Source organism: Oerskovia rustica, from assembly GCF_014836555.1.
GTDB lineage: Bacteria > Actinomycetota > Actinomycetes > Actinomycetales > Cellulomonadaceae > Oerskovia > Oerskovia rustica.
Map to the genome: position 1 here is coordinate 89,360 of NZ_JACSQQ010000007.1, position 56,049 is coordinate 145,408.

At 71.6% G+C, this 56,049-nt stretch carries 54 protein-coding genes, 3 tRNA genes, 1 other RNA gene and 1 pseudogene (1 of these 59 running past the window's edge); 34 read left to right on the top strand and 25 right to left on the bottom strand.

Annotated elements, in window-relative coordinates; all coding sequences use genetic code 11:
- The 5 genes and pseudogenes from H9652_RS19655 to H9652_RS05810 all read left to right on the top strand — a co-directional run.
- Positions 1–396 (top strand): annotated as a pseudogene (locus H9652_RS19655) (DNA primase); the annotation flags it as partial.
- Between the two features lie 255 nt (positions 397–651).
- A complete protein-coding gene (locus H9652_RS05795) occupies positions 652–1,035 on the top strand; it encodes a hypothetical protein (RefSeq protein ID WP_191795406.1) in 384 nt (127 codons plus the stop codon).
- A 1,057-nt stretch (positions 1,036–2,092) separates the two neighbouring features.
- Positions 2,093–2,482, top strand: coding sequence for a hypothetical protein (locus tag H9652_RS05800; RefSeq protein WP_191795407.1), 390 nt, complete (start codon positions 2,093–2,095; stop codon positions 2,480–2,482).
- Positions 2,483–3,512: 1,030 nt separating this feature from the next.
- The gene (locus H9652_RS05805; protein WP_191795408.1) at positions 3,513–4,841 is read left to right on the top strand and encodes an ApeA N-terminal domain 1-containing protein; all 1,329 of its coding nucleotides are present in this window, start codon (positions 3,513–3,515) and stop codon (positions 4,839–4,841) included.
- A gap of 217 nt (positions 4,842–5,058) precedes the next feature.
- Positions 5,059–6,324 (top strand): tyrosine-type recombinase/integrase, encoded by a 1,266-nt coding sequence (locus H9652_RS05810; RefSeq protein WP_191795409.1) that lies wholly within the window; start codon positions 5,059–5,061, stop codon positions 6,322–6,324.
- Between the two features lie 20 nt (positions 6,325–6,344).
- On the opposite strand, the gene H9652_RS05815 is transcribed toward H9652_RS05810, so the two are convergent.
- The 4 genes from H9652_RS05815 to H9652_RS05830 all read right to left on the bottom strand — a co-directional run bounded on the left by H9652_RS05815 (position 6,345) and on the right by H9652_RS05830 (position 8,049).
- Positions 6,345–6,761, bottom strand: a complete 417-nt coding sequence (locus tag H9652_RS05815; RefSeq protein ID WP_191795410.1) for a FlgT C-terminal domain-containing protein — start codon at positions 6,759–6,761, stop codon at positions 6,345–6,347.
- Positions 6,758–7,174, bottom strand: a complete 417-nt coding sequence (locus tag H9652_RS05820) for a hypothetical protein (protein WP_191795411.1) — start codon at positions 7,172–7,174, stop codon at positions 6,758–6,760. The genes H9652_RS05815 and H9652_RS05820 overlap by 4 nt, the downstream gene beginning before the upstream one ends.
- A 241-nt stretch (positions 7,175–7,415) precedes the next feature.
- Positions 7,416–7,488 (bottom strand) — tRNA-Asn (locus tag H9652_RS05825).
- 54 nt (positions 7,489–7,542) lie between these two features.
- Positions 7,543–8,049 (bottom strand): hypothetical protein, encoded by a 507-nt coding sequence (locus H9652_RS05830; RefSeq protein ID WP_191795412.1) that lies wholly within the window; start codon positions 8,047–8,049, stop codon positions 7,543–7,545.
- A 63-nt stretch (positions 8,050–8,112) separates the two neighbouring features.
- Between H9652_RS05830 and H9652_RS05835 the strand changes: the two genes are divergently transcribed.
- Positions 8,113–8,186, top strand: a tRNA-Ile gene (locus H9652_RS05835).
- Between the two features lie 271 nt (positions 8,187–8,457).
- Here H9652_RS05835 and H9652_RS05840 read toward each other — a convergent pair.
- The 7 genes from H9652_RS05840 to H9652_RS05870 all read right to left on the bottom strand — a co-directional run bounded on the left by H9652_RS05840 (position 8,458) and on the right by H9652_RS05870 (position 11,647).
- Entirely contained in the window at positions 8,458–8,811 is a 354-nt protein-coding gene (locus H9652_RS05840; RefSeq protein WP_191795413.1) for a hypothetical protein, read from the bottom strand.
- Positions 8,811–9,599, bottom strand: a complete 789-nt coding sequence (locus H9652_RS05845) for a peptidoglycan recognition protein family protein (protein WP_191795414.1) — start codon at positions 9,597–9,599, stop codon at positions 8,811–8,813. Before H9652_RS05845 ends, H9652_RS05840 begins: the two co-directional genes overlap by 1 nt.
- 86 nt (positions 9,600–9,685) lie before the next feature.
- Positions 9,686–10,000 carry a hypothetical protein gene (locus H9652_RS05850; RefSeq protein WP_191795415.1) on the bottom strand — a complete coding sequence of 105 codons (315 nt, stop codon included), beginning with the start codon at positions 9,998–10,000 and terminating at the stop codon, positions 9,686–9,688.
- A 303-nt stretch (positions 10,001–10,303) separates the two neighbouring features.
- Positions 10,304–10,606 (bottom strand): hypothetical protein, encoded by a 303-nt coding sequence (locus H9652_RS05855; protein WP_191795416.1) that lies wholly within the window; start codon positions 10,604–10,606, stop codon positions 10,304–10,306.
- Positions 10,607–10,695: 89 nt separating this feature from the next.
- Positions 10,696–11,067, bottom strand: coding sequence for a WhiB family transcriptional regulator (locus tag H9652_RS05860; protein ID WP_191795417.1), 372 nt, complete (start codon positions 11,065–11,067; stop codon positions 10,696–10,698).
- Positions 11,064–11,348 carry a hypothetical protein gene (locus tag H9652_RS05865; protein ID WP_191795418.1) on the bottom strand — a complete coding sequence of 95 codons (285 nt, stop codon included), beginning with the start codon at positions 11,346–11,348 and terminating at the stop codon, positions 11,064–11,066. The genes H9652_RS05860 and H9652_RS05865 overlap by 4 nt, the downstream gene beginning before the upstream one ends.
- Before the next feature lie 62 nt (positions 11,349–11,410).
- A complete protein-coding gene (locus tag H9652_RS05870) occupies positions 11,411–11,647 on the bottom strand; it encodes a hypothetical protein (RefSeq protein ID WP_191795419.1) in 237 nt (78 codons plus the stop codon).
- A 96-nt stretch (positions 11,648–11,743) separates the two neighbouring features.
- On the opposite strand from H9652_RS05870, the gene H9652_RS05875 reads away from it, so the two are divergent.
- The 6 genes from H9652_RS05875 (at position 11,744) to H9652_RS05900 (ending at position 15,452) form a co-directional block, all read left to right on the top strand.
- The gene (locus H9652_RS05875; RefSeq protein ID WP_191795420.1) at positions 11,744–12,133 is read left to right on the top strand and encodes a helix-turn-helix domain-containing protein; all 390 of its coding nucleotides are present in this window, start codon (positions 11,744–11,746) and stop codon (positions 12,131–12,133) included.
- A 10-nt stretch (positions 12,134–12,143) separates the two neighbouring features.
- A complete protein-coding gene (locus tag H9652_RS05880; RefSeq protein WP_191795421.1) occupies positions 12,144–12,551 on the top strand; it encodes an ImmA/IrrE family metallo-endopeptidase in 408 nt (135 codons plus the stop codon).
- A 217-nt stretch (positions 12,552–12,768) separates the two neighbouring features.
- A complete protein-coding gene (locus H9652_RS05885) occupies positions 12,769–13,119 on the top strand; it encodes a DUF488 domain-containing protein (protein ID WP_191795422.1) in 351 nt (116 codons plus the stop codon).
- Positions 13,120–13,312: 193 nt separating this feature from the next.
- Complete coding sequence (locus H9652_RS05890; protein ID WP_318244002.1) at positions 13,313–14,128, top strand: DUF1206 domain-containing protein; 816 nt, start codon at positions 13,313–13,315, stop codon at positions 14,126–14,128.
- Positions 14,129–14,161: 33 nt separating this feature from the next.
- On the top strand, positions 14,162–14,647 hold the full coding sequence (gene def, locus H9652_RS05895) for a peptide deformylase (protein WP_030151681.1): 486 nt from the start codon (positions 14,162–14,164) through the stop codon (positions 14,645–14,647).
- Between the two features lie 304 nt (positions 14,648–14,951).
- Entirely contained in the window at positions 14,952–15,452 is a 501-nt protein-coding gene (locus H9652_RS05900) for a DUF3145 domain-containing protein (RefSeq protein ID WP_138824133.1), read from the top strand.
- Between the two features lie 62 nt (positions 15,453–15,514).
- On the opposite strand, the gene H9652_RS05905 is transcribed toward H9652_RS05900, so the two are convergent.
- The 7 genes from H9652_RS05905 to H9652_RS05935 form a co-directional block, all read right to left on the bottom strand.
- Positions 15,515–16,705: an HTTM domain-containing protein gene (locus H9652_RS05905; protein WP_191795423.1), complete on the bottom strand. Its 1,191-nt coding sequence runs from the start codon at positions 16,703–16,705 to the stop codon at positions 15,515–15,517.
- Entirely contained in the window at positions 16,702–17,460 is a 759-nt protein-coding gene (locus tag H9652_RS05910) for a DUF5819 family protein (protein WP_191795424.1), read from the bottom strand. The genes H9652_RS05905 and H9652_RS05910 overlap by 4 nt, the downstream gene beginning before the upstream one ends.
- A 204-nt stretch (positions 17,461–17,664) precedes the next feature.
- Entirely contained in the window at positions 17,665–18,909 is a 1,245-nt protein-coding gene (gene fabF, locus H9652_RS05915) for a beta-ketoacyl-ACP synthase II (RefSeq protein ID WP_030151685.1), read from the bottom strand.
- 111 nt (positions 18,910–19,020) lie between these two features.
- On the bottom strand, positions 19,021–19,269 hold the full coding sequence (locus tag H9652_RS05920) for an acyl carrier protein (protein WP_030151686.1): 249 nt from the start codon (positions 19,267–19,269) through the stop codon (positions 19,021–19,023).
- A gap of 138 nt (positions 19,270–19,407) precedes the next feature.
- Positions 19,408–20,415, bottom strand: a complete 1,008-nt coding sequence (locus H9652_RS05925; protein WP_191795425.1) for a beta-ketoacyl-ACP synthase III — start codon at positions 20,413–20,415, stop codon at positions 19,408–19,410.
- The gene (locus H9652_RS05930) at positions 20,412–21,446 is read right to left on the bottom strand and encodes an ACP S-malonyltransferase (protein WP_191795426.1); all 1,035 of its coding nucleotides are present in this window, start codon (positions 21,444–21,446) and stop codon (positions 20,412–20,414) included. Before H9652_RS05930 ends, H9652_RS05925 begins: the two co-directional genes overlap by 4 nt.
- A gap of 218 nt (positions 21,447–21,664) precedes the next feature.
- On the bottom strand, positions 21,665–22,777 hold the full coding sequence (locus tag H9652_RS05935) for a PucR family transcriptional regulator (protein WP_191795469.1): 1,113 nt from the start codon (positions 22,775–22,777) through the stop codon (positions 21,665–21,667).
- A 155-nt stretch (positions 22,778–22,932) separates the two neighbouring features.
- On the opposite strand from H9652_RS05935, the gene H9652_RS05940 reads away from it, so the two are divergent.
- Complete coding sequence (locus H9652_RS05940) at positions 22,933–23,619, top strand: hypothetical protein (protein ID WP_138824139.1); 687 nt, start codon at positions 22,933–22,935, stop codon at positions 23,617–23,619.
- A gap of 140 nt (positions 23,620–23,759) precedes the next feature.
- Here the strand turns inward: H9652_RS05940 and aceE are convergent, their stop codons facing one another.
- Complete coding sequence (aceE, locus tag H9652_RS05945) at positions 23,760–26,522, bottom strand: pyruvate dehydrogenase (acetyl-transferring), homodimeric type (RefSeq protein ID WP_191795427.1); 2,763 nt, start codon at positions 26,520–26,522, stop codon at positions 23,760–23,762.
- A 519-nt stretch (positions 26,523–27,041) separates the two neighbouring features.
- Here aceE and H9652_RS05950 point away from each other — a divergent pair.
- The 10 genes from H9652_RS05950 to H9652_RS05995 all read left to right on the top strand — a co-directional run bounded on the left by H9652_RS05950 (position 27,042) and on the right by H9652_RS05995 (position 42,780).
- Entirely contained in the window at positions 27,042–27,455 is a 414-nt protein-coding gene (locus H9652_RS05950) for a DUF3052 domain-containing protein (RefSeq protein ID WP_030151692.1), read from the top strand.
- The gene (locus H9652_RS05955) at positions 27,445–27,921 is read left to right on the top strand and encodes a peroxiredoxin (protein WP_318244003.1); all 477 of its coding nucleotides are present in this window, start codon (positions 27,445–27,447) and stop codon (positions 27,919–27,921) included. The genes H9652_RS05950 and H9652_RS05955 overlap by 11 nt, the downstream gene beginning before the upstream one ends.
- Positions 27,922–28,160: 239 nt before the next feature.
- Positions 28,161–28,234: transfer RNA gene (locus H9652_RS05960), tRNA-Val, on the top strand.
- A gap of 419 nt (positions 28,235–28,653) precedes the next feature.
- Positions 28,654–32,448, top strand: a complete 3,795-nt coding sequence (locus tag H9652_RS20230) for a DUF4132 domain-containing protein (protein ID WP_191795428.1) — start codon at positions 28,654–28,656, stop codon at positions 32,446–32,448.
- On the top strand, positions 32,442–33,599 hold the full coding sequence (locus H9652_RS05970) for an ATP-binding protein (RefSeq protein WP_191795429.1): 1,158 nt from the start codon (positions 32,442–32,444) through the stop codon (positions 33,597–33,599). The genes H9652_RS20230 and H9652_RS05970 overlap by 7 nt, the downstream gene beginning before the upstream one ends.
- A 53-nt stretch (positions 33,600–33,652) precedes the next feature.
- Positions 33,653–36,268 (top strand): DUF5682 family protein, encoded by a 2,616-nt coding sequence (locus H9652_RS05975; RefSeq protein WP_191795430.1) that lies wholly within the window; start codon positions 33,653–33,655, stop codon positions 36,266–36,268.
- A complete protein-coding gene (locus H9652_RS05980) occupies positions 36,265–37,431 on the top strand; it encodes a VWA domain-containing protein (RefSeq protein ID WP_191795431.1) in 1,167 nt (388 codons plus the stop codon). Before H9652_RS05975 ends, H9652_RS05980 begins: the two co-directional genes overlap by 4 nt.
- Positions 37,428–39,635 carry a hypothetical protein gene (locus tag H9652_RS05985; protein ID WP_191795432.1) on the top strand — a complete coding sequence of 736 codons (2,208 nt, stop codon included), beginning with the start codon at positions 37,428–37,430 and terminating at the stop codon, positions 39,633–39,635. Before H9652_RS05980 ends, H9652_RS05985 begins: the two co-directional genes overlap by 4 nt.
- Before the next feature lie 286 nt (positions 39,636–39,921).
- Positions 39,922–40,776, top strand: a complete 855-nt coding sequence (locus H9652_RS05990; RefSeq protein WP_191795433.1) for a carbonic anhydrase — start codon at positions 39,922–39,924, stop codon at positions 40,774–40,776.
- A gap of 390 nt (positions 40,777–41,166) precedes the next feature.
- Positions 41,167–42,780: a bifunctional 3'-5' exonuclease/DNA polymerase gene (locus H9652_RS05995; protein WP_404822002.1), complete on the top strand. Its 1,614-nt coding sequence runs from the start codon at positions 41,167–41,169 to the stop codon at positions 42,778–42,780.
- A gap of 435 nt (positions 42,781–43,215) precedes the next feature.
- Here H9652_RS05995 and H9652_RS06000 read toward each other — a convergent pair whose 3' ends face one another.
- The gene (locus H9652_RS06000; RefSeq protein WP_191795435.1) at positions 43,216–44,064 is read right to left on the bottom strand and encodes a helix-turn-helix domain-containing protein; all 849 of its coding nucleotides are present in this window, start codon (positions 44,062–44,064) and stop codon (positions 43,216–43,218) included.
- A gap of 70 nt (positions 44,065–44,134) precedes the next feature.
- Here H9652_RS06000 and H9652_RS06005 point away from each other — a divergent pair, with 70 nt between their 5' ends.
- The 5 genes from H9652_RS06005 to H9652_RS06025 all read left to right on the top strand — a co-directional run bounded on the left by H9652_RS06005 (position 44,135) and on the right by H9652_RS06025 (position 49,592).
- Positions 44,135–45,010, top strand: a complete 876-nt coding sequence (locus H9652_RS06005; protein ID WP_191795436.1) for a Nif3-like dinuclear metal center hexameric protein — start codon at positions 44,135–44,137, stop codon at positions 45,008–45,010.
- Positions 45,011–45,048: 38 nt separating this feature from the next.
- Positions 45,049–45,783: a zinc ribbon domain-containing protein gene (locus H9652_RS06010; protein WP_191795437.1), complete on the top strand. Its 735-nt coding sequence runs from the start codon at positions 45,049–45,051 to the stop codon at positions 45,781–45,783.
- 757 nt (positions 45,784–46,540) lie between these two features.
- Positions 46,541–47,107 (top strand): DUF6318 family protein, encoded by a 567-nt coding sequence (locus H9652_RS06015; RefSeq protein ID WP_225227827.1) that lies wholly within the window; start codon positions 46,541–46,543, stop codon positions 47,105–47,107.
- Positions 47,104–48,003 carry a hypothetical protein gene (locus tag H9652_RS06020; RefSeq protein ID WP_191795439.1) on the top strand — a complete coding sequence of 300 codons (900 nt, stop codon included), beginning with the start codon at positions 47,104–47,106 and terminating at the stop codon, positions 48,001–48,003. Before H9652_RS06015 ends, H9652_RS06020 begins: the two co-directional genes overlap by 4 nt.
- A gap of 359 nt (positions 48,004–48,362) precedes the next feature.
- Positions 48,363–49,592, top strand: coding sequence for a bifunctional RNase H/acid phosphatase (locus tag H9652_RS06025; protein ID WP_191795440.1), 1,230 nt, complete (start codon positions 48,363–48,365; stop codon positions 49,590–49,592).
- A gap of 107 nt (positions 49,593–49,699) precedes the next feature.
- Here the strand turns inward: H9652_RS06025 and H9652_RS06030 are convergent, their stop codons facing one another.
- A complete protein-coding gene (locus H9652_RS06030) occupies positions 49,700–50,473 on the bottom strand; it encodes a YaaA family protein (protein ID WP_191795441.1) in 774 nt (257 codons plus the stop codon).
- Positions 50,474–50,572: 99 nt separating this feature from the next.
- Here H9652_RS06030 and H9652_RS06035 point away from each other — a divergent pair, with 99 nt between their 5' ends.
- The 3 genes from H9652_RS06035 to H9652_RS06045 all read left to right on the top strand — a co-directional run bounded on the left by H9652_RS06035 (position 50,573) and on the right by H9652_RS06045 (position 51,875).
- Positions 50,573–50,959, top strand: a complete 387-nt coding sequence (locus H9652_RS06035) for a tautomerase family protein (protein ID WP_191795442.1) — start codon at positions 50,573–50,575, stop codon at positions 50,957–50,959.
- 14 nt (positions 50,960–50,973) lie between these two features.
- Positions 50,974–51,375, top strand: an RNA gene (gene rnpB / locus H9652_RS06040) — RNase P RNA component class A.
- Between the two features lie 38 nt (positions 51,376–51,413).
- Complete coding sequence (locus H9652_RS06045; protein WP_191795443.1) at positions 51,414–51,875, top strand: DUF1579 family protein; 462 nt, start codon at positions 51,414–51,416, stop codon at positions 51,873–51,875.
- Positions 51,876–51,888: 13 nt separating this feature from the next.
- On the opposite strand, the gene H9652_RS06050 is transcribed toward H9652_RS06045, so the two are convergent.
- Both H9652_RS06050 and H9652_RS06055 read right to left on the bottom strand, forming a co-directional pair.
- Positions 51,889–52,461, bottom strand: coding sequence for a DUF6328 family protein (locus H9652_RS06050; RefSeq protein ID WP_225227793.1), 573 nt, complete (start codon positions 52,459–52,461; stop codon positions 51,889–51,891).
- 13 nt (positions 52,462–52,474) lie between these two features.
- Positions 52,475–52,744, bottom strand: a complete 270-nt coding sequence (locus H9652_RS06055; RefSeq protein WP_191795444.1) for a DUF7218 family protein — start codon at positions 52,742–52,744, stop codon at positions 52,475–52,477.
- 271 nt (positions 52,745–53,015) lie between these two features.
- Here H9652_RS06055 and H9652_RS06060 point away from each other — a divergent pair, with 271 nt between their 5' ends.
- Positions 53,016–53,393, top strand: coding sequence for an STAS domain-containing protein (locus tag H9652_RS06060; RefSeq protein WP_191795445.1), 378 nt, complete (start codon positions 53,016–53,018; stop codon positions 53,391–53,393).
- A 69-nt stretch (positions 53,394–53,462) separates the two neighbouring features.
- Here the strand turns inward: H9652_RS06060 and ppgK are convergent, their stop codons facing one another.
- Both ppgK and map read right to left on the bottom strand, forming a co-directional pair.
- Positions 53,463–54,242 (bottom strand): polyphosphate--glucose phosphotransferase, encoded by a 780-nt coding sequence (gene ppgK / locus H9652_RS06065; protein WP_138824164.1) that lies wholly within the window; start codon positions 54,240–54,242, stop codon positions 53,463–53,465.
- Positions 54,239–55,120: a type I methionyl aminopeptidase gene (gene map / locus H9652_RS06070; protein ID WP_191795446.1), complete on the bottom strand. Its 882-nt coding sequence runs from the start codon at positions 55,118–55,120 to the stop codon at positions 54,239–54,241. Before map ends, ppgK begins: the two co-directional genes overlap by 4 nt.
- Before the next feature lie 99 nt (positions 55,121–55,219).
- On the opposite strand from map, the gene H9652_RS06075 reads away from it, so the two are divergent.
- Both H9652_RS06075 and H9652_RS06080 read left to right on the top strand, forming a co-directional pair.
- The gene (locus H9652_RS06075) at positions 55,220–55,441 is read left to right on the top strand and encodes an SPOR domain-containing protein (protein ID WP_191795447.1); all 222 of its coding nucleotides are present in this window, start codon (positions 55,220–55,222) and stop codon (positions 55,439–55,441) included.
- Positions 55,438–56,049, top strand: the 5' portion of a protein-coding gene (locus H9652_RS06080) for an N-acetylmuramoyl-L-alanine amidase (RefSeq protein WP_318244005.1). 309 nt of this gene lie beyond the right edge of the window; the window shows 612 of its 921 coding nt (coding positions 1–612); it begins with the start codon at positions 55,438–55,440; the stop codon falls past the right edge of the window. Before H9652_RS06075 ends, H9652_RS06080 begins: the two co-directional genes overlap by 4 nt.

The following is a 56,049-nucleotide window of genomic DNA, read 5'->3' on the forward strand; positions in this document are numbered from 1 at the left end:
GAGTTCGACGCGTTCTCCGAGACCGCGTTCGCGACGCCGGCCTGGCGGGCCGTGCACGACGCGGTCCGGGCTGCCGGGGGCATGGCGGGCGCCGCCGCGCACCCCGCCGGGCAGTGGGTCGAGCACGTGATCGAGCAGGCCCCCGAGACCGTGCGGGGCATCGTCAACCAGCTCGCGGTCGCGCCGCTGCCCGAGGACCGCGAGAACGTCATCCAGGGGTACGTCCAGGGCGTGATCAAGGCGTTCGTGGACCTGGGCCTCACGCGACGCGTCGCGGACGCCAAGAGCCGCCTGCAGCGCCTCGACCCGGCCGCCGACCCCGACGCCTACGGTGCGGCGTTCGCCGAGCTGCTGTCGGTCGAGAAGGAGCGCCGGGAGCTGCGCGAGCGGGTCTGAGGACCTGAGGGCACGCGAGGTCGCCGACGGTGACGCACGCGCCCGCCGAAGGTGACGCACCTGGTCGCCGACGGTGACGCCTGTCGTACGGTGCCCGCGCGGCGTCGGCGCACGTCAGCCTCGTCGTGCGACCGGGACGTGAGGTCGGGGCTGTGGACGACCGACGTGGGGCGCCGAACTCGGACCAGGATGGTGTCCGCCGGCCGGCACCACGCGGGAGATCCCGCACCGTCAGCTCATCCGAGGAGATCAACCATGTCCCGTGCCGTCGCCGTGCCTGTCATCGACCGAAGTGCCGCCCTGATCGTCGCGGGGCTCGCAGCGCTTGCCGCCGCCCAGGTCCTGTTCGGCGCGTCCCTCGCCGTCGGGCTGGGCGGAACCGACTACGCCACGTTCTACGCCACGAACCCGGCCGCCGCGGTCGCGGCCGCCGTGCTCGCCGCCGCCAGCGGGCTCGGGGCCCTGTTCGGGGCGGTGGCCTTCCTGCTGGGTGCCTACCGTGCCGTCGCCAACATGGACCGTTACCTCGCGTTCCGCGTCGCGATCATGCCCCGACGGGTCGAGCCGTCCACTCCTGGAGCGGCAGGCCCCGAGGCGCGCCCGACCGGTCTCGAGCACGCGTCCGGCGCCGTGCGATGAGCGTCACATCGCTGTAGGACGGCCGGTCTGGGCTCCCCGGTCCAGGCGAGATGCAAAAGGCCCCTGGTCTGCGTCTCCGCAGGCCAGGGGCCTCGTGTCCTGCTCCCGCGGTAGGACTTGAACCTACGACCGTCCGAGTAAATGTGCACCTTACTCGAGATGATCTACGGTGAGGCGTGAAGCCGCGAAGTGCCAGGTCAGAGTCCTAAGACGGGTGCTTTGCGGGTCGGGTGAGGATCCTTGGTTTCCCGTGATGAGTCGCTCCAAAGAGGTGGCAAAGACGTGGAAGCAGGTGGCAAGGGGAGGACGGGCATGGGCACCACGCCGCACCGCTGAGGACAGTCCCTGGGTCTACCGCGGGGTCACATTAAGCAACTCCGGGTCAAGGCAAGACGCCCGCATCCGGCACGATCCTCCAGTGCTGTCAGTAGCGCCTCTCGACGGTCTCAGCGTCATCGGTGACGAGCACTGATCACGGGCCACGCCCGTTGTCGATCTGCCGGACCTATGCGGTTCCTGCTCGGGCGCTTGGGACTGACGCGGGGCGACGGGACGTCGCGTGAACTCTCGCTCGTTCAGGGTCGGGGGCCGTGCCTCCCCGACGCGTGGCCGCCTACCGCTGCGGAGCGAGCCCCTCTCGAAGTGGGGGGGGTGAAACGCGTACCTCTCACTAGGTTGATCCTTGTCCCCAGGAGTCACCGTGGGGAACGCCACGCCAAGCGTGGTGCCCGATGAGTCATGCCCGGAGGCAAGTGTGCAGACGAACGATGCGAACACCGTGATCGAGATATCCAACCCGATCCTCACCCCGACGGGACTGGCGTCCCGCTGGGGGGGGGGGGGGGAAGCACCTGGCCGACATGCGGTGCGAGAAGGTCGGTCCGTTGTACGTCAAGCTCGGTGGCATCGTCCGGTACCGGCTCGGGGACGTGGAGACGTACGAGACTCGAAACGTCGTCAAGATCCCTGCCTGAGCGGGACGACGGGGCCGTGATGATCAAGATGGGAGAGCAGGGGGCTCGCCGTGGGGCACATACCGGTACAGAACGAGTGGGCAATGCACATGCTGGACCACTGGCGGGACATCGCGCGCACGCCGGACGCGCCCGGACCAGTGCGCGTGGCGGCCATGGCGTACGGGGCAGTCACCGGCAACGGCCACGTCCCGAGAACCGACAGCGACCTGGCGGAGGCGCTGGAGATCGTCAACACGAGGACGGGCGAGCTCTTCTCGCCGTCGATGGCTTCCGTGAAGCGCTGGCGTAAGGACGCGGTGCGGTACGGCCTGCTCGGCGCCGGCACGTGGGGCAGGTGCCTGGTGTTGCCTGCAGGGGTGAGTACCAACCTCAAGGTGAAGGGCTCGCCGCACGTGGCGTGCCTGATCTGCCGAAACCGCACGCGACAGCAAGGGGCGCGGGTGCAGGATCTGCACCGCCCAGCGGCATGATTCCGCCACTGAGGGGTCCAGGATCTGGACCTCGACGGTGCAGGACCTGCCATCCTGACCGTTGAGATTCCAAGGGAATCTGGTCATCGCCTCTCTGAACCTCTCTCATTGCCGAGACGATGGACTGATCGAGAGGACGTCCACGCCGTCGAGCGTGGACGCGGTATTGGACATGGATGACGTGGCGGCCTGACGGCCGCCCGATGGTCGATGCAGACATCGGCCCCTCCGTCGGTCGGGGCCGCAACTAGTCACACCGTGACGCCAAGCTCGCGGCTTGGCGACTGCAGGTCATCGTTCCCCATGGCCTGGGTCCTACTGCTGGTCACGGCAGATTCATGCGCGCCGTCGGCGCGCGGAACGGAGTCAACTCTGATGGACGACACAAAGTGCGAGGGCTCGACGCCGAGCGGTCGGCGATGCCGCTATCCGGCCCGCACGTGCCGCTACCACGGCGAGCCGTGCGACATGCCCACGAAGAAGGGAACCCTCTGCCGGCGGTCCCGGCACACATGCGAGTGGCACCAGCCGCGATGCGGCCACGACATACCCAAGGGCCCGTGCAAGTACTTCCCCGGGGCATGCCCCGACCATGGTGAGCATGCGCCCGTGCTCGAGCGCAGGTGCCCCGGATGCGGGGCCAAGATTCCGCTCCGCCGTCGGACCTGGGGGGCGTACTGTTCGCCGGTATGTGAGTACCGAGGGCTGACCCTGGCGGCCTGATTTGTAGCGGGCGCAACGAACGATGGGCACCCACCACGGAGGTGCCTGTCGTTCGCTTTGTCAACAGTCAGTTGACGTTTTACGAGACGTCCGCTCCGTACCGCTCGCATCGACTCTACCCATGCCTCTGTTGAACCCGATCGACTGTTCGTGGTCGAGCAGCCGCGGGACGTCTCCTCGAGAGATGGGGAATTCCACGGATACGCGACGTCGGGCTGGGAACGACCGTGGTATCACCTATACTACGGCCCAGCGAGCCTATCTGCGCCGCAGGTGGAGAGCATCGCGGCGAGCGGAGGCGGAGCCAGTGGCGAACAAGCTGGAGATGGGCATTCGTCGCGTAGGCGACCTCATCGACTTCAACCAAGACACGCCAGAAGTCAAGGTCACCCTCGACCGGTCTGAGAAAGGTATCAGCGTTACCGTTCCCTGGTCAGACCCAGACAGCCCGTACGCGCAGTGGTTTCTCCGGGATGGCGGTCGGATCGAGATTCCGCCGCGGCCAGATCCTCTACCAGCGCCGAAGCGCGTGCTTTTCCATGACTCACACGGTTCTGTCTTACTCGTCGGCTGCTTCCCTCGAGGATTCCACAGTAACGTGATGGGCCCAGGCAGCGGGACGCTGTGGGCCCGTGCGGCAATCATGGGTGTGGACGGCGACGTGAACTTTGAGCGCCCACACGGGATGCAGACGGAGATCTCCGGGCTGCGCGCCTGGCTCGGAATCACCTCCTGGCAGGAGGAGTTCGACCGGGCGGACGGTCACCGTAGAGCGCGCCTCCGCTCCCAGCACACACCCGACATCGGGCTGGGCGAGCACGGCGGCGTCTCACTGTGTTTCAGACCGGGCTGGCGGATCGCTCACGAGGACGGCGGAGACCGTCGAATTGTCCACGACCTTGTCCATTGCGTCACGCGAGGCGGTGACCCGCTCGCCTGGGACGAGCACCAGCAGCTCCATCGCGCGATCCGCGATCTCCTCGTGCTTTCACGCTGGCATGCGGAGTCGTGCGTCGTGAGTCGCGTCCTTCACAAGGATGACCCCCTGCGAACTATGGACGGCAAGGAGCATGGCGAGCAATGGCGGGACGTCATCGTTCCTGACGATAGCCCTGCGGTTCCCCCCTCCGGGTTCCGCGATCACCTGCTGAGGTTCGCGGAATTGAAGGAGGAGGGGATCGGGTGCTGGATCGCATTGCGGAACTCCTTCGCTCGAGCGCTTGATCCGGTGATCACCAGCCTCGATATTCGTAAGGCGTCGCCGAGCACGATGCTCGCGCACACCGGGCCGGGCCTGGAAGCCCTTGGATACTTGCTCTTGGTCCGTGACGGAAAGTCAGAACGGGTCGCAGGCAGTGCGACGTTGAGGGAGCGGTTCGACCGTATCCTTGCCGATCTAGGCGACTGCCTCCCGTTCGACGGCCCAACATGGGCCGCCGACACCGCGAAGGCGTACAACGGCTTGAAGCACGCCAACCGCGCCGAGCCGGACCCGGTCGATGTGCTCAACGGTTGGCGCTCGAGCGTCATGGTCGTCCGCGCCTGGGTCGCGATCGAGCTGGGGACGCCAGCTGTTGACGTGAAGGCAAGACTCGCGCGTGATCCGCAGCGCCACCCGTACGTGAAGGCGGAGTGACCGCCGCTACTTTCGGGCACCATGTGGCGCATCTTGAATGTCGTCGCACTGACAGTCTTCAGAACGCTTGTAGACGCCCCTGTACGGCCGCTAGACGGCCGTTGGAGCCCAACCGTGGGATGGCGGCTTCCGTAGGTCTACGTGGGCACCTGAGCACCCTGCCGCGGGCCACGAGAACCAGTTACCAATCCACCTGATTTCCAGTATCGTCCCTCTCATGGCACGACAGCGGATCGCCCCAGGGAGCCACGGGGACATCACCTACACGGCGCTTCGTAAGCGTCCCGGCGGGAAGCCTGAGCGACTCGCGCGCGTCGGGAACACGCATCGCGACCGGGAAGGTCGCCCGGCCAAACCCGACGCCTGGCTGGCGTCGACGAACGTCCGGGACAAGGATGGACGAAAGCGCCAGGTGGCACGGCAGGGGGCCCGCAAAGAGCAGGCTCTCGCAGCGCTACTGGCGGCGCTCGCTGACCGTCACGCACCCACGACGGCCGACATCCGTGCCACGACGCTCGTAGTTGACCTGGCAGATCTGTGGCGCGCCCACGTGGAGCGGGCCGGGCAGGTGTCGACGGAGACCCTGAAGTTGTACAGACTCACGCTCGATCGGCACATCAAGCCCGGAGTGCTCGCAGAACTACAGGTGCGAGAGGTCAACGCAGGAACCGTGCACGACTTTCTGTCCGGCCTGATCGACCCGGAGACCGGCAGGGGCCGAGGATCTGCGAAGACCGCCCGTACCGTGCTGCGTGGCATGTTCGAGCTGGCGGTACGAAACGACGCCGTGAAGGTCAATCCGGTACGGCAGGCCGATCGGGTCCAAGCGCCGACGAAGGCCGTGCGACGTATCGAGAAGGAGAAGAAGGGCCACCTGACGGCGTCAGAGATCGACGCCGTGCTCGCTACGGCAGCGTCGCCCGCTTGGCAGCATCGCGACCTCGCTGACCTGCTGCACTTTCTGAACGGGACCGGAGTCCGCATCGGGGAGGCCCTCGCTCTCACGTGGGAGCGAGTGGACCTGGACGCCAGCACCGTCGAGATCGGCGGGCACACCGTCGTCCGGGTAAAGGGGGAGGGGCTCCGGATAGAAGAGCACGGGTCGACGAAGTCGTTCGACCGCACGCTCACCCTCCCGGCGGCCGTCGCGTCACGGCTGCTCGAGCGGCGTGTGGGTCAAGGGAACAACCCTCTGGGAGTTGTGTTCCCGACGCCCGCGTATGGGACACGCGGCGGCACGACCCTGCGGGACGTGCCCAACACGACCAAGGAGATCCGGAAGGTGTTCGAAGCGGCAGGCGTGACGCTGCCCAAGGGCCAGGGCTCGCACCTTTTCCGTCACACCGTGGGCACGATCCTGCTGCAGAAGGGCGTCCCGATCCGTGACGTGTCTAACCAGCTGGGTCACGTGGCGACCAAGACTACGACCGACCTCTATGCATCGAGGAAGACTGTCGCGCGAGCGGCTGCGGAGCACCTCTAGGGTGCGCAACGCGTGCGGCATCAGAAGGGCAGAACGACTCCCTCGAACCCGTTCTCTAGGACTTCGAGTGCGGAGTCCCGCACCTTCACGGTGCGCTCGGCCGGGTCGATCTCGTCGACTGCCGTGTCAGCTGCGTCCAACCTCTCGGGTCGCTCGGAAGGAGCAGTGAGGTTGCCGAACACGCCGCTTGACTTGACCGTGCGGAAGGTCTGCGCGATAGCGAATTGTTCCTCGACGCTGGTGACCTTGACCACGGTTCGGGCTACAGGGAGTTCGTGTCGACGCTCGGGATCATCGGGATCAGAAAGGTCTATCGTCACGGGGCTGAGGATCGCGAACCGCATCCCGACGTGCACGCCGTCCTCGGCGCCTCGGTTGATGACTAGTCGCTCTCGATCGATGACCCGAACGACTCGTCCGGTGATCCTCTCCGTCATGGCTGCTCCGGATTCTTCTTGATTGCGGACGCGGTTCGGTCCTCTGGATCTCGGACGTGTGGCAGTGCCTCGGCCCAGTCTTCGGCGCTTTCGATCAGCCCTTCCTGCAGAGTGCTCAGGTCGCGGCTGAGCGCGCCCACGGCGTCTCGTACGTCAACGGCAGATCGACCCCTTACCGATGCGGACTCTGCAAGTTCGGTGGCGATCTCTGCTCGGATCGCGAGCGAGGCGAGGCGCTTGAACGCTCGGCGAGCGTATCTGCTGTCGACTCGGTCATCGCGCCCGAAGAGCCAGGCCCCCACGAGCTGGAACACACCCGCTAGGAGAGCGAAGAGACCCAGTTCGGCGCGGCTTGGGTCCCCGTCACCGCCACCCCATAGCGCGAGCACGACGGTTACGGCGACTGATGCCACCAGAAGGAGGCCTCCACCGACGGCATGTGGATGGCTGCCTGCCCACCTTCGCGCGTTGTCGAGTACCCCTGCCACACGTCGAAGAGTACTGCCTACGGGCCGGAATCTGCCGCATCAGGGCCCAGGGCCCCAGCGTTGGCCAGCCAGCGGTGCGGTGGCCATTGAGGTGGCAATCAATGGGGAAGCGCGATGTTGGTGCAAACAGAAAGCCCCGGAATCATGGAGATTCCGGGGCTATCGGCTCCCGCGGTAGGACTTGAACCTACGACCGTCCGATTAACAGTCGGATGCTCTGCCAGCTGAGCTACGCGGGACCGCTCACCCACCGATCTTCACCGGTTGGGCGACCGGAGAAAACTCTATCAGCATCAGAGGGGTAGTCCGGACATCGATCGGACCCGGTCCTCCGCGGCGTCGATCACAGCCCGCGTCCGGGCGTCGTCCAGGTCCACGCCTGCCTCGGCGACGACCTGGGAGAAGAGCGAGCCGTCGCTGTCACGGCGTACGGCGACCTTGGCCGTGCGCCCGCCACCGAGTGTCACGACCTCCGCGAGGACCACCGACGACTGCACCCGTTCACGGACCGTCTGGGCCAGGGCGGTGCGCTTGGCGTCGGCGAGGTGCAGGACCAGGGGAGCGGCGCCGTCGACCCACTCGACCGTGATCGACGCGGTGGCCGGGTCATAGCCCGCCTTGTCCACGTCGCACCACGGGCGAGACGTCGCGGCGTCCCCCGTCGTGGCCAGGACGGTGCGGGTCGCGACCGCCCACGAGCCGCCGACGAGCTGCGCGGAAGCGAGCACCGCGTCCTTCGGGGCGAGACGCAGGGACCTGCGGGCGTCGTCGGGCAGGGAGCTACGGGCGAACAGAGCCATGCCAGACACGGTACTGCCCGCGCGCCCGTCCGGCGCCCGCCTGCCGGTACGCTTGTCCGCCGAGGGGCAGTAGCTCAGTCGGTCAGAGCATCGGACTCATAATCCGCCGGTCGTGGGTTCAAGCCCCACCTGCCCTACTCGTCCTGGTGCTGGGCAACCCGACAGGGGCCCCGACCGGGGCCTCCCGTGCAGCCGGGCTGCGGCGACGAGACGCGAAAGAGCCCCGCCCTCCGAGGAGGGCGGGGCTCGGTCGCGGGCCGCGAGGCCGTCGAGGACGGCCGTCCCTGTGCTGGCGGCCCAGATCGGCGCGCCGGACGGCGCCCCGACGTGAGTGCCTTTCTGCATCGTGCACTCGCCGGTGGTCGGATGCTTGCGCATGCCGAACCCGGACGGACCGGTGCCGGCGGGTCAGGCCTGGTGCCGCGCCTCGGCGGTCACCGACGCGTACCCGGTGCTCGCGGCAGCCCGGTGTCGGCCGCCGTAGAGCGGGGTCTGCGCGGAGCCGAGGACGAGCCGCGTGAGCCAGTCCGGGACGTGGGGCTCGGCCCACCGCCACAGGGCGTACCAGGCGGCGATCGCGGCGGTGGTGACCAGCGCGAGCGTCGCCTCGGACGAGAGCCAGTCCCCGAGAGCGGTCCCGACGTCGCCGGGCAGGTGCGGGAGCAGCCCGCGCAGGACGACGGCCACGACCGCGCCCCACAGGACCGGCACGTAGGTCCGCAGGTAGCCGGGGACGCGTTCGGCGATCGGGGGCGTGCCCATCACGCCGTCGTGAGCGGGAAGGCCGCCACGACCGCGGCGTACTGCGCCGCCGAGACCTGCACGGTGGGCAGCGTCTGGGAGAGCGCGACGTACTGGTCCCAGCCGATGATCGGTGCCGAGCGGGCGCCGGAGACGATGATCGCCGCGTTGGTGGCCTTGTTGAGAATCACAACCATTTTGTCCTCCTGGACGGGAAGCTGGATCGGGACGGGGGGGATCGCGGCGAGGATGCCGGGAATCTGTGCGATGCGTGCGTCGCCGGGGCAGGTCTTGCCGACGCTGGTCGAGTAGTACTGGCCGCCGTCGACCCGGTAGCCGGGGCGGAACGGGGGAGAGGACTCCACACCCAGCCGGTGCCAGGACAGACCACGGGAGCTCTCGCCGACCCGGGAGTCGGTGGCCAGCCGGAGAGGGATCGTCCGATGGGTGTGGGTGATCCAGGTGGACAAGGCCTTGAGGGCGGCGACCTGGGCGGCAGTCCACGCAGGTGGCTGGCCGGTGGTCCAGACGCGTCCGTGCCCGTCCCACGACTCGATCGAGATGGTCGCGTCGTTGCCCTGATAGTCGGCGGCCGAGAAGAAGGCGGTGTCGATGTACTGCTCGACCGTGCCGTTCTCGGCGACGTAGAAGTGCGAGCAGGGGTTTCCGGGCTGGGAGAAGTAGGGATACAGGGACGACGCGTCGCTGACGGCCGTGTGGAAGTTGATGCGGTTGCGGACGGTCGCGCGAACGTTCTCCGTGTTCGCGTGCGGGATCAGGCGCTGGACAGCACCTGGGTAGACGGGCATGTTTCCTCCTTGCATGACGAAGGCCCCGACACGATCGCGTGCGGGGCCGACGGGTGGGACGGACAGGTGCAGGGGAGCCGGGCAGGTCAGGGCGCACCCGGTAGGGCGCGCACCAGCGTGACCAGGACCGCGAGGAGCGACCCGAGCCCGACGATCGAGGAGACGACGACCGAGGCGACGGTCCAGCCGGACGTTCCGGCCCTGGTCCCGGCCGCCGCGTTCCTCTCGAGGTCGCCGATGCTCACGGAGTGGGCGGCGGTGATCCGGTCGGTGGCGTCCAGGCGGCGCGCGTGCTCCTCGAGTCGCGCCGTCTGCGCGGCGAGCGCAGCGTCGATCTTGCCTTCGAGACGGGCGAGGGTCACCGGGGCGGAATCGGCCGACCGGTGCTCGGGAGCGTTCATGGTCGATCGGTGCCGATCGCCTCGCAGGGCGTACAGCTCCACCGCATGACGTACCTCCTCGGCGGGTCGGGTGCAGGACAGGTGGGGGCGAGCCCCGTCGCCGGTCCTGAGGATCCGGACGACGGGCGCCGTGGCGCCAGGTCGAGGTCTCGTCGCGGCAGGAGCACGCAGGCGTGCTCTTCGGACGGTCGAGACACGGGTGCTCGCGAGCATGCCCGACGACGTCGGCCCGGGGTCGGCGCCGGTCGGGTGGCGGGGCCGACCGGGCCGTCGAGGCCGCGGGCACCGACCGCCACGGAACGATCACGGCCCGGTTCCCTCGGCCTCGGCCTCGACAGGTGCGACGAGCCTCACGACGGCCTCGGCCGTGGTGATCCAGGCGGCGCGGCGCAGGGGGCCGAGGTCGTCCCAGTGCCCGAGGGGGTCCGTGGTGTGACGGGCGTACATCAGGGCCGCGACGCCCTCGACGAGCGTCGCGCCCTCGGGGACGGCGGCACCGTTGCCGTCACGGTCGAGCACGATGCCGAGGTGCCCGGCGATCACCGGGACGGCGTTGGACAGGAAGGAGAGGCGACGAGCGTCGAGGTAGGGGTCTGGTCCGGTCACGGCGGGGCTCCTGTTCGTCGAGCGGGGTGGGCGGGTGGCCGTGGCGACCCGTGCGGGCGGGGACGGGGCGCACCGGCCGGTGCGGTCGGTCATGCTGCCGACGGACCTGTCCGCTCCTCGCCGTGACCGGTGTCCGCTGGTCCGGCATCGCCGCCTGGCAGGCTGGGGCTCGCGCGCTCGCTCGGTGTCCTGCCGCCGTACATCCCGAACCGCAGGGCGCCGGGGCTGCGGGACTCCGCCGCGAGGGCTTCGTCGAGACAGGGGGTGGCGACACGGCAGGTGCCACAGATTCGGCGGGCCTCGTCGTAGGCGGTCGGGTGCTCCGAGGCCGGGTGCCACGGGTCGCCCCGCAGCGCGTGGTCCCAGCCTCGGCAGGTCGCGTCCAGGCGCCACTCGGCGGGCTCGCGGGTCGAGAGCCGTCCGGTGGTTCGGGCGAGCGACGTGGCGCGCAGGTCGGTCATCGGTCCTCCTCGGTGTCGTGGCCGCGTGGTGGGTCGAGCTGGTGGAGACCCGCGTCGTGCGCCTGGTCGCGCAGCGCGTTCCGGACGGCCGCCTCGCCCGTCGGGTCGCGGTAGCCGAGGACCGAGCGGAGAAGGTCGTCGGGGTCGACGTGCTGCATCTGCTCGGCGCGTCGCTGGATCCTGAGCGCGAGCCGTTGGGTCTTGCTGCGCCCCAGGTCGATGCCGTGGTCGCCGGCGAACGTCCGGATGCGCCGTTCCCAGCCCGTGAGGGAGATGGGCATGGCGAAGGCTCCTGGTCTCTTCGTCCGTGGCGTACCTCGGAGCGGGGGTGTTGGGGGTCTGTTCAGGCGGAGGTCGTGAGGTCCTGGACGGTGGAGAGTGCGAGCGTGGTGGTGCCGAGCGCGCTGGCGAGCGCCTTGATCTCGCGGACCGTGAAGTCGCCGTGCTGGTGGAGCTTGCGGTCGAGCGAGACGAGGGGGATGCCCGACGACGCGGAGAGCGAGAGCGTCGTCAGTCCGGTCTCCTGTCGAGCCGTCTCGATGTTGGCGGCCACTGCTGAGGTGTAGTGGTTGCTGTCCATAGTGGCAACCATACTGCCCATCTGGGCAGTGCGCAAGATGGGCGTGACCGTGTTCCTGGCACTGGCGCTGCCTGATCGAACAGGTACGCTGCCCGTATGGACATCAACGAGGCAACTGCCCGTGCCATCGCGGCGGAGCGGGCGATCAGTGGGCTGACCGTTCGCGAGCTCGCCGCCAGGGCGGGGATCCCGGAGCGCTCGCTCATGCGCGTCCTCCAGGCGGAGCGCGAGATCAAGGTCGTTCAGGTGGCGCAGCTCGCCGAAGCCTTCGACATCCACCCTCACGAGATCCTCGAGCGTGCCGAGGTGATCCTCGCGCGAGCCGAGAGGGACCGGCCGGCGCTCGAGGCGACCGTGCACGCGTTCCCCTCGCGGCCTGCGGCAGGTGGTACTACGGTCGCCGAACCGCGAGTCATCGCGGCGATGGAGGACTACGACGGAGAGGACCTGGTGGCCGAGATGGAGAGCCACGAGGAGCAACCGTAGGAGCGTGGACATGTACGACCTGATCGAGCACGCGGAGTCGCTGGGTCTCGAGGTGCTCTTCGACGACCTCGGGGCCAGGCATGCTCACATCCGAGAGGACGGCGTCGTGGTGATCAACGAGAGCCGTTCGCATCTGCTGCAGAGGGTTGCTCTCGCGCACGAGTGCGGTCATCACGTCCACCGCCACGTCCACATGGTCGGGGCTCGTGAGTCGAGGCAGGAGTGGCAGGCCGACGAGTACGCCGCGAACCTGCTCTTCGGCCCCAGGGAGTATGCCCAGGCGGAGCGCATGTACGGGCCTGACGTCACCCTGATCGCGCGTGAGCTGGGCGTCCCTGCCCGGATGATCCACGCCTGGCGGCGTGCCTGGCGTGCGAATGCGCACCGCGTCCCGCGTGGCTTCGTGGCGTTCGGCTGACAGGTCCCCGTCTGATCGTCGCAGCCGACGGCGTGCGGTCGGCCCCGCATCGATGGTGCGCCGACCGCACGGCAGCAGGGATGCCGCCGAGTCCGCAGCCCGGGTGCAGGTGACGGGCGACGGCACGAAGCACGTGCTCGACGTCCGTGGTCGTCGCGGCGGCTCCCGCCGAGGGCTCGCCGCGCGCCGACACCTCGCCGGGCGTTCCATGGGAGGCATGGTGCTGCAGATCCGCCGCGTCTACGCGGACCCCACGCCCGACGACGGCTGCCGCGTCCTGGTCGACCGGCTCTGGCCGCGGGGGTTGAGCAAGGAACGTGCTCAGGTGGACGTGTGGCTCAAGGAGGTAGCGCCGTCGACCGCGCTGCGCACCTGGTTCCACCACGACCACGCGCTGTTCGACGAGTTCGTCACGCGCTACCGCGCCGAGCTCGACCAGAACCCGGCGGTCGACGACCTGCGGGCGATCGCCGCCGAGCACCCGGTCGTGACCCTGCTGTACGGCGCCAAGGACGAGCAGGACAACCAGGCGGTGGTGCTGCGCGACTACCTGGTGACGGGGGCCTGACGGGGCGCCGGCACCACCGGCACCGGCGACCAGCCCCTGCTGCCTCGCCTGAGCGGCTCCAGGGCCCCACCAGCGGCCGACGGGTCACGAAACGTCCCATACCTCCCGGAGGCCCGGATCGTCACGTTCGGCGAGCGAGCGGCGCCAGGTCGTGACACGATGCCACGTCCGCTCGACAAGAAGGAGAAGCATCGTGCCCACCGGTACCAACCGCACCACGTCAGGGACCGCCCAGCGGCTCCAGCAGAGCAAGGGCCTGCGGGTCCTGGCCCGCGCCGGCTACGCCGTCAGCGGTCTGCTGCACATCATGATCGGGATCATCGCGGTGAGGATCGCGACCGGATCGGGCGGTGGAGAGGCCGACCAGACGGGCGCGCTCCAGGAGATCGCCGGGACGACCGGGGGAGCGGTCGTGCTCTGGTTCGCGGTCGTCGCCTTCGTCGCGCTCGGACTCTGGCAGGTCCTCGAGGCGATCGCCGGTACGAGCGGCGACGCCAAGGACCGGTCGGCGTTCCGCGCGAAGTCCGCCGGCAAGGCCGTCGTCTACCTGGCGCTGGGGGCGTTGACGTTCCAGGTCGTGAGCGGGGCGGGCGGCGGGGGGCAGCAGGACACGCTCACGGCGTCGCTCCTCTCGAACGGCGCAGGCAGGGTGCTCGTAGGCGCTGTCGGGGTCGGCATCGTCGTGACCGGTGTCTACCACGTGGTCAAGGGCTGGAAGAAGCGCTTCCTCCAGGACCTCGAGGGCAACGCCGGCGGCCAGGTCGGTCATGCCGTCGTCGTCCTCGGGCGGGTCGGGTACATCGCCAAGGGGATCGCGCTCGGCGTGCTCGGGGCGCTCGTGGTGGCCGCCGCGGTGACGGCCGACCCGGCGAAGGCGAGCGGCCTCGACGCGGCGCTGCGGACCATCGGCGACCAGCCTTTCGGTGCCTTCCTGCTGGCCGCCACGGGCGTCGGGTTTGCCGCCTACGGCGTGTACTCGTTCGCCCGTGCCCGGTACGCACGGATGTGAGACGGCCACGGGCGCCATGGAAGAATGGCGCCCATGGCGATGAGAGAGATCCGTGTGATCCCGGACCCCGTGCTCCGCACCCCGTGCGACGAGATCACCACCATCGACGACCGGGTGCGCTCGCTCGTCGCGGACCTGGTCGAGACCGTCGACCACGAGGGCCGGGCCGGCCTGGCCGCCAACCAGATCGGCGTCAACCTGCGCGCCTTCTCGTGGAACATCGAGGACGAGATCGGTTACGTCCTCAACCCGAAGATCGTCGAGCTGTCGGACGAGATCCAGGACGGTGACGAGGGCTGCCTGTCGGTCCCCGGGCTCTGGTATCCCACGCGACGCGCCTGGTACGCCCGGGTCGTCGGTATGGACCTCGACGGCAACGAGATCACGGTCGAGGGGACCGAGCTCATGGCTCGTTGCCTCCAGCACGAGACGGACCACCTGGACGGCATGCTCTATCTCGACCGCCTGGACCGGGCCGTCCGCAAGAAGGCCATGCGGGAGATGCGCGCCCAGCTCTGAGTCGCACGACGGCGTTCCCCTCTCCCGGCCCAGCCCAGCCCTGCGCTGGGCCCCGCGGAGAGGGGGACGCCGCGTCGTCCCGAGCGAGCACGACTGTCGCGTGGCGCGACCGCATAGGGGCAGAAAGGCGCGCCGGGGAGCCTTACCGCAGCGAGGCGAGAACTGCCATGGGGAGTCCTCCCCTCGCGATCCGGTCGACTCTCAGGCAAGATATGGCTCGTATACCGCTGGTTGATCAGGCATGATGATCCACCCCTGGTGAGGACGTTGGGGAAGACGAAACCTCGACCTAGGGAGGAAAGACATGACTGGTGCCATCACACGCGGTGTTCTTTTCGTGCACTCGGCGCCCCGGGCGCTGAGCCCGCACCTGGAGTGGGCTGCCGGGAACGTCCTGGGCGTGCGCGTCACGCTGGACTGGACCGAGCAGCCTGCTGCGCGCGACCTCTACCGGGCGGAGCTCGCCTGGCAGGGCGTGCAGGGAACCGGTGCCCGCCTCGCCTCGGCGTTGCGCGGGTGGTCCCACCTGCGCTACGAGGTCACCGAGGACGCGAGCCACGGGGCCGACGGCGCCCGCTGGTCCCACACCCCAGACCTCGGGATCTTCCACGCAGTGACCGACGTGCACGGCAACGTCATGATCCCTGAGGACCGGGTGCGAGCCGCCCTCGAGGTCGCGCACGACAACCGCGCCATGCGCGACGCACTGCACCTGGCCCTCGGCAAGGCGTGGGACGACGAGCTCGAGCCCTTCCGGCACGCGGGCGAGGACTCGAACGTGCGCTGGCTCCACCGCGTGGGCTGACCCTCTTCTCACCCCCCACGGGGGACCTGGCGACCTCACCGTCGCCCGATGCCTGCCGGCTACTAGGAACCGGCAGGCATCGTCGTTCGCGGGGGAGTCGTCGGCGGGCGGGACGACGACGAGCCCTCCTCGTCGTCCGTGCTGGCCGAGCCATGGCCCGTGACGGCGCCGACCGGCTGGAGGACGCTGTCACCGCCCGGTGGGACAGGGGCGGCCTGCGGCGTGCCGGGCCGCCGCCGCACGCGGTCCCACCCGCGCCGCAGCGCGGGTGCCAGACGGCGTTCGACGGCCTGGTAGGTCACGTCCCGGATGAAGATGGCGTCGATGGCGATCATGGTCATCGAGAAGTACATGAGGCCCATGAGCACGCCGATCCCCAGGTGCATGCCCGTGATGGCGACGAGGGCGAGGATGCGGGTCGAGCGACGAAGCAGCAGGAACGGGAAGAAGAGCTGCACGAACACCGCGCTGTAGCTGAGGATCGCGACGAGCACGCCCGAGCGCCCCATGACCTCGGTCAGGGCGGGCCAGGTCGAGAACTCGTCGAGCTGGAACACGTAGTAGATCGCGGTGCCGTGCTGCCACATCCCGCCCTGGATCTTGTACATGGCCGAGGCCACGTAGACCACGAAGATCTGGAACGCGATGAGCACCACGGCCCCGTTGTGCAGCAGGGTGGCGAGCCACGCCCAGGACGCGGAGGGCGAGGGCTTGCCGGCCGCCTCGGCCGCGCGGCGCCGTCGGGCATCGAGGGACCACCTGCCCGACGTGTCCACGAAGACCATGTACAGCAGCACCATGCGCATGAGCTGGATGCCGCCGTCGCCGATGTACGCGTTGGTACGGAACAGCGCGATGTACAGCACCAGCAGCACCGGGATGACGATGCGCGAGCGCCAGCCCAGCACCAGCAGCACCGAGAGGGCGATGAGCGCGAGGTACTGCAGGTCGAACGCCCAGGGCGGGGCCGAGCCGTTGAAGAACGTGTCGAGCCACGACGGGAACTCGTCCACCTCGACCCGACCCTGCGCGAAGGTGCGCCCCGCACCCCACGCCAGGCTGCGGTCGCCCCAGTTGGCCGCGAGCTGCACCGCGATGATCAGGCCGAAGCCGATGCGCAGCACCGCGACGCCGTAGGACGCCTTGCGGGAGTCGAGCATCCAGGACTCGCCGGCCGCCCAGGTGCTCCGCACCCAACCGGTCGCGCTCGCCCAGAGGCCGGTCGTGCCCGTGGCGCCGGTGTCGCTGCTCATGAGACCCACTCTCCGAAGACGCCGCTGAAGCCCGCGCGGGCCTCGGGGGTGACCGGCGACGGGTCGCGCCAGCCCAGCCGGGTGAACTGCTCCTCCGGGCGCTGGATGCCCGGCATGAGCCGCTGCTCGAACGGCACGACGCCCTGCGTGGACGTGCTCATCTGGATCGCGACGAGCTCGGAGCCCGGCCACAGGTCCATGGCGGCGAGCGTGCCGAACTCGTAGAGCGAGTCCTCGGACAGCAGGTACGAGTCCATGCCGCTCACGCTCATGCCCGTCCCCAGCAGTGCCCGCGTGAGGTCCTGGCGCCCGCTGGTGCCGTCGGCCGAGACGTGGTCCGAGTGGACGACGGCCTGCTGCTGGCCCTCGAGGGCGCTGTACGACGTCGTGTAGAAGCGGTTCATGCTGACCGGGATGCGCCAGGTGCGCGTCGGCAGGATCTGGTGCCGGACCTGCTCGTTGAAGACGTCCCCCAGGTTGGCCCACTCCGAGACGGTCTCGACGCCTGCCGCGTCCTGGGTGGTCGCGCGCACCCACACGCGCAGGTCGACCGACTGCGGGTCCGGCGCGAAGATCTGCCAGTTCTGCGCGAACAGCGGGTACATGTGCTTGGACGTGACCGGAGAGGCCTTGTCGTTGATCGCCGACGTGGGCGCGGCCCAGAGGAAGGTCGAGAACATGTGGAACGCGACCAGCGCGGCCACGACGACCAGGGCGGTGCGTTGCACGACCGTGCGGGAACCCGCGGAGCTCACCGTGTACCTCCACATCGAGGACGGCCCGGACGACCGCGTTCGGGGAATGATAACCGGTGCTAACGATTCCACGGAATCCCCGACCTACCTCGCGCACGCCACGAGGCGCACGTCGCGAGAACCACGACGCCCGGCGGCGGTGAGGACCAGGTCCATCCCGCCGCCGGGCGTCGTCAGGTCTCCGGGCTCACGCCCAGGCGAGGGTCAGGCGTTCGTCACCACGAGGGCCACGTTGTGCCCACCGAAGCCGAACGAGTTGTTGATCGCGGCGATGTCGCCCGCGGGAAGCTCGGCCGGGACGTCGCGCACCAGGGGGACCTGGAGCTCGGGGTCCGGCTGCGCGACGTTGATCGTCGGGGGAGCCAGGCGCTCGTGCACGGCCTTGACGGTGAAGATGGTCTCGAGCGCACCCGCACCCCCCAGCAGGTGGCCCGTCATGGACTTGGTCGCCGAGAGCAGGACGTGGTCCGCGTCGTCGCCCAGCACGGTCCGGATCGAGCGGGTCTCGGTGAGGTCGCCGACCTTGGTCGAGGTCGCGTGGGCGTTGACGTGCACGACGTCGCGCGCCTCGACCTGCGCCTCGGCGAGCGCGCGGGTCATCGCCGCGACCTGGCCGCGACCCTCGGGGTCCGGGGAGGTGATGTGGTAGGCGTCGGCCGACAGGCCCACGCCGCCGATCCGGGCGTAGACGCGTGCGCCGCGGGCCGCGGCGTGCTCGGCGCTCTCCAGCACGACGACGCCCGCACCCTCGCCGATGACGAAACCGTCACGGTCGACGTCGTAGGGGCGCGAGGCTCCCTGAGGGTCGTCGTTGCGCAGCGAGAGCGTGCGCGAGGCCGCGAACGCGGCGATCGGCATGGGGTGGATCGTGGCCTCGGTACCGCCGGCCACGACGACGTCGGCGCGACCCGCGCGGATCATGTCGATGCCGTAGCCGATGGCCTCGGCGCCTGACGCGCAGGCCGAGACGAGCGCGTGCGCACCGGCACGGGCGCCGAACTCGAGCGAGACGTACGCGGCGGGGGAGTTGGGCATGAGCATGGGGACGGTCATGGGCAGCATGCGCCGTGCGCCGCGCTCCTTGAGGGTGTCCCAGCCGTCGAGGGTGGTCCAGATGCCGCCGATGCCCGACGACACGACCGCGCCCAGGCGGTCGCCGTCGACCTCGGGGCTGCCCGCGTCGGCCCAGGCCTCGCGCGCCGCGATCATCGCGTACTGCGTCGAGGGGTCCATGCGCTTGATCTCGGGGCGCGGGAGGACGTCCTCGGGCTTGACCTTGATCTGGGCGGCGAACGTCACCGGGATCTCGTAGCGCTCGGCCCAGTCGTTCTCGAGCGGGCGAGCGCCGGACTGCCCGGCGAGGGCGGCGGCCCACGTGGAGGCCACGTCCCCACCGAGCGGCGTGGTGGCGCCGAGGCCGGTGACGACGACGTCGCGGAGGGAGGTCATGGCAGCTCCAGGTGTCTGAGGGGGAAGAGAAGGGGGGGCGGGCAGGCCCGCGGTTAGTCGCCCCCCGGGCCGCACCCGCCAGGTCCGCGGGACCTGGCGCAGATCAGAAGATCAGGCCTGCGCGCCCGTGATGAAGGACACGGCGTCGCCGACGGTCGCGAGGTTCTTGACCTCTTCGTCGGGGATGCGGACGCCGAACTTGTCCTCGGCGTGCGTGACGATCGTCATCATCGACAGCGAGTCGATGTCGAGGTCGTCCGTGAAGGACTTCTCGGCGAGGACGGCGTCCGTGGGGAGGCCGGTCTCTTCGCTGACGATCTCCGCGAGACCAGCGAGGACTTCCTGCTCGGTGTAAGCCATGGGGTTTCTCCTTGTGATGGGTGCCGGGGCCGTCCGGCACCGGGAACTTGCTGTGGAACGGTGGAAAGGTCGTGCGTCGCCCGCACCTGGTCGGACCGCGGGGAGCACGGTCCGGGGGACGGACAGGATGATTCTCCCCTACGGGAGGACGATCACCTGCGCCGCGTAGACGAGCCCGGCGCCGAACCCGATCTGCAGCGCCAGGTCTCCCGACCTCGCGAGCCCCTCGGCGAGCAGGCGCTCGGTCGCGAGCGGGATCGAGGCGGCCGAGGTGTTGCCGGTCTCCGCGATGTCGCGGGCGACCGCGACGGACTCGGGCAGGCCGAGCTGCTTGATCATCTGGTCGATGATGCGCATGTTGGCCTGGTGCGGGATGAACGCCTGGACGTCCTGAGCGGTCACGCCGGCGGCGGCGAGCGCCTTCTCGGCGATCGGTGCCATCTGGAACGCGGCCCACTTGAAGACGGTCTGCCCGTCCTGGCGCAGGGTCGGCCACCCCAGCTCGGGGTGCTCGCGCAGGTCCGACCACGCGTGGGTCTGGCGGATCGCGGGAGCCTTGCCGCCGTCCGAGCCCCAGATCGTCGGGCCGATGCCGGGGGTGTCCGACGGGCCGACGACCGCGGCGCCTGCGCCGTCGCCCAGCAGGAACGAGATGGAGCGGTCCGTCGGGTCGACGAAGTCGCTCATCTTCTCAGCGCCCACCACGAGGACGTGCTGTGCGGCGCCCGAGCGCACCAGGGCGTCGGCCTGCGCGATGCCGTAGGCGTAGCCGGCGCACGCCGCCGAGACGTCGAACGCGGCCGCAGGGGTCGCGCCGATCCGGTCCGCGAGCACCGCCGCCGCGGCGGGCGTCTGGTGGAAGTAGGTCGTGGTCGCGAACAGGACCGCGTCGATGTCGGCGCCCGTCAGGCCCGCGGCCGCGATCGCCTTGAGCGCCGCGGCCTCCGCCAGGTCGATCACGTCGACCCCGGCGCCCGCACGACGGCGCGTGACGATGCCGGTCCGCTGACGGATCCACTCGTCGGACGAGTCGATCGGCCCGGCGAGGTCGTCGTTCGTCACGACGTTCTCGCCGCGGACCCCGCCGATGCCGAGGACGCGCGAGTACTCGGCCCCTGCGGCCTGACGGATGGTCAGCGCGCTCACGCGGTGGTCTCCCCGGCGACCGCGCCGCCGGGAGCGTCGTCGGCACCAGCGGCCGCCGAGGTGCCCGCGGCGTCGCTGTGGCGCGCGACGAGGTCACGGGCCTTGTCGATGTCCGCGGTCGACTTGACCGCGACCGTCTCGACACCGGGAAGCGTGCGGCGTGCGAGGCCCGTGAGGACCCCGCCCGGCGCGAGCTCGAGGATCGCGGTCACGCCGAGCGCCGCGAGCGTCTCCTGGCACAGGTCCCAGCGGACCGGGGCCGCGATCTGGGCCGTGAGGCGCGAGAGCACGTCCTCCTTGACCCCGAACAGGCCACCGGACTCCGCACCCGAGATGCTCGCGTACGAGGCGCCGTCGGCGTTCGAGAGGAACGGCAGACGCGGGTCCGTGGCGTCCCACCCGGCGGCGACCGGGGCGAACGCGTCGAGCGCGGGCTGCATGAACGGCGTGTGGAACGCGCCCGCGACCTGGAGCGGGATCACGCGCGCCTTGGCGGGCGGGTTCGCGCCCAGGGCCGTGATCCCCTCGAGCGAGCCCGCGGCGACGACCTGGCCGCCTCCGTTGACGTTCGCGGGCCACAGGCCTGCGGCCTCGATCGCGGCGAGGACCTCCTCGGCGTCGCCACCCACGACGGCGGCCATGCCGGTCGGGGTCGCGGCGGCGGCCTCGGCCATGAAGCGCGCGCGGGCCGTCACGAGGCCCACCGCAGCGGCGTCCTCGAAGACGCCTGCGACCGCGGCGGCGGCGAACTCGCCGACCGAGTGGCCGGCGGTCACGTCGGCGACCTCGCACGTGTCGCGGCCGTCGAGGATCGCGCGCAGCGCGACCAGCGAGGCCGACACGATGAGCGGCTGGGCCACCGCGGTGTCACGGATGGTGTCGGCGTCCGACTCGGTGCCGTGGGCACGCAGGTCGAGGCCGGACGCGGCGGAGAACGCGTCGAGCTGCGCGGGGACCCCGGGCAGCTCGAGCCAGGGGGCGAGCATTCCGGGGGACTGGGAGCCCTGTCCAGGGCACAAGACGGCTAGCACCCGTCAACTGTGTCAACCAGGTCACCCGCCGTGACGTCACGACGCGCACCAACCTTGTCCAGGCCGTTTGTGCCGAACCTACAAGAGACGCACGACGGCGCCGCTCACTGCGGGGTGCCGCTCACCGCGAGGCGTCGCCACCGCGAGACGCGCTCGCCGCGGGCCGCCGGTCCCGGCGCCCGGCCTTCGCGGCGCCGTACACCGTCCCGAGGCGCCCCTCAGCGCCCCGACGGCCCTGCGGAGAGCTGCCCGAGGGCGAGCGCGACCTGGAGCACGAACGACTCGCGCGCGTCGAGCGGGTCCCAGCCGGTGATCTCGGCGACCTTGCGCAGGCGGTAGCGGACCGTGTTGGGGTGCACGTACAGGCTGCGTGAGGCGGCCTCGAGCGAGCGGCCCGTGCCGAGGTACGCGGACAGGGTCTCGAGGATCGCGCCCGTGCTCTCGAGCAGCGGACGGTACGCCTGGACGACGAGGGTGCGGCGCGCCGTGGTGTCGCCCGTCAGGACGCGCTCGGGCAGCAGGTCGTCCGCGAGGACCGGTCGCGGGGCCTGGGGCCAGGCGGGGGCCGCAGCCAGGCCGGCGAGCGCGGCCTGGGCCGAGCGGGCGGCGTCGTCGAGCGAGGGGACCGTGGGACCGATGACGACGGGTCCGGGACCGAACCGGGGGAGCAGCGAGGCGGCCGCGGCCTGCAGGTCGCCCGCCCCGCCCAGGACGAGGACGAGCCGGTCGCCGTGGATCCCGACGAGCGCGTCCCCGGCGGCGCGCCGGGTCGCGCGGCGCAGCTCGGCCGTGCGCAGGTCGTCGAGGGCCGACGTCGCGGTCCCCACCATGACCAGCGTGGATCCCTGCCCGCCCCAGCCGAGGGCCGAGACGCGCGAGCGCAGCGAGTCGTCGCCGTCACCGCGGATGAGCGCGTCCACGATCAGGGCCTCCAGGCGGGCATCCCACGCGCCGCGGACCTCGGCCGCGCGCGCGTAGACCTCGGCGGCGGAGAACGCGACCTCGCGCGAGTAGCGCAGCACCGCCTCGCGCAGGTCCCGCTCGCCGCCGGGGATCGCGAGGCGGTCGGAGTACGCCTCGACGACCTCGACGACGATCCGCACGAGCTGGAGGGTGTGCTGCAGGGAGATCGACCGCGTCAGCTCCGAGGGTGCCGCGGCGAAGATCTCGCTGACGCCGTGCGGCGGGGAGGCCGGGTTGGCGTACCAGGTCACGAACGCGGTGATGCCCGACTGGGCGACGAGCCCCACGTACGAGCGGTCATCGGCGGGCAGCGCCCGGTACCACGGAAGATCCTCGTCGAGACGCCGCAGGGCGGCGGCGGCGAGCATCCCGCTGCCGTCCCGAAGTCGCTGCAGGTTGTCGGTGTTCCCCGTGATCGGCACGCCCCGAGCATACGGCGTCGTTGTGGGGAGTCCACAAAACCTGGACCTGCGCTGTGTGATCTTCCGGGGGCGAGCCGCACCGGAGCCGCTAGTGTCGATCCATGGCCTTGATGCCCCGACTCCGACAGCTCATGCGACGCCCGTCCTCGGCGTCGACCGTGGGCGCGCGCCGTCCCACCAGCGCCGAGCGCCGCGGCGACACCGTGCACGAGGACGCCCTGCGCGCGATGCTCGTCGACGACCCCAACGACGAGCGGGCCTTCCAGGCGCTCGCGGAGATCGTCCGACGGCGCGCGGCCGAGTCGCACGTGTCGGCCGACCCGCTCGCGGCCCCGGCCGACGAGAGCGAGAAGCAGCGCGCCGCCGACCTCGCCGTCTGGGCGCTCGCGGAGGAGCTCGCGGGCCACCCCCGCGGGTGGTACCCGCTCGTCGAGCTGGGCAGGCTCTCGCTCGAGGACGACCAGGAGGCGGCGCTGCGCCGGTTCGCGACGGCCGCCGAGCGCGACCCGTCGGGCCTGGCGCTCGCCGAGAGCATGGAGATCCTGCGCGAGGCCGGGCTGCCGGTCGAGGCGCTGGGGCTCGGGGTGGGCCACTGGCGGGCCAAGGAGCACACGCCCGCCGCAGGCCGCCAGCTCGTCCTGGCCGCGATCGAGGCCGACCGCATCTTCGAGGCCAAGCACCACCTGGCGTCGCTCGCGATGCACCCGGACGCGGCGCTCGTCGCGCCGCTGCAGTCCGAGCTCACGCTCGCGATCGCGCAGGCCGAGCAGCACCGCTCGGGCACGTAGCCCGCGCACGCCCGACGGCGCCGCTCACCCGAGCGCCCGGCAGCCCCTGGGGCCGCCGCGTCGAGAGACCCACGAACGCCGACGGCGCCGCTCACCCCGGGAGGTGAGCGGCGCCGTCGGGCACTACGGGCGGGGGACGATCAGGAGTCGCCGCCCGCGTTGCCGGACGTGCCGGCCGTGACGTCCATCAGACGGTACTTCTCGATCGCCTGGGCCGAGGCCTCCGCGGGGACCTTGCCCTGCTTCGCGAGCTGCTGGAGCACGCGGACCACGACCGAGGGGCCATCGATCTTGAAGTGACGACGGGCCGCGGCACGCGTGTCGGAGAAGCCGAAGCCGTCCGCACCGAGCACCGCGTAGTCGCCCGGGATCCACTGGCGGACCTGGTCGGGGACGAGGTGGTCGTAGTCGCTCGTCGCGACGAACGGACCCTCGACGCCCTGGAGCTTGGCCGTCAGGTACGGCACGCGCGGCGTCGCGGCCGGGTTGAGGAACGCGTCCTGCTCGGCGGCCAGGCCGTCACGGCGCAGCTCGTTCCAGCTCGTGACGCTCCAGACGTCCGCGGAGACGCCCCAGTCCTTCTCGAGGAGCTCCTGCGCCTCCAGCGCCCACGGCACGCCCACGCCCGAGGCGAGGATCTGCGCCTTGGGGCCCGAGGCCTCGGACACCTTGATGCGGTGGATGCCGCGCAGGATGCCCTCGACGTCCACGTCCTCCGGCTCGACCGGCTGCTGCATGGGCTCGTTGTAGACCGTCAGGTAGTACATGACGTTCTGGTCGCGCCCGTCCTCGCCGTGACCGTCCTTGCCCGGCCCGTACATGCGCTCGATGCCGTCGCGCACGATGTGGCGGATCTCGTAGCCGTAGACCGGGTCGTACTGGACGATCGCCGAGTTGGTGCCTGCGAGCAGCGGCGAGTGACCGTCCGCGTGCTGCAGGCCCTCACCGGTGAGCGTCGTGCGCCCGGCCGTCGCGCCGATGATGAAACCGCGCGTGAGCTGGTCGCCCGCGGCCCAGAACTGGTCGCCCGTGCGCTGGAAGCCGAACATCGAGTAGAAGATGTAGAACGGGATCATCACCTCGCCCTGCGTGGCGTACGAGGTGCCGACCGACTGGAACGCGGCCGCGGAACCGGCCTCGTTGATGCCGGTGTGCATGATCTGACCGGCCTCGGACTCCTTGTAGCTCAGCATGAGCTCGCGGTCCACGGCGAGGTAGTTCTGGCCCTGCGTGTTGAAGATCTTCGCGGACGGGAAGATCGAGTCCAGACCGAAGGTCCGGGCCTCGTCCGGGATGATCGGCACGATGCGCTTGCCGATCTCCTTGTCCTTGATGAGGTCCTTGAGCAGACGGACGAACGCCATGGTGGAGGCGATCTCCTGGTTGCCCGAGCCCTTCTTGAGGATCTCGTACGTCTTGTCGCCCGGCAGCGTGACCGGGGCCGGCTCCGCACGACGCTCGGGCACGTACCCGCCGAGCTGGCGGCGGCGCTCCTGCATGTACTGGATCTCCGGCGCGTCGGCGCCCGGGTGGTAGTACGGGGGCTCGTACGGGTTGGCGTCGAGCTCCTCGTCCGTGATCGGGATGCGCAGCGAGTCGCGCAGCGTCTTGAGGTCCGCCAGGCCGACCTTCTTCATCTGGTGGGTCGAGTTGCGCCCGGCGAAGCCCGAGCCCAGGCCGTAGCCCTTGACCGTGTGCGCCAGGATGACCGTCGGCTGGCCCGTGTGGGCCGTGGCCGCCGCGTACGCCGCGTAGAGCTTGCGGTAGTCGTGGCCGCCACGCTTGAGGGCCCAGATGTCGTCGTCCGACATGTTCTCGACGAGCTGCTTGGTGCGCGGGTCGCGCCCGAAGAAGTGCTCGCGGATGAACGCGCCGCTCTCGGCACGGTACGTCTGGTAGTCGCCGTCGGGCGTGACGTTCATCAGGTTGACGAGCGCACGGTCCTTGTCGGCGTTGAGCAGGGTGTCCCACTCACGCCCCCAGATGACCTTGATGACGTTCCAGCCGGCGCCGCGGAACTGCGCCTCGAGCTCCTGGATGATCTTGCCGTTGCCGCGGACCGGGCCGTCGAGGCGCTGCAGGTTGCAGTTGACCACGAAGTTCAGGTTGTCCAGGCCCTGCTGCGCGGCGAGCTGCAGCATGCCGCGGCTCTCCGGCTCGTCCATCTCGCCGTCGCCGAGGAAGGCCCAGACGTTCTGCTGGCTCGTGTCCTTGATGCCGCGGTTGTGCAGGTAGCGGTTGGTCCACGCCTGGTAGATCGCCGAGGCCGGGCCGAGGCCCATGGAGACCGTGGGGAACTCCCAGAAGTCCGGCATGAGGCGCGGGTGCGGGTAGGACGGCAGACCGCCGCCCGCGTGCGACTTCTCCTGGCGGAACCCGTCGAGCTGGTCCGCCGAGAGGCGGCCCTCGAGGAACGCACGGGCGTAGACGCCGGGGCTCGCGTGACCCTGGAAGTAGACCTGGTCACCGCCGCCCGGGTGGTCCTTGCCGCGGAAGAAGTGGTTCAGGCCCACCTCGTACAGCGTCGCGACGGACGCGTAGGACGAGATGTGCCCGCCGACCCCGATCCCGGGGCGCTGCGCGCGCGTGACCATGACGGCCGCGTTCCACCGGTTCCAGCTGCGGTAACGACGCTCCATGGCCTCGTCACCGGGGAAGTACGGCTCTTCGTGCACACCGATGGTGTTGACGTAGGGGGTGTTCACCGACGTCGGGATCGCCACGTTGCGCTCGCGTGCTCGCTTGAGCATGTTGAGCAGGACGTAGCGGGCGCGGGGGCCACCACGGTCGTCGATCAGTCCGTCCAGGGACTCGACCCACTCGCTCGTCTCAGCGGGGTCGATGTCCGGTACTTGGCTGAGCAGACCGTTGATCAGCGGTCCGGTCTCGTCAAACGAAGCCACCAGCAACCTCATATCTTGTTCGGAGCGGTATTCGGATTGAATCACGGCGCGGTACACCGTGCCCGCTCACCTCCAGCCACTCCTGCGCGGCGGTAGCAGCCGCTGGTGGCGACTGTGCCTCCACACTCTCGGGTGGTCGAACCATTCTGTTACCCCGCGGCCTGGAAGTCACACCACAAGGGGGTCAAGAGAGCGTGATCTCCACGACACAGGAGTGTGTGCGTCCGGTGCGCAGAGGGTGGAGGAGAGGTTGTGGCGGGCGTCCGCGGTGTCCGTCGAGCGTGCGCGGTCGGGCGTCGTCGTGCTCGACGGCGGAGCGCCCGCCCCGTGCTCGAGGCACCTTCCGTGGCGCGCCGACGTTGTGCCGAGTGCAGAACACCGCAACACTGGTGCAACTGCACGGTGAAGAGGCCCGAGCGACGCACCCGCCCCTGCTGAGGCACGCGGGAGTGGTGTGGGCTACCTTTGCCAAGCAGGTCACAGATCATCGAGCAGTACGAAGAAGGGAAAGAGACACAAGTGGGAGCGACGCCGGACCCCCAGGGTGCAGGACGCCTGGGGTTCCTCTCTGGCCATGTGGTGCAGGAGTTCGGTTGGGGTGAGGACGTCGACGACGACCTCCGCGCCGAGATCGAGGAGCTCGTCGGCTCCGAGCTGGTGGACGAGGACTACGGAGACGTCACCGACGGTGTCGTGGTCTGGTGGCGCGAGGACGACGGCGACCTGACCGACATGCTCGTCGACGTCCAGACGGTCCTCGACGACGGCGGTCTCATCTGGATCTTCACGCCCAAGGCAGGCCGCGACGGCCACGTGGGCCACAACGACCTCCAGGAGGCCGCGACCACGGCCGGCCTGCACGCCACGAGCACGTTCGCGATCGCGCCGGACTGGTCCGCGACCAAGCTCGGCACGCGCGGCCGTGGCCGCTGAGGCCCCCGAGCTGACGGTCCGGCCGGGCGACCTCGCCCCCGACTTCACGCTCACCGACACGCACGGCACCCCGGTCCGCCTCGCGGACCTGCGCGGTCGACCCGTCCTGCTCGTGTTCGTGCCGTTCGCGTTCTCGGGCACGTGCACGAGCGAGCTGTGCGAGCTCCGCGACAACATCGCCGACTTCGAGACCGCGGGCGTCTCGCTCTACGCGATCTCGTGCGACCCCGTCTTCTCGCTCAAGGCCTGGGCCGCGCAGGAGGGGTACACGTTCGACCTCCTCTCGGACTTCTGGCCGCACGGCGAGGTCGCCCGCCAGTACGGGGTGTTCGACGACGAGCGCGGCCTCGCGATCCGCGGCAGCTTCCTGATCGACGCAGAAGGCGTCGTGCGGTGGTCCGTCGTGAACCCGCGCGGGCAGCGCCGGGACCTCGCCGGGTACCGGGCGGCGCTCGCGGATCTCTGACCCCGCAGCTCTCGACGGGCGTGCCGTGGCCTCGTGCCGTGGTGCGCCCGTCGGTTGCTTCGGGCCCGTCGGCGCGACGGGGCAGGGGCGCCGGACCTCGGGTGCTGGTCGTGGGTTCGTCGGCTGCTCTGGCCGGCTCCGCCCGTGGTGGCCGTACGCCGTCGGGCACGGGACGCCCGGCGTGCGGCGGATGTGCGAGGCAGGGCCGGTGACCCGGTAGGCTGTGCACCGCTGTTCTGGGGCCTGTAGCTCAGTTGGTTAGAGCGCCACGCTTACACCGTGGATGTCGGGGGTTCGAGTCCCTCCGGGCCCACCCCAACCCTCGCTCGACGAGGGCGCGCGAGGTCGAGCGGTCGCCCGACTCCCTCGCTCCCCGCCGAAGCTCTCTCGTCCTGCCTCTGGGCAGGTCGCGACGTCTTCGGCGCGTGCGCCGAGTGTGCAGTTCGGGTCGTTCACACACGTCGTGGACCGCCCGAACTGCACACTCGGCGAAGAGCCTCCTCGCGAGCCGACCATCAACATGCCCGACCCGGCCACCGGGGCCGTGCGGCGCCGTCGGGCGGGGAGGGGGCCGGCCGCGGCTGGCGTCCCCCGACGAATCACCCGCTCGATCTCCACTGACAGCATCGACGCGTGTCGGTGGCTTCTCCTACTGTGACCGACGACGCCGCGCCGACGGAGCGCGGCGGCCTCCGGACGCGGTCCGGCGGCCCGGAGGAGACGGTGGGACGCGTGTTCGACAAGATCAAGGGTTGGCTCCAGGGAGACCACGACGGCGCGGCCGAGGGCGGCGGCATGGCGCCCGGCCGGGCGGAGGGGCGGCGGCGCACCGCGCCCTCGGGTCGGCTGGTCGACGGACTGAAGATCCTGGACGCGGACACCGAAGGTCTCGCGGCCCGCGCGATCGCCTACGTCCACACTGGTGACGGACCGGAGCTCGTGACCGAGCTGTCGCAGCGCACCGACGACGCGGTGGACCGGCTGCTCAACCGGCCCGCGACGCTCGGCGTCTGGACCTACACGACCCAGGCCGAGGACAAGACCATCAAGGAGCGCGTGCCGGGCTGGAACGTCAGCAAGGGTGCCACCGCCCGCAGCAACCTGTACACGCTGACCGAGCCCGTCGGCATCGACGCGCTCGTGCGCCTGGGTCGCCTGTTCGCGGCCGTCTCGCCCGACGTCTCACGCGCCTCCGACCGGCTCCCGGCCTGGTTCGCGGCCCTCCTGACCGACACCGCCAAGACGTGCGGCGACCGTCGCACCACCGGCAAGAACGGCAAGCCGGGCGTGCGCAGCCAGTGGACCCCCGAGCTGCTGACCGCGATCCTGCGCGACGGCGGCGTGGCCGAGGAGAGCATCCCGACCGCCGTCGTGGCCGGGATCTTCGACCGCCCCGTCACCGCGGACTACTACGGCGACCCGCTCGCGGTGTTCGCGGCGCAGCCCGGCGTCGAGGAGTACCTGGTCGCGCACCCGGCCGACGTCGCCGCGGTCGCACCGCTGCTGCGCGCGACCGGCAAGGTCGAGCTCCTGCAGTTCCTGCGGACCCGGCCCGCTGCGCTCGACGCGTTCGTCGGGCTCGTCGCCCAGCTCGCGACCGACAACGCCAAGTCCGTGCGCGAGGAGGCCGCCGGGAACCTCGCGGCCCTGCCCGCCACGCGTCAGGTCGAGCTCCTCGAACCCCTGCTCACCACGATGCCCGCGAGCCGGCTCGCGGGGCTCGTGACCCACCTCGTCGGGGTCGAGGGCGGCATCGACGCCCTGCGGCGCGCGCACGCCGCCGACGGCCGGGGAGCTCGCGGCACGCTGCTGTCGAACGCGATCGAGCGGGCCACGGCCCTCGACGTCGCGACGGTCGTCGTCGACGAGCCCCTCGACGTCCCGCCCTTCACGCCCCTGCCCGAGGTCGTCCTCGGCGAGCCGTTCGTACGCTCGGCCCGCGACGCGGTCGACCGCCGGCTCGCCGCGGCCCGCGACGAGCTCGCCGTGCTCGAGGCGCTGCCCAAGGCCGAGGCCCAGAGCTGGCGCCTGTCCCACGCCCGGGGAGCCGTCAAGGACCTCGCGGCCATCACCGACGACCACCTCACGCAGGTCGCGCAGTACCTCTCGGGTGCCCTGACCAAGGTGCCGCCGCACAAGGTGCTCATCGAGCTCCAGGCGCCTGCGATCCGGAGCCGGCTCGACGGCCTGACCATGCTGCACGACATCCGCTTCGCGCGCTCGCACGGCGGCGGCCGGCAGCGCTACCCCTGGTACCAGCTCAACGCGACGACCGACATCGCGCTCGACCTCCGGATCCTCGCCGACGGCGTCGAGCGTGCCGGCGTCCAGGACTCCGAGGCGGCCGTCGCCGAGCTCGTGTTCGACTCCTGGTTCGCCCGCGGCACGTTCGCCCCCGAGCACCTGTGGCCCTACTTCGCCGAGCACCCGCGCGCGCTCGACACGATCCTGGGGCTGCGTCCGCCGAGCACGGTCGGAACCTCCAGCCGCTCGGAGCGGCTCGAGGTCGCCCTCACGATCCTCGGCGGGTTCCCGACGATCCCGAACCGCTACCTCCCACGGCTGGCCGAGCTCGCTCTGGGTGAGGGCAAGACGCACCGCGTCGCGGCGCAGAAGGTCCTCGAGTCGCACGTCGGCGCGCGCGACCTGGCCGAGCAGGGCCTGCGCGACGGGAAGGCCGAGATCCGCGCCACGGCCGCCGTCTGGCTCCAGCGCCTCGGCGACCCGGCAGCGATCCCGGCACTGCGAGCCGCGCTCGCCAAGGAACGTCGCGAGGTGGCCCGCGCGGCGCTCCTCGGCGCCCTCGAGGCGCTCGGCGACGACATCGCCCCCGAGCTCGCGCCCGCGACGCTGCTCGCCGAGGCGACCAAGGGCCTCAAGGCCAAGGCACCCGCGAGCATGGCCTGGTTCCCGCTCGACGGCCTGCCCACGCTCCGCTGGGCCGCCGACGGCGAGCCCGTGCCGGTCGAGGTCGTGCGGTGGTGGGTCGTGCTCGCGGTCAAGCTCAAGGACCCGAGCGGGCTGGGCCTGATCGCGCGCTACGAGTCCCTGCTCGACGACGAGAGCCGTGCGGCGCTCGGCCGGTTCGTGCTCGACGCGTGGATCGGCAAGGACACCCAGGGCCCCACGGCCGAGGAGAGCCGGGCCTACGCGGACGGCGAGGCCCAGCAGCGGTACGACCGCTACCAGCACTGGTACAAGCAGCACCCCCAGTATTACGAGGCCGAGGCCTCGCGGACCGTCGACCAGCACCACCAGGATGCGTTCCGTGAGCACCAGGCGAACTACCTCGGGTCGGCCATCGCCGACAAGGGGCTGCTCGCGCTGACCGTCGGTATGCCGGGCGCCGAGCTGACGCGCACCGTGCAGCAGTACCTCAAGACGCACATCACGCGCCGCGCCCAGATCGAGGCCCTCGTCCGGGCGCTCGCGGCCAACGGCGACCCCGCGTCGATCCAGCTCCTGCTGTCCGTGGCGCGGCGTCACCGCCAGGCCACGGTGCAGGCGGCCGCGCAGCAGCTCGCCGAGGACCTGGCAGAACGACGCGGCTGGTCCGCCGAAGAGCTGGCGGACCGCACCGTGCAGACTGCGGGCTTCGAGGACGACGGGATCCTGCACCTCGACCTCGGGTCGCGCGAGTACACCGGACGCATCACGCCCACGTTCACGCTCGAGCTCACCAACGACGCGGGGAAGGTCGTCAAGGCGCTGCCTGCGCCCCGCGCGGACGACGACCCCGGCCAGGTCAAGGCCGCCAAGTCGCAGCTCTCGACGAGCCGCAAGGAGCTCAAGGCCGTCGTCGCGCTCCAGACCCAGCGCCTCTACGAGGCCATGTGCACGGGGCGCGAGTGGCCCGTCGCGGACTGGCTCGAGTTCGTGGCCGGGCACCCCGTCATGTCCCGGCTCGCGGCCGGGCTCGTCTGGCTCGAGAACCCCGGTCCGGACCAGCGGGCGTTCCGCCCGGGCGATGCCGGAGCGCTCATCGACGTCGACGACGAGGACGTGACCCTCGCGCAGGGCTCGACGGTCTCGGTCGCGCACGGCGTGCTGCTCGGCGCGGACGAGGCCGGCCGATGGCGCGAGCACCTCGCGGACTACGAGATCAGGCCGCTGTTCGACCAGCTCACGGTCGACGTCCCCGCCCTGGACAGCCAGGCGACCGCGATCAGCGACCGCAAGGGCTGGCTCACGGACAGCTTCACGGTCCGCGGGCGGGCGACCAAGCTCGGCTACGCGCGCAGCCAGGCCGAGGACGGCGGCTGGTTCTCGGGCTACGAGAAGGCGTACCCGAGCGTCGGGATCACCGCGGTCATCGAGTTCACGGGCGCGTTCCTGCCCGAGGAGAACATCCCCGCGGCGATCACCGAGCTCGTGTTCCGTCGTTCGACCCGGGCCTACGGGCAGAGCGCCGAGGCACGTCTCGCCGACCTGCCGCCCGTCCTCGTCGCGGAGTCGTACCGCGACTACCTGACCGTCGCTGCCGGTGGCAGCTTCGACGCCGCCTGGGAGAAGAAGAGCGCATGGTGACCACTCCGCCCACCTCTGCGAGCACCCACGACGAGGCATCGGCCCTCGACCGCGGCCCCGCCCAGGAGATCCGCCCGCCCGCCGAGGTGCGCTTCGCGGACGAGCTCGCGGTGCTCGAGGCCGCCGACCGGGCCAAGGGCTCCGAGCTGCCGCCCGGGTGGCGGCTCAGCCCCCGTGCCGTGCGGGCCTTCGTCGTGGGCGACGCCGAGCTCGGGGTGCGACGGAAGTTCTACGGTGACGACCCGCTCGTGGACCGAGCCGTCGTGTCCTTGCTCGGTCGCCAGGGACTCATGCTCGTGGGGGAGCCCGGTACCGCGAAGTCGATGCTGTCCGAGCTGCTCGCGGCCGCGGTGAGCGGGACGTCGAACCTCACCGTCCAGGGCACCGCGGGCACGACCGAGGACCACGTCCGTTACTCGTGGAACTACGCGCTGCTCATCGCCGAGGGACCCAGCGAGCGATCGCTCGTCCCGTCGGCCGTCCAGCAGGCCATGAGCGCGGGCAAGGTCGTCCGGTTCGAGGAGATCACACGCTGCGCGCCCGAGATCCAGGACACCCTCGTCTCGATCCTCTCCGAGAAGCAGCTCATGATCCCCGAGCTCGGCAGCGAGGCACGGGTATCGGCCCGTCCGGGGTTCAACGTGCTCGCGACCGCGAACCTCAAGGACCGGGGAGTCCACGAGATGTCGGCGGCGCTCAAGCGACGGTTCAACTTCGAGACCATCAAGCCCCTCACGGACCGCCAGTTCGAGATAGACCTCATCGAGGCCCAGCTCACGGCAGAGCTCGGCCCGGCGAGCGAGCGCCCACCGCTCGCGCGGGACGTCCTGGACGTGCTCGTCACGGCGTTCCAGGACCTGCGGGCCGGGGCAACGAGCAACGGCGCCCCCGTCAAGCGTCCCGAGACCGTCATGTCGACGGCCGAGGCCGTGAACGTCGCGGTCGCCGCGTCGCTCGAGGCCCGCTACCTGGGCGACGGCACCGTGACCCCCGCCGAGGTCGCGCGCCAGCTCGCGGGGGTGGCCTCCAAGGGCGACGAGGAGGACGCGCGACGCCTGCGGCACTACGTCGACAACGTCGTGCGCGAGCGGGCGCGACGCGACCCGCGCTGGAAGTCCTTCCTCTCCGCGGCGGAGTCCTTGTGGCAGTAGTTCAGGCCTCGGCAGCGGCGGCACGGGCGGCATGGGGGCGTGCACCCGCGCGCATGCAACGTGCCGCCGCTGCGGTCGAGCGCCTGCGGGCCGACGGGATCTATCTCGCGCCTGTCCGGCACCACAGCCCGGCGTGCGCGCTCGCGGTCGGGGCGCTCGTCGAGGAGGTGCGGCCCGCCGTCGTGCTCGTCGAGGGGCCCGAGGAGTACGGGCGACTGCTGCCCGCGCTGCTCGACCCCCGCACGCGCCCGCCCGTCGCGGTCCTGAGCCTGGGCACCGAGGGCGGCGGCGCGGGCTTCTACCCGCTCGCCGAGTTCTCGCCCGAGTGGGTGGCGCTGCGCACCGGGTCCCGTCTGGGCGCGGAGGTCGCGTTCGTCGACCTGTCGTGGGTCGCGCGTGCGGGCGACGAGCGGTCCGGCGACGCGCCCGGACGAGGTGTGCCCGACGACGGCGCGAGCGTCGAGGACGCGCCCGGCGGAGCCGACGACGCCCCGGGAGCCGACGACGACGCGTTCGCCCGTACGCTCCAGTCCGAGCGCAACCTCGCGCACTCGCGGACGATCGCCGCGGTCGCCGAGCGCCTGGGGTGCCGCGACCACGACGAGGTGTGGGACCACCTCTTCGAGGCGCGCACGAGCGAGCGGCTCGCGGACTGGCGCGAGCTCTTCGACGACGTGTTCGCATGGGCGGGGCTCGCACGCCTCGACTACGAGGAGGAGGTGCTCGACGCCGACGGGTCGCTCGCGCGCGAGGCCCTCATGTCGGCCCGGGTCGCCGAGCACCGGGCCCGGGTCGAGGGGCCGGTGGTCGTGGTGACCGGCGCGTTCCACACGCTCGCGCTCGTCGAGGCGCTCACGGGCGCGCCCGAGGGCGAGGCGGTCGTGCGCCGCCGTCCCGCCGGGGGCTACGGCCCGCCGACGTCGGCCGACGCCTGGCTCATCCGCTACGACCACGAGCGGCTCGACGGGCTGCGGGGCTACGGGGCGGGCATGCCGTCGCCCGGCTTCTACGAGCGTCTCTGGGCCGCGCACCGGGAGCCGGGTGGGCCGAGCGCGCTGGGTACGTCGCTGCTGGTCGACGTCGCCGCGGAGGCCACCGCGCGGGGGGCGCAGGTGAGCCTGGCCGAGATCGCGTCGGCGGCCGAGCAGGCGACCAGGCTCGCGGACCTGCGCGAGCGCCCGTGGCCTGGACGCACGGACCTCCTCGACGCGCTCACGTCGTGCTTCGTCAAGGACGACGGCGGGCTCGACGTGGGCATCGGGCGCCCGCTCGGGCAGGCGGTCGCCGAGGTGTTCGGAGGGCGTGCGCTCGGCGAGGTACCGCCCGGCACCGCGTCACCGCCGCTCGTGCAGCGCGCGAGGGAACGGGCCGAGGAGCTGCGTCTCGTGGTGACGGACTCGACGCCGCGTCGCACGCGTCTCGACGCCCGCCGCACGCCCCGCCACCGGGAGCGCCGGGCGTTCCTGGCGCTCATGGACTTCGTCGGGAGCGGGTTCGCGCACCAGGTCTCGGGGCCCGACCACGTCGCGGGGCGCGGCATGGGCCTCCTGATCGAGGAGTGGGAGTACGCCTGGACCCCCCTCGTCGAGGCGTCGCTGGTCGAGCTGTCGCACCAGGGTGCGACCCTCGAGGCCGTCGCGGTGCACCGCCTCCACCGCCTCGAGCACGAGCTCGCGACGACGGGTCGCTCGGCGCTCGGCGTGGCCCGCCTCGTGGCCCAGGCCGTCGTCGCGGGACTGTCGGAGCATCTCGACCGCCTGGTAGCGCTCCTGCGCTCGACGCTCGACGTCGACCCGTCGCTCGAGTCCGTCGTGGGCGGGCTGCACCGCCTCGTGGACCTGTGGGACGCGCGCGTCGAGCTGGGCCTGGAGGACCACGCGGACGACCTGCTGGACCTGCTCGACCACGGCCTCGCAACGGTCGCCTACCTCGTCCCGGGCCTCGGTGCGGTCGACGCGGACGCGGAACCTGCCGCCGTCGGGACGCTCGTCGCCCTGCGCGACCTCCTGCGGGAGGCGGGCCGCGCCACGCCCGCACCCGTGCCCGACGGCGGTGCACACCCCCGCGGGGACGCGCCCCCGCCCGGCGGCGCCCTCACGCGCACGACGGGTCGGGCCGAACCCGTGCTCCGCGAGCTCGCCCGGCTCCGCGAGGACCGCGGCGCGGCCCCCGGCGTCCGGGGTGCGCTCGTGGCGCTCGCTGCGACCGAGGACGCTCTCGACGACGACGTCCTGGTCGCCGAGGTGCGTGCCCAGCTCAGCCCGGGCGCTGACCCGGTCGCCGTCGTCCGCTTCCTGGGCGGCCTGCTGCGCGTCGCCCCGGACCTCCTGCTGCACACCCCCGAGCTCTTCGACGCCGTCCACACCGGTCTCCGTGACCTCGACGGGGACGCGTTCCTGGCCGTGCTGCCGGACCTGCGCCGCGCGTTCACGTGGCTCAAGCCCGCCGAGACGCACCGGCTCGCGCAGCAGGTCGCGACGCGCACCGGCTCCCGGGCAGAGAGGATCGACGTGCACCTGGCCGCGACCGAGCAGGACCTCCGTGCGGGGCTCGCGCTCGAACGCGAGCTCGCCGCGATGCTCACGCGCGACGGGCTGGGCGCCTGGGGCTTCGGCGCGTCGCGGCACACCCCTGCCAACCCTCTGTCGGACCAGGAGAACCAGCCGTGACCGTCCCGACCGCCCGCCCGGCGGCGACCGCCGATGAGCTCGAGGCCGCACGCCGCTGGCGGCTCGTCCTGGGCCGCTACGCCGCGCAGGAGCTTCCGCAGGACCCGTCCGACGCCGGAGTCGAGCGCGCGCTGCAGTACCTCTACGACCGCGAGTACGTCGAGCGCGGGCACCGCCTGGGCAAGGGGCCGGGCGGGCGTGGTGGTGGCGGGAGCCTCGACCCGTCGGCGCTCAAGGCGCTCGACTGGCTCGGCCAGGCTCGCACGCTGTTCCCGCGCGAGACGTTCGAGCGCATGCAGGTCGACGCCGTCAGCCGGTACCAGCTCACGGACCTGCTCGCCGACCCGGAAGCGGCCGAGGCCCTCGAACCCAGCCGGGAGCTCGCGACCGCGCTGCTGCAGGTGCGCGGTCGCCTCGACGAGCGTGCCGCCGCCGGTCTCCGCACGGTCATCGCGCGCGTCGTGGAGGACATCGTGCGACGGCTGCGCCCGCAGTTCGCGACCGCGCTCACCGGCCGCAAGGACAGGTCGCGACGCTCGATGCACAAGGTCAGCCAGAACTTCGACGGCAAGCGCACCCTCCGGGCCAACCTCTCGCGCTACGACCCGGAGTCCGGGCGACTGATCGTGCAGGACGTGCGGTTCGTGTCGCGGGCGCGACGCACGCTCACCTGGGAGGTCGTCCTGCTCGTCGACCAGTCGGGCTCCATGGCAGCCTCGCTGCTCTACAGCGCGGTGTGTGCGGGGATCATGTCGGCGCTGCCGGGGATCACGGTCCGGCTCGCGGTCTTCGACACGAACGTCGTCGACCTCTCGCACCTCGCGCACGACCCGGTCGCGGTCCTGCTGACGGCACAGCTGGGCGGAGGCACCGACATCGCGAAGGCGGTGCGCTACGCCGAGCAGCAGGTCACGAACCCGAGCCGCACGGTCGTGGTGCTCGTGAGCGACTTCGAGGAGGGCGGCTCGGTCACCCAGCTCCTCGCGGGCGTTCGCCGCCTCGCGGAGTCGGGCGTCCGGATGCTGGGGCTGGCGGCGCTGGACGAGGCCGCCGAGCCCGTCTACGACCACGGGACGGCCCGCCGCCTCGCCGAGTGCGGCATGCACGTCGCAGCCCTCACGCCCGACCGGTTCGCCGAGTGGCTCGGGGAGGTGCTCGTATGACGCCGGGCTGGCTCGCGGTCTTCGCGGGATACGACGACGCCGCGCTCGTCGCGCTCGCCAACACCGGTCTGCTGCGGCGCGCCCGCAAGGACCTCGTGGCAGGCGACGTGTCGCTCACGTCGGAGTCCACGGTCGAGGTCGTGGTCGCGTGCGGGAGCGCGGTGGTGCGGCTCGGGCCCAAGGGGCCGGTGGCGGCGTCGTGCTCGTGCCCGACGGCGGGCGTGTGCCAGCACGTCGTCGCGGCGTGCCTGTGGGCCCGTGAGCGGGTGACGGGCGGGACGTCGGGGGAGCCGGGATCGACCGCTGCGGTCGTGGACGGGCCGCGCTCCACGACCGCAGGCCGCGGTGCCGAGGACGCGGGCCCGCGCGACCCCGCCGGCCCGCACGGGCCCGCCGAGCCCGCGCCGACCAGCGCCGACGCCGGTCGCGCCGTGGGCCCCGGCGCCGTCGACCGTGCGACCGCCCCGGACGTCCTGGCCGACCTCCTCGCGCTCGAACCCGTCGCCGTGTGCCGGGCCGCGGGCAGGCCCGCGCTGCGCCGGGTCGTCGAACGGCTCCCGGCCGCGCTTCTCGCCGGGCTCGCGCAGGAAGGCCCGGGGGCACCGACCGCGTGCGAGGTCACGGCCGACGGCGCGCGGCTCACGATCGGGTGGACCGACGGCAGCGACACCCCGACCCACGTCGTGTTCGTGGCCCCCGCGGGGTTCGCGGGCATGGTCGTCGCCGGTGCGCGCTCGGCCGGCGACCAGGGCGCAGCACGGCTCGAGGCCGTCGTCCGGGTCTTCGCCCGCGAGGGCAGGCCGTGGACGTGGCCCCACGAGATCGAGGTCGAACGCTCGGGCGAGCTGACCACCGCCCAGCGCGCGGGGATCGAAGAGGTGAGCGCCGTCGTCGGGCACGTGGTCGACGCCGGGCTGTCCCACCTCGGTGCCGACGCCGCAGACACGCTGCGCGGGGCCGCGGCCCGCGCGCGGCTCGTCGGCCTGCTGCTGCTCCACCGGCTGCTGCTCGTCGCCGCAGGCCTCGTCGCGGGTCTCGCGTCGCGCGACGACGACGTGAGCGAGGCCGACGCGCTCGGTGCCCTCGCCGAGGCGTGGGCGCTCGCGGCGGCGCTGCGGGACGCTCCCGTCGGGGCGCTCCCCGCCCTCCTGGGGGCACCGGTGCGCCGGACCACCGACGCGGAACCCGGCGACGACCTTCCCGGCCGCCTCGTCCCGCTCGGCGTGCGGTGGTGGCGGGCACCGAGCGGCGCCCGCGGCCTGACGCTCACGGCCTGGGACACGCGTCACGGGACGCTGAGGACCGCGACGGTCGCGCGGCCCTCGGGCGCGGACCCGACCTTCCGCCGCGACGTCGACCTGCCGCTGCTCTGGAAGGCGTCGGTCGCCGCGGCGTGCGCGGGTCCGTTCGAGCTCGCCGACGCCGAGATGCGGCCCGACGGGTCGATCAGCACGACCGCGCGCACGAGCCTCGTCCCCGGCGGGGGCTTCGACGTCGGTGAGCTGCGGGAGATCGCGCAGCACCTGGACGGGGTGACCACCGGGACGGTCGGGTTCGGACGGGCTCGGCGTCGCGTCCGGCTCGTGATGGTGCGCGAGACCGGGGCCGTCGGGGTCGACGAGGTCCGCCGCGACGTCACCTGGCCGGTCACGGCCGCCGACGGCGTCACGCACGTCCTGCGCGTGGGCGTCGAGCACGAGCGCAGCGTCGAGGCGCTGCTGTCGGTCGTGGCGTCGCGCAAGCAGGTGGTCGCGGTCCTCGTCGAGCGCGACGCCTCGACGGGGGCGGACGAGCCCGTCGGAGTGTTCCTGCGGACGGGCCAGGGGAGCGTCGAGCTCTTCTCGCCGTCGATGTCCCCCGTGTTCCGCGCGGTGAGCTGGACCGCGCTGCGCCGACTGAGGGCCCGGATCGCGGCGCTGCACCGGGGCTCGACCGTCCATGTGGCCGAACCGGTCGCCCGTGGCCCGGTGGCACGCGTGTGCGAACCCGCGCTCGAGGTCGTGGACTCGCTCGGCGCGACCGGACGCCGCAGGCTCACCGCGCACCAGCAGAGCGTGCTCGGCGACCGTGCGCGGCTCGCCCACGACCTCGGGATGGTGACCGTGGGCCGCACGATCGAGGCGCTGACGACTGACGTGTCGACCTTCACGCTCCTGCGCGCACGTTTCGTGCTCGGACGAGCGGCGGCGCTCGCGGACGCCTAGCGCAGGGCGGTCACCGTCAGGGGCGAGGGTGGTGAATCCGCACCTCGCAGAGTTCTGGTCATTTTCGTCACAGCATTTTCGGTGCCGTGAAGTGCATTCTTCGTTGCCCGAGGCGATGTGAAGATGGCGTGGTGGACCTGTCGATGTTCTGTTTGCACCTCAAAGGTCGACGAATTGTGCGCATAGTGTCCTGCGGGCCGGACGGGGGAAGACGTATCCGGCCGGGAGGATTCGGTACGCCGATTCTTCTGCCATGTGTGACCGATACCTGTGATCGGAGTTCCGTATGACGAAGTACGCAGCTTTCTACGTTCCCTTGACCGCCGCGGCGCTCGCCCTGACGGGCGGCGTCTCCGCGTGGGCGGCGCCCGCGAGCGCACCCACGAGCGCGATCGCCGCGGCGAGCATCTCGACGGGCACTCTCGAGCTCGCGGCGCCCGGTGGCGGATGGTCCTACGAAGGGGCCACCGGCCCTGAGCACTGGGGCGAGATCGCCTCGACGTGCGCCTCGACGCCGACGAGCAAGCAGTCGCCCGTCGACATCCCGCTGCGCTCCCTCACGGAGAGCCGCAAGGTCAAGGCTCCCGTGCTCGACTACGAGCGCGCCGCGTTCACGGTCCGCGACACCGGGGAGACCATCCAGGCCGACCTGACCACGGTCGGCCCCAACGCCATCACGCTCGACGGGACCCGCTACGAGCTCCGGCAGTTCCACCTGCACACCCCGAGCGAGCACACGATCGACGGCGAGCCGGCTGCGATGGAGCTCCATCTGGTGCACCAGAGCGCCGAGGGCAAGCTTGCGGCGCTCGGGGTGCTGTTCGAGCTCGGCCGGGAGAACGCTGCTCTCGCCGGCTTCTTCGACGCGATCCCGGCGGCCGCCGGGGCGACGTCGTCGGTCGCGCCCCAGCCGGTCCAGATCAACCCGGCTCACCTGGTGCCCGCGTGGTCGGACCTGATCCGCTACGACGGGTCGCTGACGACGCCGCCGTGCAGCGAGGGCGTGCTCTGGAGCGTCTACGAGCGTCCTCGGACGATCTCGAAGTCGCAGCTCGGCGCCTTCACCGCGGTGCACCCGGAGAACAGTCGTCCGGTGCAGCCGCTCAACGGCAGGAGCCTGTTCGAGGTCGACGTGGACTGACGCCTCGTCCGGCTGGAAAGGCGTCCGGTCTCCGACTTCTTGTCGGCGGCCGGACGCTTTTTTCGTCGGATCCGAAGGTGGAAATGAGAACTCTCTCATGAGGGGCCGGATTTCTGGTTCCGCCGTTCAGGAATTGCCGACAATACCTGTGATGATGACGGCGCGTATCTGTGGCCCCGGCAGGCGGGCTGCGACGCCCCGATGTCAGACCCTCACGGCAGACTCCGGGGCGTGTACTCGGTCCCGCTCCGCACGTCGTCCGCCGACCCTGGCGTCGTCGACGTCGAGGACCTCGACCCCCACGGCGGTCGGCTGCACCCCGCCTCGCGCCGCACGACCTGGCCGGGTGCCGCCCTCGAGCAGCCCGTCCCCCCGGACCCGAGCCCCGCGGTGGCCACGGCCACCCCCGGCGCACCGCAGGTCGCGACGCCCACGACCCGCTGGGTGCTCGACGACACCAACCTCTGGTACCCGGCCGCCCTCGCAGGGGGCCTGCGCGTCGAGCGCGCGCACGACCTGCGCCTGACCCGGGCCATCCTGCGGCGATCGGTCCTCACGACGGGCACGCGCCTGGCGCAGGGGCCGCGCGACGCCTGGGACGACATGCACCCGGTCCCCACGGCCCCCGTCCCGGGCATCGAACGCCCGGACGCGCTCTTCGACCTCGGCGACCGGCGGGCCGTCACCCCACCCGACCCCGTGGGGGAGCTGCGCCGACAGCTCGAGGCGGTCGCGACGTCGTCGGGCCCGGGGCGGCTGCGGCTGCTGATCGCCGCCGAGTCCGCGGGCGCACTCGTGGCCGCCGAGATGAGCCACGCCGGACTGCCCTGGCGCGAGGACCTCCACGACGCGATGCTCACCGGCATCCTGGGCGCGCGGCCGCCGCTCGGGCTGAGGCCCGCGCGGCTCGAGGCCCTCGCCGAGCGCGTGCGGTCGGCGCTCGACGCGCCTGCGCTCAACCCTGACTCGGCCCCCGAGCTCCTCAAGGCCCTCGAGTACGCGGGCGTCGGCGTGAAGTCGACCCGCAAGTGGGACCTCGAACGCGTCGACCACCCCGTCGTCGCGCCGCTTCTCGAGTACAAGAAGCTCAGCCGCCTCCTGACCGCCAACGGCTGGAACTGGCTCGACACGTGGGTGCGGGACGGCCGCTTCCGGCCCGAGTACGTCGTCGGGGGAGTCGTGACCGGGCGCTGGGCCGCGAACGGCGGGGGAGCGCTCCAGCTCCCGCACCAGGTCCGCTCCGCCGTGGTCGCGGACCCCGGGTGGAAGCTCGTCGTCGCCGACGCCGCACAGCTCGAGCCCCGCGTGCTCGCAGGGCTCTCGGGCGACCTCGTCATGGCCGAGGCGGGGCGCGGGGGTGACATGTACCAGGGCATCGTCGACACGGGTGCGGTCGAGACGCGTGCCCAGGCCAAGATCGGCATGCTCGGCGCCATGTACGGCGGGACGACGGGCGAGAGCGGGCGCATGCTCCCACGGCTCGCGAAGGCGTTCCCACGCGCGCTCGACCTCGTCGAGCAGGCCGCACGGGCGGGCGAGCGCGGAGAGATCGTCACCACGCGCCTCGGCCGGAGCTCGCCCCCGCCCGGATCAGGCTGGGACGAGACGCAGGGCAGCGCGTACGACGAGTCCGCGTCGAGCGACGCACAGTCCCGCGCCCGCAGCCAGACCCGTGCCTGGGGCCGGTTCACCCGGAACTTCGTGGTGCAGGGGACGGCCGCCGAGTGGGCGCTGTGCTGGATGGCGTCGCTGCGCGGGCGCCTCGCCGCGATGCCCCGGGCGGCGACGCCCGGGCTGGCCCCCGTCCCTTTCACCGAGCAGCCGCACATGGTCTTCTTCCTGCACGACGAGATCATCGTGCACGCTCCCGCCGAGCTCGCCGAGCAGGTCGCGGGCGAGATCCGGGCCGCGGGCACCGAGGCCGGGAAGCTCCTCTTCGGCGACTTCCCGGTCGACTTCCCGCTCACGGTCGCGATCGTCGACGACTACTCGCAGGCGAAGTAGCGCGGTCGGTCACGCGTCCCGTGGCTCGCCGCGGTAGGTCCCCACCGACCAGAGGTTTCCCTCGGGGTCCGCCAGCACCAGCTCACGACTGCCGTAGTCGGTCTCGTGCAGCGGAGCGACGACCGCGCCGACGTGCTCCGCCCGGTCCGCGATCTCCTCGATCCCGGTCCCGCTGCCGGCTCGCCGGCGACCACATACCCGCCGAACGTGCCCGGCGGACGCGACCACTCGCCGTCGGGCTTGAACGAGCCCAGCATGATGCCGCCGCCCGGCGGCCAGTCGAGCTGCGCGTGCGCGACGCCTCCGTCACTCGTCATGACGGTGTTGCATCGGAAGCCCACCACGTCGACGAGGAAGTCGATCAGCCCGGACGCGTCCTGCGCCTGGAGGGTGGGCCAGACCTGTGCCTGGGGAGTCGTGTGCGTGTCCATGACCTCAGCCTGCGCGCGGTGCACCGCCCCCGGCTTGGATGTTTGCGCGCTCCTCGGCGAGCCACGCCGTCGGGCTCACGCCCGCGAACGCATGGAAGTCGCGCACCAGGTGGGAGTGGTCGGCGTAGCCGGTGCGGGCCGCGACGTCCGCGAGGTTCGGCCCCGACGGCGCCAGGGACCTCGCGCGCACCGCGTACCGAGCGGCGTCGAAACGGGCCAGGCGACAGGCCGCGCCCGGACTCAGACCGAGCTCGGCCGAGAAGAGCGACGTGAGCTGGCGAGGGCTGAGCCAGACGTGCGCGGCGACGTCGGGCACGGTCACCCTGCCGTTGCTGCGGAGGATGTGGCGCCAGGCTTCGGCGACCTCGACCCGGACCCGTCCGAGGCCAGGCCTGCGGCCCTCGGCCTGGCGTCGCAACGCCTCGGCGACGAGCGTGAGTCGCTCGTCCCACGACGTCGCCTCGCCGACCCGCTCCCGCAGGTCGCGCGAGAGAGGGCCGAGCACGTCGTCGGCGTCGGTCACCATGCCCAGCTCGCCGGGTGGGACGCCGAGCAGCTCGCGGCTCGCGAGCGGGTCGAGCGCGAGCTGGACGCCCTCCTGGTGCGCGGGCTGATGGATGTACGCGGGGGACGTGTGCAGACCCCCGACGAGCGACGCGTACCGGTGCAGGGGCGCGTCCCCGGGCCCCGTCGCCGTGGGTACAGGGCCGTCGAGGCTGATGACGACGGTCAGCCACGGTGACGGCAGCCCGCGGTGCACCGAGGGGGAGCCCGTGATCTCGTAGCCCAGGACCGAGCCGACCGCAGACTCCAGCGGTCCGGTCGGGAAGGCGCGCACGTAGTGCTGTCCCATGTCTCCACGGTAGGTCGCGGGAGTCGCTCGGCGCGCGTCGTCGCCGGCCCGCGGCGGATAGCCTGGTCCCGTGACCGCACACCCCACGCTCGCCGACGTCGTCCGGACCCTCGAGGCGCTCTACCCGCCGTCGACCGCGGAGGGGTGGGACGCCGTCGGGCTGGTCACCGGGGACCCTGCCCAGCCCGTGCGCAAGGTCCTCTTCGCGGTCGACCCCGTCGCGACCGTCGCCGACGAGGCGATCGAGTGGGGCGCCGACCTGATCGTGACCCACCACCCGCTCTTCCTGCGGCCCGTGCACTCGATCGCCGCGACGACGTTCAAGGGCTCGCTCGTGCACCGCCTCGTGCGGGCCGGGATCGGGCTGTACGTCGCGCACACCAACGCCGACGCCGCGCCGCGCGGTGTCGCCGACGCGCTCGCGGACGCGATCGGCCTCGTGGACCGGTCGCCCCTCGTCCCGTCCGCACCCGACGGCGCCGCGCACCTCGCGGATACCGGCATCGGCCGCGTGGGCCGCCTCGAGGACCCGACGACGTTGCGCGCCTTCGCCGAGCGCGTCGCCGCCGCGCTGCCCGCGACCGAGCAGGGAGTACGTGTCGCAGGCGACCTGGAGGCGACCGTGAGCACCGTGGCCGTCGTCGGCGGCTCGGGAGACTCGCTGTTCGACGCCGTCCGCAGCGCGGGTGCTGACGTCTACGTCACCGCGGACCTGCGCCACCACCCCGCCTCCGAGCTGCGCGAGCGCGCCGAGTTCGAGGGCGGCACCGCGGGAGGTCCGTTCCTCGTGGACGTCGCACACTTCGCGAGCGAGTGGCCCTGGCTGCACTACGCGGCCGCCGACCTGACCGGACGGCTCGCAGATACGGGTACGGTGGATACCCGCGTGAGCGTCCGCCGGACCGACCCCTGGACCGCCCGGATCGGCTCCGCGCACCGCGCCTGACACGGCGCCCCACAACTGCATCGAAAGGAACGCACCCTGTGAGCACTGCACCCCCCGAGGACCAGCGACGACTGCTGGAGGTCCAGGCACTCGACACCCGCCTGCAGCAGCTCACGCACAAGCGCGCCTCCCTGCCCTCGATCGCCCGCATCGCGGAGCTCGACGCGCAGATCTCCGACCTCAGCACCTCCCTCGTCGCGTCCCGCACCGCCGTGAGCGACCTCAAGCGAGAGCTCACCAAGGCCGAGGGTGACGTCGAGCAGGTCCGCAACCGTGCGGCACGCGACCAGACCCGCCTCGACTCCGGCCAGGTCGGCGCCAAGGACGCCCAGGCGCTCGTCGGCGAGCTCGAGTCGCTGTCCCGCCGCCAGGAGGTCCTCGAGGAGATCGAGCTCGGTGTCATGGAGCGCCTCGAAGCCCACGAGGAGGCCCTCGCCAAGCTCGACGCCGCCAACGACGAGCTCGTCGCCGCCAAGCGCAAGGTCGAGGCCGAGCGCGACGCCCAGCTCGCCGAGATCGACGCCGAGGTCGAGTCCGTGACCGCCGCACGCGCCAAGGCCGTCGACGGGATCGACGCCGGGCTCGTCACCCTCTACGACCGCCTGCGCAACCAGCTCGGAGGCCTGGGCGCCGCCGTGCTCAACGGCCGCCGTTGCGAAGGCTGCCGCCTCGAGCTCAACCCGTCCGACGTCGCAGCGATCAAGGCCAAGGGGCCCGAGCAGGTCGCGCGCTGCGAGGAGTGCTCGCGCATCCTGGTGCGGCTCGACGCCTGACGTCGTCCTTTCCTGGCCCGAGGCCCTGCTCCCGACCGTTCGGGGGTGGGGCCTCGGTGGTTTCCGGGGCGGGGTCGGTGCCGAGAACGAGGTTGAGGTCGTCTGGGGGTCGTTGGCGGCCACAAGGTCGTGCTCGACGGCGCGGAAGGTCGTGGTCGGGGTTTCCCGTTCCAGGGGTCCTGGTGCTGCGCGGGCGGTGGGTCGATGGGTGGTGCGGTGGCTGCGGGATGCCGTCGTGGCGTCGAGGCGCCGAGTGTGCAGTTTGGGCGGTCGGGATGGGGGTATGGACGACCCGAACTGCACACTCGGCGATCGTGATCGTGATCGTGATCGTGGACGTGGACGTGGACGTGGACGTGTCCGGTCTCGGGTCCGTGGGTCCTTGGCGCCGAGGATGCGGTGGTGTCGGTTGTCGGGGGGATCAGGACGCCAACCGCATGGTCGTGCGGCGGAACCGCATGTTCGGCTCGCACCGGCCGCTCGCCGCTGTGGGATGCGGGTGTCGGGTATGGGCGGGGGATGTTGGTGGTTGTCCACAGCCTGGGACGAGGGGTTCCGGTGGGGTGGTTTGACCCGTTAGGTTCCTGGGGAGGTAGGGGGCGGTGTGGCCCTGTGCCGGGTACCTACCGAGGGGGCAGGGATGGGTTCGCAGGGGTCGGTCGGGCGGGGTGCCGCACGGTGCGTCGGTTGGGAGAGGCCGGGAAGCAGTCCTGTCTCTGGTTCAGGTGCACGACGGCGTAAGGGTGCGCTGGTGCTGATGGCGTGCGCGGTGCTCGTGGGTGTGGTGGTGGGGTGTTCGCCGACGGAGCCGGTGGTCGAGTCTCCGTCGCCGGTGGTGAGCGAGGAACCGAGCCCGACGCCTGTTCCGACTCCGACGCCGACGGGCCCGGTCAAGCCTGAGCGGCCGGCTGACATGGACCGCACCGATGAGGTCGGAGCCGCTGCGGCGGCGACGTACTTCCTGGAGCTGTATCCGTACGTCAAGGGGACCGGCGATCTTGAGGAGTGGAACGCCCTTTCGTTTCCGGAGGAATGCGAGTTCTGCGTGAATCTCGCGAAGTCAGCAACTGACCTGAGGTCCACTGGCCAGACCTTCGTGGGTGGGGAAGTTGAGGCCGAGGTGTCCAGGGCCTATGAGTTCGACACGCTCTACGGCGCCTACCCGCTGGATGTCGCTGTTCGGCAGGCGGAACTTCAGATCCTGGCCAACGACGGCAACGTGGTAAGCGCCGAGCCGGAGACTTCGACCACCCTGCGAGTTGTGGTCATCCACGACGGGACGGCATGGCGCTTGATGGATGTTGGAGAGGCGAGCGCCTCGTGAAGTACGCCCTGGTTTTCGGTGCCATGATCGCGTTGTCTGGTGTGGCGGCTTCTACGGAGGCTGATCCAACGCCTCCGCGTGGCGGCGGCATAGCCGGTGAAGCGAAGGGAAGCGTCATCGACGTCAAGGCAATCGACGTCTCGGCCGACGGGTCGGTGCATCGGCCGCGGAATGCGGATGGGTCGCCGGCGTCGGTCGAGTTTCGGCGGATGCCCGCGTCGATCTGTTTCACGCAGGACTTCCCCACGACCAAGGGGCAGGTGGGGGCGTGCGGGCCGGGGGAGCGCGAGGGGGCACTGGTCGTGGCGTGTGAGGCAGAGCAGGTGGCGTTGGACCCGATCTTCAAGCAGACCTGGGTCAACAACCCGGACGGCACGATCAGCGATCTGTCCCGGTGGGAGCTGCAGAACCCGGCCAGTCCCGGCGACTGTCTGGCCGCCGTTGACCTGGCGCCCCTGGCCGAGGCCGAGTTCCAGCGTCTGACGATTACCCCGTCTCCCGTGACGATCCAACCGCCCGACGGGTGGACCCTGGTCAACGTCGACACGATCACCTACACCAGCCCCGCGCCCCAGACGTTCACGACCACTCTGCTGGGCATCCCCGTCACGATCGAGGCGACCCCGGACACCTTCACCTGGGACTACGACGACGGCACGACCCCCATGACCACCACGGACCCGGGCCGGGCATACCCGCACCACACCGTCGCGCACGTCTACGAGGAAGAGGCGGTCGCGACCATCACCTTGGCCACGACCTGGCAGGGCCGCTTCCAGATCACCGGCACTGCCACGTGGACCCCCATCACCGGCACCGCCACGACCACCACCGCCGCCCCACCCCTGACCATCCACGAAGCCCGGGCCCGCCTCGTCACCGAACCCCTCGACTGAAGATGCTGCCCGTTGTCGCCCGGTCGCACCCACGAGCGACAACGAGCAGCATCTCGGTGCCAGCCAGCGACCAGCCAGCCAGCGTCCCAGCCGCCGCAGGGAGCGCCATGAACGCCGTCGGTTCGACGCCGGCAGCCCGCGCGAGGAACACTGAGGCGACCGCGCGGTGCGGGCCCCGGCCCTGATCTGGGACGCAACGGGGATCCGGAGAGCGACGTTCGCTCGGGACGGACGACCGGGCAGACCGGACGACCGGGCAGATCGGACGACCGGGCAGATCGGACGACCGGGCAGACCGAACGACCGGGCACACCGATCGAGCGGATCGACAGGACGATGGCAGACGTGGAGGACGAGGCATGGGTAGGACGTTGATCGTCGAGGCCGACGGTGGATCGCGCGGCAACCCCGGACCTGCGGGCTACGGCGCACTCGTGCGCGACGCCGCGACGGGGACGGTGTTGGCCGAACGCGCTCGGTACCTCGGCGTCGTGTCGAACAACGTCGCCGAGTACTCGGGGCTCGTCGCGGGGCTCGAGGCCGCGCGGTCGATCGACCCCGAGGCGCGCGTGCTCGTCCGCATGGACTCCAAGCTCGTCGTCGAGCAGATGTCGGGGCGCTGGAAGATCAAGCACGAGGACATGCGCCGGCTCGCGGCCGAGGCGGCGCAGGTGCTGCCGCCGTCACAGGTCACCTACGAGTGGGTGCCGCGTGCCGACAACTCCGCGGCCGACGCCCTCGCGAACCAGGTCATGGACTCGCGCGGCGAGATCGCCCACGACCACTGGGCGGCCGACACCACACCTGTGACCGACCAGGGGCAGGCGGACACGGACCCGGCAGCCGACGAGCCGGCCGACCCGAGCGGTGCGCCCGGCGCCGACGCCGCCGGCCCTGGTTTCGACACACCCACGCGCCCCTCGGGGGCCCGCGCCCGGTTCGACGGTGCCGAGCCGTTGACCGTCGTCCTGGTCCGGCACGGCCAGACGCCGCTGACCGTCGCGGGCGCGTACTCGGGCTCGTCGGTCCCTGGCCCGTCGCTCACGGCGCGGGGTCGGGTGCAGGCCGCCCAGGCGGCCGACCTGGTCTACCGCATCGGCCGGGACCGCTGGACCGACGTGCCGAGGCCGACCGAGATCGTCGCGTCGCCCATGGTCCGTGCGCAGGAGACCGCGCGGGCCGTGAGCCGCCGTCTGGGTCTGCACGTCGCGACCGACGAGCGCTTCGCGGAGGTCCACTTCGGCGAGTGGGAGGGGCTGACGGCCGACCAGATCGCCGAGCGCTGGGACGGGCATCCCGAGCAGTGGCTCGTCTCGGGCACCGAGGCCGCCCCGGGCGGTGAGTCGATGGCCGACGTCGGCGACCGCGTCTGGGCCGGGCTGCAGGACCTTCTCGCGCAGGGCACCGGCCGGACCGTCGTCGTGGTGGGTCATGCGGTGCAGGTGCGTGCCGCCGTCGGGCGGGCCATCGAGGCGCCGCCCTCGCGCTGGGCTGGCTTTCGCGTGCCGCCGGGGTCGGTGAGCATCGTGCGGTTGTGGGCCGACGGGGCGACCGAGCTGACCGTCGTCGGGTGCCCGAGCGAGCCCTGATCCCGCCGTTCACCAGTGCCCGCTCGGCGCCGAGAACGACCTTGAGGCCGCCAGGAGGTCCCAGACGACCTCCACCTCGTTCTCGACCGCCGGGCTTCGAGAGAACGTCAGGAGACGACGAGCTCCAGCGTCGACGCACCGCGTGCCCCGGGCAGCAGCGTCGCGTCGAGCAGCGCGGTCCCGACGAGCTCGTACGCGGCCTTGAGCAGCTCCTCGGCCGTGTGCACGGGTTCGGCGCGAGTCAGCAGGTGTCCGGTGAGGACGCCGCGCGTGTGCTTGGCGTTGTGCGACACGACGCTGCGCTTGCCGTCGAGCTCGCGGAGCACGCGCACCGCGACGTGCTCGGCCCCGGCGGGCACCTTCCACGCGGCCGCGTAGGGCGCCGAGCGGCAGTCGATCACGACGTCACCGGTCGCCCGCACGTCCAGGGCTGCGGCGAGGTGGGGCCGCCACGACGGGGCGAGCGCCCCGAGCGGCGGGAGCTGGGTGCCCATCGACAGCCGGTAGGCGGGGATGGGGTCGGCGGGGGAGACCGCGCCCCACAGCGCCGACACGATCCGTACCGAGTCCTCGGCCCGGGCCGCAGCGGCCGGCGGCAGGTCGGCCAGGCCGGCGGCGGCGTACAGCACCCCGCTGTAGATCTCCGCGGCGGGAGCCGTCGGTGCCGTGGCCAGCGACACGTTGCGCGCCACCTCGTCGGCGAGCCCGCTGCTGACACCCAGGACGTCGAGCGCATCTCGTCGCCTGCTCGCGGCGACGAGCGCCTTGAGCACGGCCTTGCGGTGTCGGGTGAGCGACGGCGAGCTGAGGGACGCGAGGTCGAGGGGAGCGCCGTCGTCGGGCACGGACTTTCCCTCGGAGGGCGGCAGGAGCAGAAGCACACCGCCACTCTAGGACGGTGCGGCGGCCGTCCCGCCCGTCGCCCGCGTGGCGATGGTCACCCGTGGCACACCCCCGGCTGCGGCACTAGGTTGTGCCGCATGGTCCAGGTCAAGATCTACGGCACCCGCACGGTCTGGGAGATGAAGCGCGAGGACATCTCCGACGCGATCCACCGGGCGGTCGTCGGCGCCTGGGGGCTGCCCGAGGACAAGCGGTTCCACCGCTTCCTCCTCATGGAGGACGGCGACCTGGTCGCGCCGCAGCGCAGCGACGCGTACCTCGTGATCGAGGTCGTGTGCTTCACGGGCCGCTCGCGCGAGGCCAAGCGGGCGCTCATCGCCGCGATGTTCGACGACGTCGCACCCTTCCTGGGGCTGGCGGCCGACGACCTCGAGGTCGTCATCCTGGAGAGCCCGCCCGAGAGCTGGGGCATCCGCGGCAGGAGCGGCGACGAGCTCGCGCTGGGCTACCGTGTGGACGTGTAGGCTGCGGGAGCGGATGAGTCGGTCAGACGGCCGCGTCGGCGCCCTCGTGGCGTCGCCGAGGAACGTCCGGGCTCCACAGGGCAAGGTGGTGGGTAACGCCCACCCGGGGTGACCCGCGGGACAGTGCCACAGAGAACAGACCGCCTCCCACGACTCCGGTCGTGGGCGGTAAGGGTGAAACGGTGGTGTAAGAGACCACCAGCGGGCCAGGTGACTGGTCCGGCTAGGTAAACCCCACCTGGAGCAAGGTCAGACAGACTGTGTTGGAGGGCGGCCCGCCCGATTCTCTGGTGAGAAGCACAGTCGGGTAGACCGCTGGAGGCGTGCGGCAACGTACGTCGTAGATGGATGGCCGTCACCCGCGCGGGGGCAACCGCGCGCGGGGACAGAACCCGGCGTACCGACCGACTCATCCGCCCTGTCGTCCGTCCCGTCCCCTGCGTAGGCTGGCGGGATGAGGATCGTCGAGTGCTTGGCCCCCCTCGTGGGGCAGTGGCAGGGCGTCCACCGGCAGCGCCTCCTCCCGACCGACGAGTTCGTCGCGTCGGCCGCGACCGCGTCGGTCACGGTCACCGCGGGCGAGTTCGTGTCCCTCGCCTACACGTGGTCCGACGGCGACGCGCCCCAGGAGGGGCTCCTCCTTCTGAGCGGGGGCTCGGGCGAGGAGGGGGTGTCGGCGGTGTGGCTCGACTCGTGGCACTCGTCGCCCGCGTGGATGCTCTTCGACGGGACGGTGGGGGACGACGGTGTCGTGCGGCTCACCGGGAGCTACGCGGCACCGGAGGGCCCCGACTGGGGCTGGCAGATCTTCGTCGCACCGGTCGAGGGCGGCGGCGGGCGCATGACGATGCTCAACCTGGTGCCGGGCGAGGCCGCGTACGAGGCGGTCGAGGCCGTCTACGACCACCGGGTCTGAATGCCGCGACCGACTACTCGCCGCCCGCCTGCGCCCGCCGCATCAGCCCGAGCGGCAGCGCGACCCACAGCAGCGCGAACAGCACGAGCGCGCTGACCGCCGCGATCACCGCGGCCGTCCACCCGACGACGACGTCGAAGATCAGCAGCACCGTGCCCGTGACGACGAGGGCGAGGACCACGAGCCCTACTCGCGCCAACCGGTCGGCCGACGTCACGAGCCGCGCCTTGAGGTGCTTGCGGAACAGCATGCGGTGCAGCGACACGGGCGCCACGAGCAGCCCGGTCGCGATGACGGAGAGCACCACGAGGCACAGGTAGACGTTGCGCTGCGCGGTGTCGAGCTCCCCGAACCGCTGCTGGAAGGGCAGGGTCAGCAGGAAGCCGGTGAGGATCTGCACGCCCATCTGTGTGACGCGCAGCTCCTGGAGGAGCTCGGCCCAGTTCCGGTCGGCCCTCTCGTCGGCGCTCTCGTCCCGCGAGTCGTCGATCGGTCCGTCCTGCGCGCCGTCGGGCTGCCGGTTGCCGGCCCCGTCGCCCGACGAGCTCGATCCCGCGGGGCCGCCGGCGTCGGCGCCCTTGTTCATCCGGCCGCCCCGCTCAGTGGTTCCGCAGCGCGGAGATGAGCTCGCCCTTGCGCATGGTCGAGCGGCCCTCGATGCCGACCTCGCGGGCGCGCTGCCGCAGGTCGGCGACGCTCCACTCCTCGTAGGCCGGCGACGAGCCGCCCTTGGCCCCGACCTCGCTCCGGGACGAGGCCGCGGCCGCGTTCGCGATCCGCGCCGACTTCTCCTTCGAGTTCCCCTCGTCGCGCAGCGACTCGTACAGCTCCTTGTCCTTGACGGACGGGCCGGGGTCTCGCCTGGGCATGGTGACCACCTCTCGGGTCGTGTCTCGGTAGGTGGTCCGACCGTACGACGGCGTCGCGCCACTCGCGCGAGAAAGTGCACCCAGGTGGTGCAGACCCGGTCGAAGCACCACGAGCACGAGGAGGATTCGCCCTAAAATGCACCTGATGGCCGCCCCAGGTAAAGCAATCCCCAGAATGCTGTCATGCGGGCGCCTGTTGGGGGTACCCTTGCTCTGTTGGCGGCACTGCAGGCGTCGGGTGCCGAGAACGCGACGAGCGGGGGCTCACGTCATGACTGCGAGCAGGACGACGACGACAGGCGGGATCACGCTCTTCGAGCTGCCCGACACGAGCGTGGTGGACATGTGGGGCGAGATCGACGTCGCCCTTCGTAGCGAGGCGAGTGCGGCCCTGGCGAATGCCCTGGACCGCGACGTCCCCGTGGTGATCGACACCTCGAAGGTGACGTTCATGGACTCGACCGGGATCGCGTTCCTGGTGCAGTTCTACACGATCGGCAGCGAGGAAGGGCTCCAGGTGAGCCTGCGCAACCCGCCGACCGTCGTGACCGACGTCCTGGAGATGCTGGGCGTGATCGACATCTTCCCGTCGCTGCCGCACCACCAGATCGAGCATCCGGTCGAGGACAGGCATCCCAGCGCGGTCTGAGCCCGGACGACCGGTCGGCCTGGCCCGCCGCGGCGGGCCAGGCCGAGCCCGGCCCGCGCGCGACGACGACTACGCGAGCCCGGCCCCTTCGGCGGCCAGCGCCGCGGCTCCGACGATCCCGGCTGCGTTGCGCAGCTTCGCGGGGATGATCGGTGCCTTGAGGTCGAGCAGCGGCAGGAAGTTCTCGTGGTGCTTGGAGATGCCCCCACCGACCACGATGAGGTCGGGAGAGAACAGCATCTCGACGACGTCGAAGTAGCGCTGGAGCCGCGCGGCCCACTCCTCCCACGAGAGGTCCTCACGGCTGCGCGCCGACTCCGCGGCCCGGGACTCGGCGTCGAACCCGTCGATCTCGAGGTGACCCAGCTCGGTGTTGGGCACGAGGACCCCGTCGACGACGAGCGCGCTGCCGATGCCCGTCCCGAGCGTCGCGAGCAGCACGGTGCCGCGTGCGTCCTTCGCGGCGCCGTAACGGACCTCGCCGATCCCGGCGGCGTCGGCGTCGTTGACGGCGACGACGTGCCGCCCGGTCTCCTTCTTGATCAGCGCCGGCAGGTCGACGCCCTTCCACGACTTGTCGAGGTTCGCGATGAACCCGATCACGCCGTGGCGGATGGGCCCGGGGAACGCGACCCCGATGGGGACGTCGTGGGGCAGGTCGTACTCGTCGACGAGCTCGGCGATGACCGTGGCGACGGCCTCGGGGGTCGAGGGCTGCGGCGTCGGGATGCGGTGGCGCTCCTGGGCGAACTCGCCCGTCGAGAGGTCGACCGGCGCGCCCTTGATGCCGCTGCCGCCGACGTCGATCCCGAACGCGAGGCCGTGGTGGTGGTGTGAGTGCTTGCTCATGGCAGGGTCAGGATCTCCGCTCCGTCTTCGGTGACGACCAGGGTGTGCTCGAACTGGGCGGTCAGTGACCGGTCCGCGGTGACTACGGTCCACCCGTCGTCCCACATCTGCCACTCGGGGCCGCCCAGCGTCAGCATGGGTTCGATGGTGAAGACCATCCCTGGTTCGATGATGGTGTCGTGGTCGGGGGCCGCGTCGTAGTGCGGGATCACGAGGCCCGAGTGGAAGGCCTCCCCGACGCCGTGACCGGTGTACTCGCGCACCACGCCGTACCCGTGGCGGTGCGCGTACTTCTCGACGACGCGGCCCAGGACGTTGACCTCGCGCCCGGGGCGCACGGCCTTGATGGCGCGGTCGAGGGACTCGCGCGTGCGCTGGACGAGCAGCGCGGCCTCCTCGCTGATCTCGCCGACCGCAAAGGTCGCGTTGTTGTCGCCGTGGACACCGCCGACGTAGGCGGTGATGTCGACGTTGACGATGTCGCCCTCGACCATCTCGGTCGAGTCGGGGATCCCGTGGCACACGACCTCGTTGAGGGACGTGCACAACGACTTGGGAAACCCGCGGTAGCCGAGCGTCGACGGGTAGGCGCCGTGGTCGAGGAGGAACTCGTGCCCGATCCGGTCGAGCTCGTCGGTGGTCACCCCGGGGGCGACGTGCATCCCGACCTCGGCGAGGGCCTGGGCGGCGATGCGGCTCGCGACGCGGATCCGCTCGATCGTCTCGGGGTCCACGACGTCGTCGCCCGTGAAGGGCTGCGGGCCGGGCCGCCCGACGTACTCGGGCCGCGCGATCGAGCGCGGCACGGCGCGTGGCGGTGAGACCGTCCCGGGGACCAGAGGTCCGCGCGGGGCGGTCAGGACGGGTGAACCGGGCATCCTGCCAGTCTACGGAGGTGAGCGCCGCCGAGACGTCCATCGGCCCCGCGCGCGTCCGCCGTCGCGCGCGGGGACGCGTCGGTACGGCAGGATCGACCCATGACGAAGGAACGATTCTCCGACGACGGTGACCCGGCCACCGAGGACCAGTACTACTTCGACACGCGCACGGGCGAGGTGTCGAGGGGCCCGCAGTCGACGTGGTCGTCGCGCATGGGTCCGTACCCGACGCGTGAGGCGGCGGCCAAGGCGCTCGAGCTCGCTCGTGCCCGCTCCGAGGCGTGGGACGAGGAGGAGCGCGAGCGCGAGCAGGACCGGTGACTCCTCCCACCGGGCGGGCCGGGCGGTGGGTCGCGGTCCTCGCGGTCCTGCTGGCGGGCCTGACGGTGGGCTGGTTGTCGTGGCTCGCGTTCGGCAGCGGCGATGCCCGCCTGGGCTCCTCGGCGAGCCCGACGGCGGCGCTCACCCCGGGTGCGCCCGGCAGGTCGTCGCCGCCCGACCCCGCGGTGCCCGGGGGACCCTCGGCCGCGTCGACGGCACCAGGCGGCACCCCGCTCGCCGGCCTCACGGTCGCGCTCGACCCGGGGCACAACGGTGCCAACGCGACCGCCCCGCGCCAGGTCGGGGCTCCGGTCCCGGACGGGCGGGGTGGGACCAAGGCGTGCAACACGGCGGGGACGTCGACCGACGACGGCTACCCGGAGCACGCGTTCGCGTGGGACGTCGCGGCACGCACGGCCGCCTCGCTCGAGGCGCTGGGGGCTCGCGTCGTGCTGACGCGGCCCGACGACGAGGGCGTGGGCCCGTGCGTCGACGTGCGCGGGGCGTTCGCCCAGGAGGCGGGGGCGGACGTCCTGGTGTCGGTGCACGCCAACGGCACGGAGGACCGGTCGGTCCGGGGGTTCTTCGTGATCGTCGCGGACCCGCCG

What these genes read in the sequence shown, in the direction of transcription:
- H9652_RS05795 (WP_191795406.1), top strand. Translation starts at nt 652, where the DNA reads ATGTCCCGTGCCGTCGCCGTGCCTGTCATCGACCGAAGTGCCGCCCTG.
- H9652_RS05800 (WP_191795407.1), top strand. Translation starts at nt 2,093, where the DNA reads ATGCACATGCTGGACCACTGGCGGGACATCGCGCGCACGCCGGACGCG.
- H9652_RS05810 (WP_191795409.1), top strand. Translation starts at nt 5,059, where the DNA reads ATGGCACGACAGCGGATCGCCCCAGGGAGCCACGGGGACATCACCTAC.
- H9652_RS05815 (WP_191795410.1), bottom strand. Translation starts at nt 6,761, where the DNA reads ATGACGGAGAGGATCACCGGACGAGTCGTTCGGGTCATCGATCGAGAG.
- H9652_RS05830 (WP_191795412.1), bottom strand. Translation starts at nt 8,049, where the DNA reads ATGGCTCTGTTCGCCCGTAGCTCCCTGCCCGACGACGCCCGCAGGTCC.
- H9652_RS05840 (WP_191795413.1), bottom strand. Translation starts at nt 8,811, where the DNA reads ATGGGCACGCCCCCGATCGCCGAACGCGTCCCCGGCTACCTGCGGACC.
- H9652_RS05845 (WP_191795414.1), bottom strand. Translation starts at nt 9,599, where the DNA reads ATGCCCGTCTACCCAGGTGCTGTCCAGCGCCTGATCCCGCACGCGAAC.
- H9652_RS05850 (WP_191795415.1), bottom strand. Translation starts at nt 10,000, where the DNA reads ATGAACGCTCCCGAGCACCGGTCGGCCGATTCCGCCCCGGTGACCCTC.
- H9652_RS05860 (WP_191795417.1), bottom strand. Translation starts at nt 11,067, where the DNA reads ATGACCGACCTGCGCGCCACGTCGCTCGCCCGAACCACCGGACGGCTC.
- H9652_RS05865 (WP_191795418.1), bottom strand. Translation starts at nt 11,348, where the DNA reads ATGCCCATCTCCCTCACGGGCTGGGAACGGCGCATCCGGACGTTCGCC.
- H9652_RS05870 (WP_191795419.1), bottom strand. Translation starts at nt 11,647, where the DNA reads ATGGACAGCAACCACTACACCTCAGCAGTGGCCGCCAACATCGAGACG.
- H9652_RS05875 (WP_191795420.1), top strand. Translation starts at nt 11,744, where the DNA reads ATGGACATCAACGAGGCAACTGCCCGTGCCATCGCGGCGGAGCGGGCG.
- H9652_RS05880 (WP_191795421.1), top strand. Translation starts at nt 12,144, where the DNA reads ATGTACGACCTGATCGAGCACGCGGAGTCGCTGGGTCTCGAGGTGCTC.
- H9652_RS05885 (WP_191795422.1), top strand. Translation starts at nt 12,769, where the DNA reads ATGGTGCTGCAGATCCGCCGCGTCTACGCGGACCCCACGCCCGACGAC.
- def (WP_030151681.1), top strand. Translation starts at nt 14,162, where the DNA reads ATGGCGATGAGAGAGATCCGTGTGATCCCGGACCCCGTGCTCCGCACC.
- H9652_RS05900 (WP_138824133.1), top strand. Translation starts at nt 14,952, where the DNA reads ATGACTGGTGCCATCACACGCGGTGTTCTTTTCGTGCACTCGGCGCCC.
- H9652_RS05905 (WP_191795423.1), bottom strand. Translation starts at nt 16,705, where the DNA reads ATGAGCAGCGACACCGGCGCCACGGGCACGACCGGCCTCTGGGCGAGC.
- fabF (WP_030151685.1), bottom strand. Translation starts at nt 18,909, where the DNA reads ATGACCTCCCTCCGCGACGTCGTCGTCACCGGCCTCGGCGCCACCACG.
- H9652_RS05920 (WP_030151686.1), bottom strand. Translation starts at nt 19,269, where the DNA reads ATGGCTTACACCGAGCAGGAAGTCCTCGCTGGTCTCGCGGAGATCGTC.
- H9652_RS05935 (WP_191795469.1), bottom strand. Translation starts at nt 22,777, where the DNA reads ATGCTCGCCGCCGCCGCCCTGCGGCGTCTCGACGAGGATCTTCCGTGG.
- H9652_RS05940 (WP_138824139.1), top strand. Translation starts at nt 22,933, where the DNA reads ATGGCCTTGATGCCCCGACTCCGACAGCTCATGCGACGCCCGTCCTCG.
- H9652_RS05970 (WP_191795429.1), top strand. Translation starts at nt 32,442, where the DNA reads ATGGTGACCACTCCGCCCACCTCTGCGAGCACCCACGACGAGGCATCG.
- H9652_RS05975 (WP_191795430.1), top strand. Translation starts at nt 33,653, where the DNA reads ATGCAACGTGCCGCCGCTGCGGTCGAGCGCCTGCGGGCCGACGGGATC.
- H9652_RS05985 (WP_191795432.1), top strand. Translation starts at nt 37,428, where the DNA reads ATGACGCCGGGCTGGCTCGCGGTCTTCGCGGGATACGACGACGCCGCG.
- H9652_RS05990 (WP_191795433.1), top strand. Translation starts at nt 39,922, where the DNA reads ATGACGAAGTACGCAGCTTTCTACGTTCCCTTGACCGCCGCGGCGCTC.
- H9652_RS06000 (WP_191795435.1), bottom strand. Translation starts at nt 44,064, where the DNA reads ATGGGACAGCACTACGTGCGCGCCTTCCCGACCGGACCGCTGGAGTCT.
- H9652_RS06015 (WP_225227827.1), top strand. Translation starts at nt 46,541, where the DNA reads ATGGCGTGCGCGGTGCTCGTGGGTGTGGTGGTGGGGTGTTCGCCGACG.
- H9652_RS06025 (WP_191795440.1), top strand. Translation starts at nt 48,363, where the DNA reads ATGGGTAGGACGTTGATCGTCGAGGCCGACGGTGGATCGCGCGGCAAC.
- H9652_RS06035 (WP_191795442.1), top strand. Translation starts at nt 50,573, where the DNA reads ATGGTCCAGGTCAAGATCTACGGCACCCGCACGGTCTGGGAGATGAAG.
- H9652_RS06045 (WP_191795443.1), top strand. Translation starts at nt 51,414, where the DNA reads ATGAGGATCGTCGAGTGCTTGGCCCCCCTCGTGGGGCAGTGGCAGGGC.
- H9652_RS06050 (WP_225227793.1), bottom strand. Translation starts at nt 52,461, where the DNA reads ATGAACAAGGGCGCCGACGCCGGCGGCCCCGCGGGATCGAGCTCGTCG.
- H9652_RS06055 (WP_191795444.1), bottom strand. Translation starts at nt 52,744, where the DNA reads ATGCCCAGGCGAGACCCCGGCCCGTCCGTCAAGGACAAGGAGCTGTAC.
- H9652_RS06060 (WP_191795445.1), top strand. Translation starts at nt 53,016, where the DNA reads ATGACTGCGAGCAGGACGACGACGACAGGCGGGATCACGCTCTTCGAG.
- ppgK (WP_138824164.1), bottom strand. Translation starts at nt 54,242, where the DNA reads ATGAGCAAGCACTCACACCACCACCACGGCCTCGCGTTCGGGATCGAC.
- map (WP_191795446.1), bottom strand. Translation starts at nt 55,120, where the DNA reads ATGCCCGGTTCACCCGTCCTGACCGCCCCGCGCGGACCTCTGGTCCCC.
- H9652_RS06075 (WP_191795447.1), top strand. Translation starts at nt 55,220, where the DNA reads ATGACGAAGGAACGATTCTCCGACGACGGTGACCCGGCCACCGAGGAC.